Annotated in this window: 59 protein-coding genes and 2 tRNA genes (2 of these 61 cut by a window edge); 27 read left to right on the top strand and 34 right to left on the bottom strand. The window is 67.4% G+C overall.

The window, feature by feature from the left end; genetic code table 11:
* Both GXY35_09495 and GXY35_09490 read left to right on the top strand, forming a co-directional pair.
* Positions 1-855: the 3' portion of a glycosyltransferase family 4 protein gene (locus GXY35_09495; protein NLW94811.1), read on the top strand. The gene continues 378 nt to the left of window position 1, outside the view; only the last 855 of its 1233 coding nucleotides appear in the window; its start codon lies off the left edge, out of view; the stop codon is at positions 853-855.
* A gap of 4 nt (positions 856-859) precedes the next feature.
* Positions 860-2350: a glycosyltransferase family 2 protein gene (locus tag GXY35_09490; GenBank protein NLW94810.1), complete on the top strand. Its 1491-nt coding sequence runs from the start codon at positions 860-862 to the stop codon at positions 2348-2350.
* On the opposite strand, the gene GXY35_09485 is transcribed toward GXY35_09490, so the two are convergent.
* Positions 2347-3735 (bottom strand): glycosyltransferase family 4 protein, encoded by a 1389-nt coding sequence (locus GXY35_09485; GenBank protein NLW94809.1) that lies wholly within the window; start codon positions 3733-3735, stop codon positions 2347-2349. The two genes, GXY35_09490 and GXY35_09485, sit on opposite strands and share 4 nt — an antisense overlap.
* A gap of 96 nt (positions 3736-3831) precedes the next feature.
* Positions 3832-5076, bottom strand: coding sequence for a glycosyltransferase family 4 protein (locus GXY35_09480; protein ID NLW94808.1), 1245 nt, complete (start codon positions 5074-5076; stop codon positions 3832-3834).
* Positions 5077-5308: 232 nt separating this feature from the next.
* Here GXY35_09480 and GXY35_09475 point away from each other — a divergent pair, with 232 nt between their 5' ends.
* Together GXY35_09475 and GXY35_09470 are read left to right on the top strand one after the other, a co-directional pair.
* Complete coding sequence (locus tag GXY35_09475) at positions 5309-6442, top strand: radical SAM protein (GenBank protein NLW94807.1); 1134 nt, start codon at positions 5309-5311, stop codon at positions 6440-6442.
* A gap of 45 nt (positions 6443-6487) precedes the next feature.
* The gene (locus GXY35_09470; protein ID NLW94806.1) at positions 6488-7303 is read left to right on the top strand and encodes a class I SAM-dependent methyltransferase; all 816 of its coding nucleotides are present in this window, start codon (positions 6488-6490) and stop codon (positions 7301-7303) included.
* A 33-nt stretch (positions 7304-7336) separates the two neighbouring features.
* On the opposite strand, the gene GXY35_09465 is transcribed toward GXY35_09470, so the two are convergent.
* Genes GXY35_09465 through GXY35_09450 form a run of 4 tightly spaced genes read right to left on the bottom strand, consistent with a single transcriptional unit; the run spans position 7337 to position 12729 of the window.
* A complete protein-coding gene (locus GXY35_09465; GenBank protein ID NLW94805.1) occupies positions 7337-8512 on the bottom strand; it encodes a class I SAM-dependent methyltransferase in 1176 nt (391 codons plus the stop codon).
* Between the two features lie 55 nt (positions 8513-8567).
* The gene (locus GXY35_09460; protein ID NLW94804.1) at positions 8568-9977 is read right to left on the bottom strand and encodes a glycosyltransferase family 2 protein; all 1410 of its coding nucleotides are present in this window, start codon (positions 9975-9977) and stop codon (positions 8568-8570) included.
* A gap of 38 nt (positions 9978-10015) precedes the next feature.
* Positions 10016-11530 (bottom strand): glycosyltransferase family 4 protein, encoded by a 1515-nt coding sequence (locus GXY35_09455; GenBank protein ID NLW94803.1) that lies wholly within the window; start codon positions 11528-11530, stop codon positions 10016-10018.
* Complete coding sequence (locus GXY35_09450) at positions 11527-12729, bottom strand: glycosyltransferase (GenBank protein NLW94802.1); 1203 nt, start codon at positions 12727-12729, stop codon at positions 11527-11529. Before GXY35_09450 ends, GXY35_09455 begins: the two co-directional genes overlap by 4 nt.
* A gap of 237 nt (positions 12730-12966) precedes the next feature.
* Between GXY35_09450 and GXY35_09445 the strand changes: the two genes are divergently transcribed.
* The 6 genes from GXY35_09445 to GXY35_09420 all read left to right on the top strand — a co-directional run bounded on the left by GXY35_09445 (position 12967) and on the right by GXY35_09420 (position 19529).
* Positions 12967-14070, top strand: coding sequence for a radical SAM protein (locus GXY35_09445; protein ID NLW94801.1), 1104 nt, complete (start codon positions 12967-12969; stop codon positions 14068-14070).
* A 96-nt stretch (positions 14071-14166) separates the two neighbouring features.
* Positions 14167-14976, top strand: coding sequence for a class I SAM-dependent methyltransferase (locus GXY35_09440; GenBank protein ID NLW94800.1), 810 nt, complete (start codon positions 14167-14169; stop codon positions 14974-14976).
* Positions 14977-15054: 78 nt separating this feature from the next.
* Positions 15055-15963: a glycosyltransferase gene (locus GXY35_09435; protein ID NLW94799.1), complete on the top strand. Its 909-nt coding sequence runs from the start codon at positions 15055-15057 to the stop codon at positions 15961-15963.
* A gap of 150 nt (positions 15964-16113) precedes the next feature.
* Positions 16114-16992: a glycosyltransferase gene (locus GXY35_09430; protein ID NLW94798.1), complete on the top strand. Its 879-nt coding sequence runs from the start codon at positions 16114-16116 to the stop codon at positions 16990-16992.
* A gap of 10 nt (positions 16993-17002) precedes the next feature.
* A complete protein-coding gene (locus GXY35_09425; GenBank protein ID NLW94797.1) occupies positions 17003-18355 on the top strand; it encodes a sulfatase in 1353 nt (450 codons plus the stop codon).
* A gap of 10 nt (positions 18356-18365) precedes the next feature.
* The gene (locus GXY35_09420) at positions 18366-19529 is read left to right on the top strand and encodes a glycosyltransferase family 4 protein (protein NLW94796.1); all 1164 of its coding nucleotides are present in this window, start codon (positions 18366-18368) and stop codon (positions 19527-19529) included.
* A gap of 97 nt (positions 19530-19626) precedes the next feature.
* On the opposite strand, the gene GXY35_09415 is transcribed toward GXY35_09420, so the two are convergent.
* From GXY35_09415 to GXY35_09390, 6 genes are all read right to left on the bottom strand, one after another.
* Entirely contained in the window at positions 19627-21069 is a 1443-nt protein-coding gene (locus tag GXY35_09415; protein ID NLW94795.1) for a hypothetical protein, read from the bottom strand.
* 95 nt (positions 21070-21164) lie between these two features.
* Positions 21165-21746: a zf-HC2 domain-containing protein gene (locus GXY35_09410; protein NLW94794.1), complete on the bottom strand. Its 582-nt coding sequence runs from the start codon at positions 21744-21746 to the stop codon at positions 21165-21167.
* Positions 21747-22039: 293 nt separating this feature from the next.
* A complete protein-coding gene (locus GXY35_09405; protein NLW94793.1) occupies positions 22040-22636 on the bottom strand; it encodes a sigma-70 family RNA polymerase sigma factor in 597 nt (198 codons plus the stop codon).
* Entirely contained in the window at positions 22633-23688 is a 1056-nt protein-coding gene (locus GXY35_09400; protein NLW94792.1) for a glycosyltransferase family 2 protein, read from the bottom strand. The genes GXY35_09405 and GXY35_09400 overlap by 4 nt, the downstream gene beginning before the upstream one ends.
* Positions 23685-24698 carry a glycosyltransferase gene (locus GXY35_09395; GenBank protein ID NLW94791.1) on the bottom strand — a complete coding sequence of 338 codons (1014 nt, stop codon included), beginning with the start codon at positions 24696-24698 and terminating at the stop codon, positions 23685-23687. The genes GXY35_09400 and GXY35_09395 overlap by 4 nt, the downstream gene beginning before the upstream one ends.
* Before the next feature lie 35 nt (positions 24699-24733).
* Positions 24734-25927: a glycosyltransferase family 4 protein gene (locus GXY35_09390; protein ID NLW94790.1), complete on the bottom strand. Its 1194-nt coding sequence runs from the start codon at positions 25925-25927 to the stop codon at positions 24734-24736.
* Between the two features lie 87 nt (positions 25928-26014).
* On the opposite strand from GXY35_09390, the gene GXY35_09385 reads away from it, so the two are divergent.
* A complete protein-coding gene (locus GXY35_09385; protein NLW94789.1) occupies positions 26015-26818 on the top strand; it encodes a glycosyltransferase in 804 nt (267 codons plus the stop codon).
* On the opposite strand, the gene GXY35_09380 is transcribed toward GXY35_09385, so the two are convergent.
* From GXY35_09380 to GXY35_09370, 3 genes are all read right to left on the bottom strand, one after another.
* Positions 26721-27158, bottom strand: a complete 438-nt coding sequence (locus tag GXY35_09380; GenBank protein NLW94788.1) for a hypothetical protein — start codon at positions 27156-27158, stop codon at positions 26721-26723. The genes GXY35_09385 and GXY35_09380 overlap by 98 nt on opposite strands.
* A gap of 142 nt (positions 27159-27300) precedes the next feature.
* On the bottom strand, positions 27301-27777 hold the full coding sequence (locus GXY35_09375) for a hypothetical protein (GenBank protein NLW94787.1): 477 nt from the start codon (positions 27775-27777) through the stop codon (positions 27301-27303).
* Between the two features lie 60 nt (positions 27778-27837).
* The gene (locus tag GXY35_09370) at positions 27838-28794 is read right to left on the bottom strand and encodes a serine acetyltransferase (protein ID NLW94786.1); all 957 of its coding nucleotides are present in this window, start codon (positions 28792-28794) and stop codon (positions 27838-27840) included.
* Positions 28795-28905: 111 nt separating this feature from the next.
* On the opposite strand from GXY35_09370, the gene GXY35_09365 reads away from it, so the two are divergent.
* The 3 genes from GXY35_09365 to cobA are packed head-to-tail and all read left to right on the top strand — an operon-like array spanning position 28906 to position 31578.
* Positions 28906-29319, top strand: a complete 414-nt coding sequence (locus GXY35_09365; GenBank protein ID NLW94785.1) for a hypothetical protein — start codon at positions 28906-28908, stop codon at positions 29317-29319.
* Positions 29320-29323: 4 nt separating this feature from the next.
* Positions 29324-29983: a bifunctional precorrin-2 dehydrogenase/sirohydrochlorin ferrochelatase gene (locus GXY35_09360; GenBank protein NLW94784.1), complete on the top strand. Its 660-nt coding sequence runs from the start codon at positions 29324-29326 to the stop codon at positions 29981-29983.
* The gene (gene cobA, locus GXY35_09355; GenBank protein ID NLW94783.1) at positions 29980-31578 is read left to right on the top strand and encodes a uroporphyrinogen-III C-methyltransferase; all 1599 of its coding nucleotides are present in this window, start codon (positions 29980-29982) and stop codon (positions 31576-31578) included. The genes GXY35_09360 and cobA overlap by 4 nt, the downstream gene beginning before the upstream one ends.
* Before the next feature lie 40 nt (positions 31579-31618).
* On the opposite strand, the gene GXY35_09350 is transcribed toward cobA, so the two are convergent.
* Positions 31619-31837 carry a hypothetical protein gene (locus GXY35_09350; GenBank protein NLW94782.1) on the bottom strand — a complete coding sequence of 73 codons (219 nt, stop codon included), beginning with the start codon at positions 31835-31837 and terminating at the stop codon, positions 31619-31621.
* 181 nt (positions 31838-32018) lie between these two features.
* Between GXY35_09350 and hemB the strand changes: the two genes are divergently transcribed.
* A complete protein-coding gene (gene hemB, locus GXY35_09345; protein ID NLW94781.1) occupies positions 32019-33020 on the top strand; it encodes a porphobilinogen synthase in 1002 nt (333 codons plus the stop codon).
* Between the two features lie 47 nt (positions 33021-33067).
* On the opposite strand, the gene GXY35_09340 is transcribed toward hemB, so the two are convergent.
* Entirely contained in the window at positions 33068-34561 is a 1494-nt protein-coding gene (locus tag GXY35_09340; GenBank protein NLW94780.1) for a sigma 54-interacting transcriptional regulator, read from the bottom strand.
* 338 nt (positions 34562-34899) lie between these two features.
* On the opposite strand from GXY35_09340, the gene GXY35_09335 reads away from it, so the two are divergent.
* From GXY35_09335 to GXY35_09305, 7 genes are read left to right on the top strand one after another with little or no spacing between them, the layout of a single operon-like run.
* Entirely contained in the window at positions 34900-35418 is a 519-nt protein-coding gene (locus tag GXY35_09335; GenBank protein ID NLW94779.1) for a hypothetical protein, read from the top strand.
* A gap of 58 nt (positions 35419-35476) precedes the next feature.
* Positions 35477-36811: a hypothetical protein gene (locus GXY35_09330; GenBank protein NLW94778.1), complete on the top strand. Its 1335-nt coding sequence runs from the start codon at positions 35477-35479 to the stop codon at positions 36809-36811.
* A 35-nt stretch (positions 36812-36846) separates the two neighbouring features.
* A complete protein-coding gene (locus tag GXY35_09325) occupies positions 36847-36990 on the top strand; it encodes a hypothetical protein (protein ID NLW94777.1) in 144 nt (47 codons plus the stop codon).
* A gap of 27 nt (positions 36991-37017) precedes the next feature.
* Positions 37018-37200: a hypothetical protein gene (locus GXY35_09320; GenBank protein ID NLW94776.1), complete on the top strand. Its 183-nt coding sequence runs from the start codon at positions 37018-37020 to the stop codon at positions 37198-37200.
* Positions 37201-37210: 10 nt separating this feature from the next.
* Positions 37211-37552 (top strand): hypothetical protein, encoded by a 342-nt coding sequence (locus GXY35_09315; protein ID NLW94775.1) that lies wholly within the window; start codon positions 37211-37213, stop codon positions 37550-37552.
* Between the two features lie 25 nt (positions 37553-37577).
* On the top strand, positions 37578-38792 hold the full coding sequence (locus GXY35_09310; protein ID NLW94774.1) for a DUF2066 domain-containing protein: 1215 nt from the start codon (positions 37578-37580) through the stop codon (positions 38790-38792).
* A gap of 50 nt (positions 38793-38842) precedes the next feature.
* A complete protein-coding gene (locus GXY35_09305) occupies positions 38843-40273 on the top strand; it encodes a hypothetical protein (GenBank protein ID NLW94773.1) in 1431 nt (476 codons plus the stop codon).
* 78 nt (positions 40274-40351) lie between these two features.
* Here GXY35_09305 and GXY35_09300 read toward each other — a convergent pair whose 3' ends face one another.
* Positions 40352-40732: a hypothetical protein gene (locus GXY35_09300; GenBank protein NLW94772.1), complete on the bottom strand. Its 381-nt coding sequence runs from the start codon at positions 40730-40732 to the stop codon at positions 40352-40354.
* A 390-nt stretch (positions 40733-41122) separates the two neighbouring features.
* Positions 41123-42223, bottom strand: coding sequence for an AmmeMemoRadiSam system radical SAM enzyme (amrS, locus tag GXY35_09295; GenBank protein NLW94771.1), 1101 nt, complete (start codon positions 42221-42223; stop codon positions 41123-41125).
* A 150-nt stretch (positions 42224-42373) separates the two neighbouring features.
* On the opposite strand from amrS, the gene GXY35_09290 reads away from it, so the two are divergent.
* Positions 42374-42664, top strand: coding sequence for a hypothetical protein (locus GXY35_09290; GenBank protein NLW94770.1), 291 nt, complete (start codon positions 42374-42376; stop codon positions 42662-42664).
* 290 nt (positions 42665-42954) lie between these two features.
* Positions 42955-43641: a hypothetical protein gene (locus GXY35_09285; GenBank protein NLW94769.1), complete on the top strand. Its 687-nt coding sequence runs from the start codon at positions 42955-42957 to the stop codon at positions 43639-43641.
* 22 nt (positions 43642-43663) lie between these two features.
* Here the strand turns inward: GXY35_09285 and GXY35_09280 are convergent, their stop codons facing one another.
* A complete protein-coding gene (locus GXY35_09280; protein ID NLW94768.1) occupies positions 43664-44197 on the bottom strand; it encodes an isoprenylcysteine carboxylmethyltransferase family protein in 534 nt (177 codons plus the stop codon).
* A gap of 102 nt (positions 44198-44299) precedes the next feature.
* On the opposite strand from GXY35_09280, the gene GXY35_09275 reads away from it, so the two are divergent.
* Together GXY35_09275 and GXY35_09270 are read left to right on the top strand one after the other, a co-directional pair.
* On the top strand, positions 44300-44746 hold the full coding sequence (locus GXY35_09275; protein NLW94767.1) for a bifunctional nuclease family protein: 447 nt from the start codon (positions 44300-44302) through the stop codon (positions 44744-44746).
* Positions 44727-45734 carry a hypothetical protein gene (locus tag GXY35_09270; protein ID NLW94766.1) on the top strand — a complete coding sequence of 336 codons (1008 nt, stop codon included), beginning with the start codon at positions 44727-44729 and terminating at the stop codon, positions 45732-45734. The genes GXY35_09275 and GXY35_09270 overlap by 20 nt, the downstream gene beginning before the upstream one ends.
* Before the next feature lie 22 nt (positions 45735-45756).
* Here GXY35_09270 and GXY35_09265 read toward each other — a convergent pair whose 3' ends face one another.
* Positions 45757-46938, bottom strand: a complete 1182-nt coding sequence (locus GXY35_09265) for a thiolase family protein (GenBank protein NLW94765.1) — start codon at positions 46936-46938, stop codon at positions 45757-45759.
* 157 nt (positions 46939-47095) lie between these two features.
* On the opposite strand from GXY35_09265, the gene GXY35_09260 reads away from it, so the two are divergent.
* Entirely contained in the window at positions 47096-47494 is a 399-nt protein-coding gene (locus GXY35_09260) for a hypothetical protein (protein NLW94764.1), read from the top strand.
* A 77-nt stretch (positions 47495-47571) separates the two neighbouring features.
* Here the strand turns inward: GXY35_09260 and GXY35_09255 are convergent, their stop codons facing one another.
* The 13 genes from GXY35_09255 to rpsB all read right to left on the bottom strand — a co-directional run.
* Positions 47572-47850, bottom strand: coding sequence for an HU family DNA-binding protein (locus GXY35_09255; GenBank protein NLW94763.1), 279 nt, complete (start codon positions 47848-47850; stop codon positions 47572-47574).
* 119 nt (positions 47851-47969) lie between these two features.
* Positions 47970-48566: a recombination protein RecR gene (gene recR / locus GXY35_09250; protein NLW94762.1), complete on the bottom strand. Its 597-nt coding sequence runs from the start codon at positions 48564-48566 to the stop codon at positions 47970-47972.
* A gap of 30 nt (positions 48567-48596) precedes the next feature.
* The gene (locus tag GXY35_09245) at positions 48597-48899 is read right to left on the bottom strand and encodes a YbaB/EbfC family nucleoid-associated protein (protein NLW94761.1); all 303 of its coding nucleotides are present in this window, start codon (positions 48897-48899) and stop codon (positions 48597-48599) included.
* 28 nt (positions 48900-48927) lie between these two features.
* Positions 48928-50766 carry a DNA polymerase III subunit gamma/tau gene (gene dnaX / locus GXY35_09240; protein NLW94760.1) on the bottom strand — a complete coding sequence of 613 codons (1839 nt, stop codon included), beginning with the start codon at positions 50764-50766 and terminating at the stop codon, positions 48928-48930.
* A gap of 19 nt (positions 50767-50785) precedes the next feature.
* Positions 50786-51409: a DUF1795 domain-containing protein gene (locus GXY35_09235; GenBank protein ID NLW94759.1), complete on the bottom strand. Its 624-nt coding sequence runs from the start codon at positions 51407-51409 to the stop codon at positions 50786-50788.
* A gap of 23 nt (positions 51410-51432) precedes the next feature.
* Entirely contained in the window at positions 51433-52059 is a 627-nt protein-coding gene (locus GXY35_09230; protein ID NLW94758.1) for a hypothetical protein, read from the bottom strand.
* Between the two features lie 270 nt (positions 52060-52329).
* Positions 52330-52405: transfer RNA gene (locus GXY35_09225), tRNA-Glu, on the bottom strand.
* A gap of 59 nt (positions 52406-52464) precedes the next feature.
* Positions 52465-52881, bottom strand: a complete 417-nt coding sequence (locus GXY35_09220; protein ID NLW94757.1) for a four helix bundle protein — start codon at positions 52879-52881, stop codon at positions 52465-52467.
* Positions 52882-52982: 101 nt separating this feature from the next.
* Positions 52983-53057, bottom strand: a tRNA-Lys gene (locus GXY35_09215).
* Between the two features lie 118 nt (positions 53058-53175).
* The gene (frr, locus tag GXY35_09210) at positions 53176-53736 is read right to left on the bottom strand and encodes a ribosome recycling factor (GenBank protein NLW94756.1); all 561 of its coding nucleotides are present in this window, start codon (positions 53734-53736) and stop codon (positions 53176-53178) included.
* Between the two features lie 119 nt (positions 53737-53855).
* Positions 53856-54647, bottom strand: a complete 792-nt coding sequence (locus GXY35_09205) for a UMP kinase (protein ID NLW94755.1) — start codon at positions 54645-54647, stop codon at positions 53856-53858.
* 48 nt (positions 54648-54695) lie between these two features.
* Positions 54696-55271: a translation elongation factor Ts gene (tsf, locus tag GXY35_09200; protein ID NLW94754.1), complete on the bottom strand. Its 576-nt coding sequence runs from the start codon at positions 55269-55271 to the stop codon at positions 54696-54698.
* A 56-nt stretch (positions 55272-55327) separates the two neighbouring features.
* Positions 55328-55395: the 3' end of a 30S ribosomal protein S2 gene (gene rpsB, locus GXY35_09195; GenBank protein ID NLW94753.1), read on the bottom strand. The gene runs 862 nt beyond the window's last position; the window shows 68 of its 930 coding nt (coding positions 863-930); its start codon lies off the right edge, out of view; the stop codon is at positions 55328-55330.

Below are 55395 nucleotides of genomic sequence, written 5' to 3'. Positions count from 1 at the left end.
ATCTATCCCGCCTACCTGGCCGCACGTCTCCGGCGGAGGCCGTTCGTGATGATCCCCTTCGCGCATACCGGGACCCCGCGCGGCGACGTCCAGACCGAGATGCACACCCGCCCGCGCCAGATCGAATTAATGAGACGGAGCGCGCTCGTGATTGTCCAATCGCCCGCCGAGCGCGACCTCCTCGCGGCGCGGGGCGTCGATCCCGCGCGGCTCGCCGTCGTCGGCGCCGGGGTCAATCCGGAGGATCTGCGGGGGGGGAACGGCGCGCGGTTCAGGGAGCGCCACGACGTGAGCGCCGGGGAGAGGATCATCGCCTACATCGGCCTCCTTGTCTACGACAAGGGGGCGTTCCACGCGTTCGACGCGGTGGCGGGACTGCGCCGGCGGGGACACCGGGTGCGGCTTGCGATGATCGGGCATCCTGCCGTCGAATTCACGAACTACTACTCGGCGCAGCCGGCCGCCGCGAGGGAGTCGTGCATACCCCTGGGGTCCGCCGACGACGCGGAGAAGGCCGATCTCCTGGATGCATGCGACGCGCTCGTGCTCCCTTCCCGGGCCGACAGCTATGGGATTGTGTTCCTGGAGGCGTGGCTGGCCCGCAGGCCCGTCGTCGGCGCGTATGCCGGAGGTATCCCGCACGTGGTCGCGGACGGGGAAGACGGGTTCCTCGTGCCGTTCGGCGACTCGCATATGCTGGGCGAGTGCCTGCTGAAGCTGCTCGGGGATCCGGCCCTCGCGCGCCGGATGGGGGAGCGGGGGCGCGCCAAGACGCTCGCCGAGTGCACCTGGGAGATGCGGTACGCGAAGGTGAGGGGGCTGTTCGAGGGGCTCGGCCCCGGCGGGCGGCGGTGATCCGATGACGACAGAACCGGCGGTGACCGTCATCGTGTCGAATTACAACGGCCTCCGCAACCTCGGGGAGTGCTTCGAGTCGCTGGAGCGGCTCGACTACGGCGCCCGCCGTCTGATGCTGATGGACAACGCCTCCTCCGACGGGAGCGTCGAGTACGTGCGCGCGCGTTTCCCCGGCGTGACCGTCGTGCGCAACCCCAAAAACCTTTTGTTCGCGGGCGGGATGAACGCGGCCATGCGCCGCGCGCTGGACGAAGGGGCCGAGTTCATCGCCCTCCTGAACGACGACACGGCGGTCGATCGGCGGTGGCTTTCCGAGATGATGCGAACGATCGCGGCGTCGCCGGATATCGGGGCGGTTGCGCCGCGCCTCATGTTCCACGCCAACAGGAGGATGATCAACGGCATCGGGGTGGCGCTCGATCGTTTCGCCTACGGCCTCGACAGGGGCCAGGGGGAGCTCTTCTCCGGGCGCTACGCCCGGAGCGAGGAGGTCCCCGCCTTCACCGGGGGGGCGTGCCTCCTCAGGGCGGCTGCGTTAAGGAGGGTGGGGCTCTTCGATGCGACGTTCAGGGCCTACTACGAGGACGTCGATCTGTCGTTCAGGCTCCGCGCGGCGGGCTGGAGGGTCGTCACGGCCCCGGACGCCGTGGTCTACCACAAGCACTCCGCATCGTGGGTGGAAGGATCGCCCCGCAAGAGGTACCTGACCCTCCGCAACCGGCTCCTGATGATGGCGCGGTACTTTCCCGCGGATGAACTGGCGCGGCGGGTTGTGCCCGATCTCATTCGAGAACAGCGGAGGGAGGCGGCGGCGGAGGCTCGGAGGGGCGACTGGCGGTCGCTCGCCGCCCGCCTGCGGGCCTTTCTGTCGGCGCTCCGGCTGCTGCCGAGGGCCCTTCGATTCAGGTTCCGTTTCCCCGCCTCGGTCGCCCGGGGACTGTACGCGCGCTGTCTGCCGGCCGTTCACCCGGCCGCTCTGCCCTACCCGAAATGGGACTACCGGAGGCCGGCGGAGGGGGAGCGGCTCCCGCGGAGGATCCTTGTCGGTGTGAACGATCTCGTGCTGGGGGACGGATGGCTTCCGCTGGATTGTCGCGTTTTTCCGCAGGCGCGGTGGATGGGGCGGGATGCGGATTGCTTCCTGGCGGCGGAGAAGGGCGCCGGGAACGTGCTCCAGCTTCACCTGTTCCAGCCGCTCGATCCCGGAGGGCCGCAGGTGCTGACCGTCGCGATGGACGGGGAGCGGTTGGGCGCCTTCCCGATTCCGCGGGGGGAGTGGACAACGCTGCGGATCCCCTGCATCCCCTCCGGCGACGCGGTCCTCGTCTCCTTCTCCCTCGACCGGTATCTGCCCGCCGACCTCGGGGCGCAGCGGCACGACCTCGGGGTGCAGTTCAACGAGGTGAGCCTCCTCCCCGAGGGGTCTCCCTTCATCAGGGATGCGGCGGCGGGCGACGTTTCGCCCGCAGAGGGCGGATCCTCTCCCCGTTAGCGGGGCAGGTACGCCGGCCGGCGCCCCGCGATGCTCGACTCGTAGAGCTTTTCGATTCGGCGCGCGTCCTCCTCGATGCTCAGGACCGGCGGCGCATTGCCGCCGAGCCGCGCGGCGAGCCCCGGTTCGGCGACGAAGCGCATCAGCGCCTGCTCGAGTTGGTCGACGTCGCCCATTTCGAAGAGGAACCCGTCCGCCCCGTCCCGCACGAATTCCGAGATCGCGCAGCCCGCCGAGGCGATCACCGGCGTCTTGGAGAGGAACGCGTCCTGGATCACGACGGGACGGTTCTCGTGCCAGAGGGAGGGGACGACCAGCACGTCCGTCTCGCGGTACGGTTCGGCGACGGCGGTGTGGGGGAATCCGCCGCGGAACCGTATGCGGGGATGCGTCACCAGCGTGCGGAGGTGCGCGGTATACTCGGGGACCTGGTCCGTGAAACCGAAGATGTTGAGCTCCGCGGCATCGGGGGGGAGCCGGTTGAAGGCCGGTATGAGGACGTGGAGCCCCTTGTGGGGGACGATGGAGCCGACGTAGGAGAAGCGCACCCTCCCGCCGCCGGGCTGTTTCGAGAAACCTTTGAACGGCGCGTGGTTCATCCCGGACGGGGCGTACGCGATCCTCTCCTCGTCGACCCCCTCCGCCAGGTACTTCTCCCGCTGGTGCCGGGAGTGCGCGAGGATGGCCTCGGCCCTGTTGATGCGGCCGATGACGTACCGGAGGCGCATCGCGGCGAGCGCCCTCCGCGGCTGGATCCCCCCCAGCGGGTAGTACTCGCTGAGGTAGCGGTTCTTCATGCGGGTGACGAGGTGTTTCGGCAGCGCCTTCCTGATCAGGCGTCCGGCGAACGAGTGGGAATCCTCGTCCCCGGGCTCCTTGCCCCACGAGGTGCTGAACCGCCTCATGAGCGCGTGTCCGCAGGAGAGGCAGTTGATCCCCCCGTGCGGGCCCGGGCAGATCCGCAGGCCCGGCCTTGACATCTGTATCTGCGGGCAGATGTAGAAGTAGTCGTGCAGGCTCATCACGAACGGGATCCCGAGGGAGGTCGCCTCGTCGATGAGCGACACGGAGAGGAAGACGTGGTGGTGGAAGTGCACGATCTCCGGTCTGATTGCGAGGAGGAAGGCCCTGAAGTCGGCCTGGATCTCCTCGTTGATGAATGAGCGGATGAACGTCTCCGGCAGCGGACATCGGATTCGCCGGACGCGCATCCCCTCGAACAACCCCTCCGCGGCGGAAAGCGGCCCGCGGGGCGACGGGAAGTCTCGTGTATAGACGGAGACCTCGTGCCGGCCCGCCAGCTCCCTGGCGAGGTTGTAGGCGTATGTCTCGGCCCCCGCGTGGTGCGTGGGCGGGAAGAAATGAGAGACGTGCACGACCTTCATAGGCGCATTCCCGGAGGCGCTGCGATTCCGCGACGCTCGATCTGCGGACGCTAGTGTAGCACAACCGCCGCCCCGCAGCGCCACCCGCGCGGGGCCTCAGCGCGTCGGTCCGCCGCGCGCGGGGGCGGCGGGCTTCTTTCCCGGGCAGACGGATCGGTAAATCCCACGGAGTTGAAGCGCGTTCGCCTCGAGGTTGAAGAGCCGCTCCGCCGCGAGGCGGGCGCCTTTCCCGAGGGCGTCGCGCAAGGCCTCGTCGCCCAAAAGCTCCGTGATCTTTCCGGCAAGCTCCGCCGGGTCCTCCGTGCGGGTCTTGAGGACCTCGACCCGGTCCCTGAACTCCGCGCCGATGCCCGCCTGGGAGATCACGGCGGGCTTCCCCATCGCGAGATACTCGGGGATCTTCGAGGGGAGGCGGTAGGTGTTGAAATCGTTGAAGCGGGCGGGATGGACGAGGACGTCGGCGGCCGCAAGATGCGCGGGGATCTCCCTGTGGGGGACCTCGCCGCCGAGGACGACGTGGTCGCGGATGCCGAGTTCATTGATGAGCGCCTGCGTGCGCTCCTCGGTCCAGGCGAACCTCCCGAACTGGAGCAGGCAGACGGACGGATCCTTGCGGACAACGATCGCGATGGCCCTCAGGAGGATATCGAAGTCATGGTACAGGGCGACGGACCCGGAGTAGACGACGAGTTTCCGCCCCGAGAGACCGAACCGCTCGCGCACCGGCGCGGGGGCGGCCCCGGGATGGAATTTGTCGAGATCGACCCCCGGGTAGAGCACGTCGATCCTCTTGGACCAGCGGGCGGCCAGCGAGTCCCGCAACGCGGGGGAGAGCGCCGTGAAGGACGCCGCCGCGCGGTTCGCCAGAGCCGAGATGAGAGGGTTCTTCCAGAACCAAAGGTGCGGGTGGGGCTCCCCGGGGCGGGGAAACCCGAGCGTCTTGATCGTGTAGCGCGCTCGGAAGAGGGGATCGGGGGGGAACTGCTGGTTGTAGACGAACTCCTCGTCGTCCTCGTAGTGGATGACGATCCTCGCGCCGGTGCGCAATCGGATTTCCAGCGCCGCCCGCGCCGGGATGTTCCGCGGCGTCCAGACGTGGACGATATCGGGGGAGAAGGCGGCGATCCGGGCGCGGAGGGACGGCACCAGGATCGCATGATCGAAGCGCAGGATGCCGATCTCGAACCCGGGCGCGCGATCCATCACGCCCACGCTCTCGCGCAGGCCCGGCATCAGGAAGAGGACGCGGTCGCCCATGCGGGCGATCTCGCACGCGAAATTGTACGCGTGGATGACCCCCGCCCCCCGGAGGTCCTCGTAGGCAACGAAAACGACATTCATCGGGTTCCGCCTGTGTACGCCGAAAAGGGAATGCGCCGTCGGAAAAAACAGTATATATCAATCCCATCCCGTCCGCACCGAATAGTGCGGACACGAATAGTGGGGCGGATAGTGGGCGGCCCAACATCGGGCGCGATGATCAACACGCCGATTGGACGATTGGCCTGTTGCCCCGGAATCGGAATCGCGCTATACTTTTTATTTATAGATGTAGCGATTCGGAGGGGCGACAATGGGGCTGATGATCAATACGGAGCGGCTGCTCCGCCTGCACAGGAGTTCCTACCCCAACTTCCACTGGTGCGTGACCTGGCTCATCACCTTCCACTGCAACCAGCGCTGTGTCTACTGCTTCAACAGCGACGAGGTGCGGAGACGCAAACCCGACTACGAGAAGGCGCTCGGGGAACTCCTGCGGGTGAAGCCCAAGCATATCTGCATCTCCGGCGGAGAGCCGACGCTGGTCCCGGGTGTCGTGGACCTGATGCGGCGTCTTCGGGAAAGCCTCGGCGAAGGGCTTTCGCTGGAGTTCAACTCGAACGGGACGGGGCCCTACGACGTCCTGATGGCGGTGCTCCCGTACGTCAACATCCTCCCGTTCAGCCTCGACGGGGTGGGGGAGATCAACAAGGCGCAGCGGGGGGTTGACGGGGACCTGCTCCTCGACACGCTCGAGCGGATCGTGACGCACCCGCGCCCCTCCTGGAGCAGGTTCCGGCGGGTGATGATCGTCCCGACCGCCTCCGACAAGTCGTTTCCGCACCTCCCGGAGCTGTTCCGCCGGCTGACGGAGATACAGAGGAAGAGCCCCTACCAGATGAGCGTGGAGGTCAAACCCCTCATCCCGTACGACAGCCCGATGACCGTGCTCAAGACCCCGGAGATGTGGCGGGAGTTTTTCCGGAAGAGCGCGGAATGGCAGAAGGAGTTCCCGGAGATCAATATCACGCTGCGGGGGCTGAGCGATTTCAGCGGTCTGACGCGCGAGGGGGTGCGGAGCAGGAGCCGGTGCTGGCGGCAGTTCTTCGTGGCGCTCCTCTTCCCGGACGGGAAATGGACGCACTGCAAGCCGGAGGAGTACTACAGCACCTACTTCAAACCGCGGCACGATGCGGCGGGCCCCGTGGGGAAGCTGATCACGGCGTGCCGGAGCCTCTACTCCCTGATGCTCAATCCGTGCTCTCTCACCTGCTACCATCCCTGCGAGCACGGCGAGATACTCGACGAGATGCTCCAGTCGGACCGCGCGAGCGTCCTCGCCGAGCGGGCGAAAAAAATCGGCCTCTCCATCCCCCCCGACGAGATGAAGCGCGCCTGCGCGTTCATCAGGGACCGCTGCAACCGTTCGTTCGTCGTCGATCTGTGAGCCGGCGCGATTCCCGCGCACACGCCCCGACGGAGGGAGCAGAAGGTGATCCGGTACGCCAGGAAAAGCGAGATCCGCCGCTATCTCGATGAGGGCGCATGGGGAGCGAGCCTGGCGGAGGATTCCACGCGCGGGTGGGAGTATCCGTTCGTCCTCGAGAATCTGAAGCCGCGCAACGGGTTGCGGGTTCTGGACGCGGGATGCGGGAGGAGCGAGATCGGCGTCTACTGTGCGCAGCGGGGCTGCCGCGTCAGCGGATCGGATAAAATCTTTGCCGAGGCCGGATCAGCCGAGGGTATAGACGCGAAGATGTCTGCCCGACACGGCGTGGGCATCGATTACCGGGTCGAGGATATCCGCGCGATGAGCTGGCGGGATCGGAGTTTCGACGCCGTGATCTGCGTGAGCGTCCTGGAGCACCTCGAGATCATGGCGCCGCGGCTGGCGGCGATCGACGAGATGGCGCGCGTCCTCGACTGGGGGGGGGTGCTCATCGCCACGGTCGACCTCTATCCGCGCGACGACTGGTACCGGGCGCTCCTCACGCACCATCCCTCCCTGCGCCTCCTTGACCGAAGGGCCGTCCCGCGGCCGGTGGATGAAATCTTCAACGACCCGGATACGCATATCGACCGTGTGCACGGGTGGGGCGGGTCCCGGTTCACCAGCGTCGGCTTCGTCCTGAAGAAGACCTGCCCCGCGGGTACCCTGCTGCGAACCTGTGCGCGGGCGGGCCGGGTTCGCGCCGGCGAGTGCCGGTTTTGCGGATACAGGATGGTGCCCCGCGCGTTTCTTCCCTCCCCGTGTCGAGCGCGCCTGTATCCCGATCTCGCCGAGGAATCGGTCGAACGCCGTCCTTGAGCTGCGCGACGCTCCCCCTCCCGCGCGGATATATCAGCGCTTGCGCATCACCACGAGATCCTGGAAGTTGATCGCGCCCCGCTCCCTGTATTCGAGGATCTCGAATAGCCGCGAATACTCGCGAAGGGTGTACCGCTTCGCTTGGAACGTCCCCCGGTAGTAGCCCGGGGGGGCGATGCCGTCCAGTTGCGGTCCGCCATGGAAGGAGTCGCAGATTCCGTCCGCGAGGATATTCGGCGCTTCCTTGTTGAAGCTCACGAAGGCGGCCGACTCGCCGTGCACGCTCGCCAGGAAGAGCCCGCCGGGTTTCAGTATCCGCCGCATCTCCTTGATCCACTCCAACTGCACGTCTTTTGTCAGGTGGGTCAGGACGGAATAGGCGACCACCGCGTCGAAGCTGTCGTCCTCGTACGGGGCGGGCGGGTGGAGCGGGACGGTCGCGAACTGCGCCGGGGCGAGATTCTCCGCGCACCAGGCGATCGCCCCCGCGTCGATGTCGCAGCCGCAGATGCGCGGGATGCCGGAGAAGCTGATGAAGTGGCGGGTGAGACGTCCGCAGCCGCAGCCCCAGTCGAGCACCGCGCCCAACGTCGCGGGATCGGTGTGCCGGCGGATCGCGCTCCAGAAGTCGCGGTACGAATGCAGCCCGCCGGTGATGTAGAAACACGTGTAGATCGTGACCCTCTTCATCAGGTCGAGGGGCGGGACGGGGAGGAGCGACTCGATGCCGCCGCGGTACCACGTTTCCAGCAGCGCGGTTTCGCGTCCCCCCGTGACCCCCGCCACGCGGATGTCGATCATCCCCTCCGTCTGTTCGGGCGCAAGCGCGACGGAGAAACGGAATCCCGCGGACGGGGCATGCGGGACCGTGGGAAATACGGTGCCGAGCTCGGCTTTCTCCACGGGGGTCGCGCGCGCCGCCTCCGCCTCGTTGATGTAGACGATCAGGCGGTCGAACGCTGCGCCCGGGAGCATCATCCACCCCTGCACGGCGAGCGCGGAGTCCCGCAGCTCTATCTGGTCGAAACTGCCGTGGGCGCACACCGCCTGCCCGCTCGAAGAGTTCTCCCGCCGCCGTTGGCGGATATACTCCTCGATGCAGAGGAGCCGCTCCTCGATCTGCCGGAGGGAGTCGTTTCGCGCCGTTCCCATCACGATCTCACGCGCTTTTCGATACAAGGTCCCCTTGGGGAATGAGTCCCAGCCCATTGCGTGCCGCCTCCTCTCCCACCTCGGTGTATCGTCCCGGCGCCCCGCCCGGTATTCAGAGAAAGCCTATCTCGCTGACGCGGAAGGAGAAGTCGGCGGGTTCGCCGAGCGCGAAACCGTCGATCAGCCCGGAGGCCTCCAGCACGATCTCCACGGCGCCCGGTCTCCCGTGAAAGGCGAGTTCGTGCCGCCTGAACGACCGATCCGGCGTGAGGCGCCCGAGGAGGGCCCCCGCCCCGTACACCAGGCACTCCTTCCGCGGCGCGTCCGGGTACGGATCGGCGATGACGAGAGCGAGCCGCGCCTCCCCCGGCGGGAGAAGCAGCGTAACGGTCGCCCGCGCACCCATCCAGCGAAAACGCGTTCCGTCGGCCTCCATCGGCCCGTACCATCCCTTCCCGCGTCCTCCCTCCCGCGCGCCCATCACGACCCTGTTTGAGAGCTCCTCGCCGGGAGGGGAGGGAGGATCCGGGAGGAGGTCGGGGCAGGCGTCAGGGTGCGTGTGGAGCATCGACCACGCGCGCCCGCGCGCGTCGCGGCGGGTCCGGAGCCTATGGAGGGCGATGGCGGGGAGCAGGAACAGGATGGAGATGACGGCGCGCGCCTGCACGAGCAGGGCATCGGCGTCGCGGAGACGAAGGTGCGCCCGGGCTCGGCGCAGTTCGAACGCCGCGTTGGCGATGATCACCGAAGGAAGAAGGCGCGCGGGGCAGTTCCTGAGGACGAGGAGGAAACGGTTTCTCTGGACGAAGAACATCTTCCTCGGCGTGTACACCGGCAGCTCCGCGGTGGCGCCGAGCTTGTGGAAGACGACCGCCTCCGGCACGTACCTGACCCCGAATCCCTTGCCCCGCAACCTGATGCAGAGGTCCACATCCTCAAAGTACGTGAAGAACCGCTCGCACAGGAGCCCTGTTTCACGGAGCGCGGAGGCGCGGAGGAAGAGGGCGCCTCCGCATGCCGCCAGAATGTCGCACGCCTCGAGCCATCGCCCTCCGCTGAAGCGTCCCTTGCCGCGGTCCCAGCACTGCCCGTAGATCGACGCTTCAACCCCCGTCGAGTTGATCAACGTGCGTTCGTGGAAGAAGAGCATCCGGCAGCCGCAGGCGCCGATGAGCGGGTCCGTCTCCGCTTCGCGGACGAGCGCCGCGACGCACCCGGGGTCGATCTCCGTGTCGTTGTTCAGAAGGAGTATGTAGTCCGCGCCCTCCCGGAGCGCGGCGCGCATCCCCGCGTTGTTGCCGGCGCAGAAACCGGTGTTTTCAGGAAACGCGATGACGCGGACCCTCGAGAATCTTTCTCGGACGAAGCCGACGGAGCCGTCCGTGCTTCCGTTGTCGACAAGGTACGCCGCGGTGCGGGGATGGCTCTGCCCGAGGATGGAGGAGAGGCACGTCTCGAGATGCGCGCGGCCGTTCCAGTTGAGGACGACGACGGCCGTCAGCGGTTGTGCGCGATCTGTCATCGGGGCGTCATTCGGTTTCACGGAGGGCCGGGGACTGATCAGCGGCGACGGTCCTCGAGTTCTTGTTCGATCCTGCGCAGGCGGGTGTCGAGCTCGTCGAGCGAATCCTTCAGGATGCAGAGGCACCTGGCGATCTCATCCGCGGCGCGCGTCGCCGAGCGGTTGAAATCGGATTGGCGCGCCGCAAGGATGTCGAGGTAGAAGCGGCGCAGGTGCGCGGTGACCTTGCCCCTCGCGCGGCTGAGCATGCGGCCTGCGAACCTTCGCGGTGAGGCGTCGTGGTAGTCGATGGACACGTCTGCGCCGGCGCACAACCTCGAGAATGCCGCGGGAAGCGAGGTGGAGACGGCGGGGGGAGGCGGCGGCTCGGGCGTGTGCCCCCCGCGCTCCCGCTTTGCCGCCCGCTCTACGAACTCCAGGAAGGCGCGCCGGTACGATCCGGCTGAGAAGCGCCCCGCCCTGGCGAGCGCCGCGCGGCTCAACGCGCGGTACGGAGTGTCGCCGCCGCCTTTCGTCTCCCGGAGGAGGCGCGCCGCAGCGGCGGCGAGGGCCTTGTGGTCCCCCGGTTCGAAAAGGAGACCGCCGTCGCCGATCGTGTCCGGAAGGGCCGTCGCGCGCGCGCCGATCACGGGTTTGCCGCACGCCATCGCCTCGATTACCGGGATGCAGAACCCCTCGTGCCGGCTCGCGGTGACAAACAGGTCGCAGAGCCGGTAGTAGGCGGGAAGCGCGGCGTGGTCGATCTCCCCGGTGAAGATCACGGAGTCCCCGACGCCGAGCTCCCGGGCGCGACGGAGCGCCTCCTCCATCACCCGCCGGTGGGCCGCCTCCGAGGTGTTGCCCACGAGGAGGAGGACGGCGTCGGGGATCTCGCGCCGCGTTGCGGCGAGCGCCTGCACGAGCTCGTCTATCTTCTTGTGCGAGGCCATTCTCCCGACGTAGAGGAGCACGCGCCGCCCCGCGAGGCCGTACCGCTGGGCCAGTGCGGGGTCGCGGGGGCCGGGCGTGAACCGCGAGGTGTCCGTCTCGTAGGGGAGCACGGTGATCCGGTCCGCGGGGAAGCCGAAGGTCCGGGCGAGCTCGTCGCGCATATAGGCGCTTCGCACCAGGGCGAAATCGGCGTATCGGACGAGGGCGGTCTCCCGGACGCCGCGTTCGTAGGTCCCCCGCGCGGCGACATCGTCGACGAGTTCCGGCGACGTCACCCCGTGGTAGTCGAAGACCCTGATCCCCCGGTGTGGAAGCGCGATGGAATGGTATAGTTCGCTCCCGCCGAAGTAGTTGTAGAACGAGATGTCCGCGTCCTGGTGGCACCGAAAGGGGTCATCCGCCGAGGGGGCGAGCCGGTCGGCGAACCGGCTTGCGAGAAGGAACTCTGGGTAAGAGGCGAGCGTCGCCAGGGAGGCGCAATCCCTGCGGACAGCGGGGAAGTCGCGGGAGACGAAAACGCGGCAGTCGTGCCCCGCACGGGAGAGGATGCCGATGCGCGCGCCGATGTCGTTCCCTACCGCATCGTTCTCGAGCAGGTTGACGGTGACGAAGCTGATTTTCATCGGGGCCCGGCGGGTGACTTTCCTCTTCCGAGGAGCTTGGCGAGGCCGAGGTACGCACGGAACGGAAGGGAACTCTTCACCCGCAGCTCGAACCTCTCCAGTTCGTCGATTCGCGCGTTCTTGCGGGCGTTCTTCTCATCGAGTGTCGCGACGAGCCGGTCCCGCTCGGCGAGCGCTTCCTGCGTCGCGCGCAAGGCCTGCTGCGCGTCCCGCACGGCGCGCTCCAACGCCTCGATCTGCGTCTTCTGGCCGCGGGCGATCCCCGCGAGCCGGTCGAGGCTTTCCCCGGCCCAGTTCCGAAGCCGATCCTCGAGCGGGATCAGTGCGATCGGGCCCGCCGCGTCTGGTTCCGCCAACACCTCCTGGAGGCCGACTGCGTTGTGGTAGCGGAGCACGGCGTTGTAGAAGTCGAACCGCACCTTGGGGTCGGTGAGGTCCTCGAGGTGGATGAAGTCGGTGCTCTTGAGTTCGGGGTGCTTCCTGTAGAGCAGGGCGGCCGCCCGGCCCCGCTTGACGCTGCGCCGGATGTACTCCTCGAGGGTGACGGGGTGGTAATGGTAGGTGATCGCCCTCCGGTTGTAGACGGTGCCCACCCCTGTCTTCCAGAGGCGGTACCCCATCTCGACGTCCTCGAAGACGGCGTCTTTGAAATCCTCGTCGAAGAGCCCCGCCGCCTCGAGGAGGCGTTTCTCCACGGAGATGTTGGATGTGTAGAAGAGGTTGAAGGTGACGCTGCGCGGCGTCTTCTCGATCCGCGGGAAGCTGAACTGCATGTCGACGGCGAGGTAGCGCATAAACGGCGTCACCTCGAGATCGGGATGCCAGGTGACGTAGCCGAGCACGGCGACGCTGGGGTGCAGGCGGTGCGTCCGGGCGTGCTCCACGAGGAGATCGGGGGAGGGGATGCAGTCGTCGCCGGTGAAAAGAACGAGGGGTCCCCGCGCCTCCCGTATTCCAATATTCCTCGCCGCCGCGGGACCGCCGGGCTCCTGCCGGAAATGCCGAAGGTTCCGCATCCCCTTCGCGGCTTCGGCGAGCAGCGCGCCGGTGCCGTCGTCGGAGCCGTCGTCCACGACGACCACCTCGAAACAATCGGCGGGGAGTGCCTGGAGGCGGAATCCCTCGAGGCACCTGCCGAGCGTATCGCGCCGGTTGCGCGTGGGGACCACCACGCTGATGAACTGCCGTCCGTCCGCCATAGGCACTCCGGGCAAAGTATACCACGGCACCGGCGGCGGAACAAAACGTTTGACAGCATCCGCCCGCAACGCTACAGTGACCGATCGTAACCTGCGGAGCGGGGCATCCCTTTTTGCCGGCGAAAATACCGCGCGCGGCGCTCCCCAAAACCGTCTCGGCGCTCGGTGCAGCGCGATGGCGGAAACGATTCTTTCGGGGCGAGGTGATCCATGGCCGATCCTCCATGGCGGACAGCGGTGCGAGGGACGAGGGATCTCGCCGTTGCCTATCTCCGGTACGGCATCCTCGGCACGAGCGTGAATATCGACGCCTCCACCGTCTGCCAGCTCAGGTGCTCGGTCTGCCCCCAAAGCCAGGACCAGATGGGATTCCTCGGGCGCGGATTCCTGTCGTTCGAGAACTTCAAGAGATTCGTCGATGCGCACCGCGCCATACGCACAATCGAACTATCCAACTACGGGGAGATCTTTCTCAATCCGCACCTCGCCGCCATCACCCGCTACGCACGGGAAAGGGGGGTTTCGCTCACCGCGTGGAATGGGGTGAACCTGAACACCGTGAGCGAGGAGATGCTGGAAACGCTGGTCCGTTTCGGGTTCCAGGGGATGACGGTGTCGATAGACGGGGCGTCTCCCGAGACGTACGGGCTCTACAGGAGGGGGGGCGATTTCAGGCGCGTGATAGACAATCTCGAGCGGTTGAACTATTTCAAGAAGCGGTACCGGTCCGAGACACCGCATCTCCACTGGCAGTTCGTCGTCTTCGGCCACAATGAGCACGAGATCCCCGCGGCGCGGCGCATGGCCGGGGAACTGGGCATGCACTTCATCCCCAAGACAAACTGGGATTCTTCGTTCTCCCCTCTACGCGACCGCGACTATGTGGCGCGCGAAACGGGACTGGGTGCGGGGGAGGGGGCGGGAAGTGGGGACGTCCGCGCGCGCCTCCGGCAGGCATCCGGTCCCTGTTCCCTCGTATGGTTCTCCCCGCAGATTAACTGGGATGGCCGCCTTCTTGGGTGCTGCGTGAATCTATGGAAGGATTTCGGGAACGTATTTGACAGGGGCCTTGCCCGGTGTGTGGAGGATCCAGGGTACCGGCATCTGAAACGGGCCCTGCTGGGCCGCGCGGATGCGCCCGGCGACATCCCGTGCATCGCGTGCCCGCGCTACTCCGTTCTCTCGAAAATCCCCCCCGCGGAAAGAATGGGATTGGTCGGCGTGCGAGGTCGACGCCCGCTTCCCCCTGAGATCATCGAGCGCATCGCATTCTCCAAAGGGCTCCTGCAGAGGATGCGTAGGCTCGTCCGTCCGTCTCATCCGCCTCCGGCGGCCGGGTGAGTTCTTACGCTCGCATGGGATGGGAATTCTGCCCCAAACGTGCCGCCGGTTCCACCCACTGGCGATGCGGATGCGCTTGCGTTATACTGATAAAAAATGAAAATCCATCCCGTGGGTGAGTATGTTCAATCAATCGGCGTTGTCTCTCGATCCAGACACTATCTGGCAAGACTGAAGAGGGTCTGCGCAGAGTGGCGATGTTGGGGCGATGAATACGAATGCCCGATATGCCGGGGGATATTCGGCCAATTTTTCCCGTCTGGATTGGATATTCCCGTACTGAGCGAGTTGCGGGTGGTCGGGGGAGGGTATCGTCGGAACGCCCAGTGTCCGCGCTGCGGGTCAAAGGAGCGGGAACGGCTCGTCTATCTGTTCCTGCATCAAAAAACGCGCATCCTCGATGTGCCCGGAAGAGTGCTGCATATAGCTCCCGAATCCTGTCTCCGGGGACTAATTTCGAGTCGGGCCTGCATCGAGTATCTGTGCGCCGATTTACACCCGGAAGACGACGTCCTCGGGATGGATGTCACCGACATACATTTTCCGAATAACTGGTTTGACTTCATCATATGCAATCACGTGCTTGAGCACGTCGATGACGACCGGAAAGCCATGGCCGAACTGCATCGCGTGTTGAAACCCGGCGGGAATGCCATACTCCAGGTCCCCATCGCGCGGACACTGGCAACCACGGTTGAAGACCGGACTGTTACGGATCACAAGGAACGAGAACGAAGATTCGGGCAATTCGACCACGTGAGACTGTACGGCAAGGATTACGCACAGCGGCTCGAGGCCGCCGGTTTCAAGGTTCGCGTGTACAATTGGGCCGAAGAATTCGGCGACCGCCTCGCGCATCGATACGGCCTGCTGAGAGACGAGGATCTCTATCTTTGCTCCAAATGACGCCGCTGGTACTATTGCTGCGTGCGTGTGTCTGTCGGCAGGCGGTAGTTGCGCGCGCGATGTCCGGGGATCGATACGATGGGAGAATCAACCGTGGGGCGGCCGATACTTTCCGTGGTGGTGCCGGTATTCAACTCGGCACGCACGATCGGACCGTGCATCGAATCCGTTCTCGCCGCCGCTCGCCCCTTCGATGGCGCAGATCTCATTATCGTGGACAACGGGTCGACGGATGCAAGCCGGGAGATCGTCTCCCGTTATCCGGTTCGGTGCCTCTGCCAACCGAAAAGGGGAGCCGCGGCTGCGAGGAATGCGGGGGTGCGCGCGGCGGCAGGGGAGCTTATCGCGTTCATCGATTCGGACTGCATTGCCGATCGCGCGTGGCTTTCGGAGTTTGTCGGCGGTATGCTCCCGGGGGTGGCGTGTGCGGGGGGGATGATCGCCGCGCCTCCGGCCACGAATGATTTTGAGGCGTACTGCAACGAATTCACCGCAAAATCCCAGGAGAATGCGATCGAGGGGAACGCCGTGCCGTATCCCTACATCAATACCGCCAACGCCCTCTTCCGGAGGGAGGTGTTCGATGCGGTGGGATGGTTCGATGAAAAGTTCACCTGGGCGGGCGGGGAGGATATCGACTTCGGGTGGCGCGTGCACTGGGCGGGGTACGCGATGCGGTATCTGCCCGGAGCCAGGGTCGAGCACCGGCACCGCTCCGGCCCCGGACAGCTCTTCCGGTCGTACTACCGGTATGGCCGCGGGTGGTCGATGACCGTACGCAAGCACAGTCGCCGCATCCAGGCGATGCCGCCGACGATTGCAGGGCTCGGCGTCGGCGATGTGCAGGCGATCTTGCGCGCGTTCGGACACGGCGCGTGGAACGTGCTCTCCTTCCGGGACCGCAGGGAGAGGAGGTACGGGTACTACCGCGTCCTTCGACAACTCGGTGACTGTTGCGGCAGGGTCGCGGCGTGGTTTTCAGGATAGGCAGGTGCGGCGCAGGGGGGCGGAGTGGCCCCTTTGCGTGGGCGATTTCCGGAGGCGGCGATGAGCGCACAAGAGATATCGGGCGGTCGTTTGTGCGCAACATCCCCCCGCGCAGTTGGACGCACTGATGCTGGATACCCTGCGGTTTCGGTGATCGTTCCCGCGCGCAACGCCGCACGGCAGATAGGGGACTGCATCACGGCCCTTCTCGACCTCGACTATCCCGAGGGGAAGGTCGAGATTATCGTGGTGGACAACGGTTCCCGGGACGCGACAGGTGAGGTTGCCCGGCGCTTTCCCGTGTCGGTGTTGACGGACGGCCGCGCGCGGAATTCCTACGCGGCACGCAATGCGGGTATACGCCGCGCGGATGGGGAGATCCTCGCGTTCACGGATGCCGATTGCGTCCCGACGAAGGGGTGGCTCCGGGACCTCGTGCGCGGGTCCGACGACGGATCCATCGGGTGTTTCGCGGGGGAGATCGTGCCGTACGCGCGGGAGACGGCGATCGATCGGTACCTCGCCGACAGCGGGCAGATGTCGCAGAAGGATCTTCTCGCCTATACGCCGCTTCCACGCGCGATGACGGCGAATCTCGCCTTCAGACGCGAGGTGTTCCGGCGCATCGGCCTCTTCGATGAGAAGAGCGTCTCCGGCGGCGATTCGGAGATGCTCATCCGGATGCTCACGAGGACGGACTGGAGGGTCCGCTACAACGGGGACGCCGTCGTGTTCCACAAGCACCGCACGAAATGGCTGCCTTTCGTGAGGCAATTCGCCAGGTACGGATGGGGCGAGGCGTGGCTCGTGTCGACCTATGCCGAGCAGTTCCATCCGCGCCTGACGAACGGGTTGTGCCGGGAAGCCGCGGAGATCGGACGCGGCCTCGGGGCATTCATCCGCGGTGTCGCGCGCCGGGGAAACAGGGGAGGGGAGCGCTACAATCCGCTCCTTGACGCGGTGCGGCTTGCCTCCTGGAACGTCGGCCTCAGGTTCGGGTTGCTCTACAGGATGTATCTCGCTCGTTAGGAAGGATGCAATGCGCATAGCCCTGAAAAGGAAATCGTTCCTCGTCGCCGCGGCGGGACTGTGGACGGCGGGCTGCCTTCTCGCCCTTGTACTATGGCGCCTGTGGCCCTCGCCCCCGGATGTCATCATCATCCTCCTCGACGCCCTGCGCCGCGATCACGTGGGCTGCTACGGCTACCATCGGAATACCACCCCGTTCATCGACAGCGTCGCCGGGGAGGGGGTCGTTTTCGACTGTGCCATCTCGCAGGCCCCCTCGACCAAGGCCTCCATCGCGAGCCTGTTCAGCTCCCTATACCCGACGATGCACACCGCGCTTTGGCACACCACGGAGGGCGCGATCGGCGACGTGTTGCCCGGATCCGTGCGCACCCTGGCCGAGGCGTTCAGGGACCGCGGCTACGCCACGATCGGCGTCAGCGCGAACACGCATATCGGCAGGGAGTTCGGCTTCACGCAGGGGTTCGATTCGTTCACCCATACGACGCTGCTTCCGCCGCCCGCGATGAACGCGGAGGCGCTCCGCCTTCTCTCGCGGGCGGGCGAGAAGCCGTTTTTCCTCTACCTGCACTACATGAGCATCCACTACCCGTACGACCCCCCTCCCCCCTACGACACCCTCTATACCGCGCGGACTGGGCCGTACTACTACATCGACGGGAAGCCGGAACAGGAACTCTCCCCGGAGGATGTTCAGTATATCGTCGATCGCTACGACGGGGGGATCAACTACACGGACGCGTGCCTCAAGAATCTCTTCGACGAGCTCGAGCGAAGGGGAAAGCTCCGCAATGCCGTCGTGGTGATCCTGGCGGATCACGGCGAGGAGTTCATGGATTTTGGGCGCCTGGGCCATCCGGGACGGCTCTACGACCTGATGATCCATGTCCCTATGATCATCCGCATGCCCGGCGGGGAGGCCGTTCCCAAAAGGGCCTCCCGGGTCGCCGCGCTGATAGATCTGTATCCCACCCTTTGCGCGTTCGCGGGGATCGAATATGACTCCGAGTTGTTGTGCGGGGTGAATCTTCTCCCCTTGATCAGAAAAGGAACTTCGGTGAGGCAGGCGGCGTTCAGTGAGTATTACATCTATCAGAAATCCATACGGGATGAGACCTGCAAGTACGTCTTTCCGGCTCATCCGGGCTTCACGGAATCCCTTCACGATCTTGTCTTGGATCCTCAGGAGACCGTTGATATCCTCGCCGAGCGGCCCGATCTGGCCGACAGGTATCGCCGGATGGCGGCCCGATGGATGGAGGAGATGAAAGCGAAGAACAGCCGTTTGGGGATCATCCCCCAGCAGGTGGAGATCGACGCTAAGACACGCGCCGGCCTGAAGTCGCTCGGCTATATACAGTAGGGGAGGTGTTGTGGCGCGGCTTCTTTTCCTCAATCACAACCGGTACGGACAGGGGACGTTCCTCAGGTGTTATAACCTGGGCCGCCAGCTCGCCGCCCGGGGGCACTCGGTCGACCTGGTGACCGTATCCGCGGAGTCGCGGTACCGGACTGTGCGCGCGGATGAGGGGCGCCTCCGGATCATCCGAACGCCGTGTGCGCTGGGCGGGTATTACCAGAGCGGGGGGTGGGGCGTCCTGGATATCCTGGCCCGCCTCTCTCGCTGCGCCGCGCCGCGATTCGACCTCGTGTATGCCTTCGACCACCGGCCGAACGTCTCCGTCCCGGCTCTCGTTCAAAGATACCTGAGGGGCGCGCCGCTTTTCTCCGACTGGGCGGACTGGTGGTGCGGCGGCGGGCTGCTCGACGATGCCCGGAACTTCCCGTTCCAGTTCGCCGCCGAGCGGCGCCTCGAGACGGGGATGAAAAGGATCAGCGCCGGGGTGACCGTCATCAGCCAGGCCCTCAGGGACAGGGCCGGATCGATCGGGATACCGGCGGAAAGGGTGCTCCTGCTCCACTCGGGCGCCGATGTGGAGAGGATCTCGCCGTTGCCGAGGGACGCGGCGAGGGATTCGCTCGGTATCCCCCGCGGCATCAGAATCGCGGGTTACATCTCGGCGAACCTGCTCGACGCGGAACTGCTGATGCGCGGGATGGCGCGGGTGTTCAGACGGATGGAGGATTGCCGCCTGCTCTTCATCGGGCCCGACGAGGGTTGGCACAGGGAGCTGGCCCGGGGGCTGGGGGTGGACGACCGCATACTCTGGACCGGATTTCAGCCGTATGCCAGGATTGCGGAGTCTCTCGCCTGCGCCGATATCCTTCTGCTCCCGATGAGCGATACCGCGGTCAATCGCGGGCGGTGGCCCAACAGGATAGGGGAGCATATGGCCGCGGGGAAGGCGACGGTTTCGTGCGCGGTCGGCGAGATGAAGAAGCTGTTCGAGGCCCACCCGATAGGCCTCCTCGCGCGGCCTGACGAGGAGGATTTCGCCGAGAAGACGCTTGCCCTTCTCGATGCACCCGAAGCGGCGGAGGAGATGGGACGCCGGGCGCGCACATTGGCCGAAGGTGACTATTCGTGGAGCGTGCTGGCTGACCGGTTTGTCTCATTCTGGAGAAGGATGATCTGAGCACGCGGCTATCGTGAATCTAAAATGAAGACCCCCACGGATACCCGTGGGGGTCTTTTTCCGGCTCTCTCCGCCGTTGGGATGGCGGAAATCGAACTCAATCGTAACTTATGACGGCGTCCAACTGAGTCGCGTCAGAAGTAGCGTTGCTGATAGGGTTGATGTGGAAGTGCAGTTTGGTGACCCCGGCCGTCACGGGGATGTCCGACACGCTGAAATTGTAATACGATGCGTCGTTCCACGCGATCGTCTGCTGCCAGAGAGGCGAGGAATAGGCATCGTCCTTGACGAGCATCACCATCACGCCGTCTCCGCCGGTCACAAGAGACTTCGTCACCGTTCCGGTCACGTCCACCGTGCCCGTCGTCGGCGCGAGCCATGTTCTCACGGCATCCAGGCCATTGAAGCCCGGATATCCGCCGTTGATCCACACCTGCGGGTACGAAGCGCCCCCCGTTCCGCCGTCAACGCTCCAGCGATTGTTGGAGGTATTCACGAGCTGCGTGTAGACACCCGTGGAGGAGTTGTAGGATTCATAGGTGATATGCATATCACCACCCTGATCCCGGCTGTAGTTGCCGCTCAAGCTCTCCGTGGTGCCCCTTGTGGTGTCGTAGACGATGGCGTTCAACTGACACGCGTCAGAAAAGGCGTTGCTTAAGGGATCGAGCATGAGATGGATCTCATCTCCTGCGACGATCGATGTGCTCAGGTTGAACGAATAGTAGGCCGAGTCATTCCAGGCGATGGTTCGCTCGTAGAGAGGGGAACCGATGTCACCGTTTTTTACCAACAGGATACGCACACCGTCCCCGTTGTCCACAAGTGATTTTGTTACCCACCCCTCGATCTTCACCGGACCGTTCGTGGCGTCAAGCGGCGCCTTCCAAGTCCGCACCGCCCAGAGGCCGTTGAAGCCCGGGAATCCGCCGTTGATCCACACCTGCGGGTACGAAGCGCCCCCCGTTCCGCCGTCGACGCTCCAGCGGTTGTTGGAGGTGTTGACGAGCGGCGTGTAAGTCGCCGTGGAAGAATTGTACGACTGGTAATACCACCAATCCTGCGACTGGTTCCTGCTGTAAGAGGTGGAAGCGGCCGTCGTGCTCACGGGGAGATTGCTCTCGGAAATGATGATGAAGTTGATCCTGTTCGCCTGGCTGTTGCCGCCCAGCCGGAGGCTCAGTTTACCCGCACTGACGGTGACCGGCACGTTGGTCGCCGTCGCGAACTCGTTCTCGTCAGTCGCGGTGTTCAGCGCCGCGATCTGGCTGTACGTCGAGCCGTCGCCGGAAAGCGCCACATAGTGGGGGCCTGTCGCCGCGCTGGGATCGCCGCACGCGATGGTGACCTTGTAATCGTTGTTCGGGAGGGTTATCTCCCACGTGTCGTACGAGCCGCTTGCGTTTTGTCCGACGTAGGTGTCGTATTCGGGGTTCGGGTTGACTTCCGATCCGCCGCCCGTGAAGACCGCCGCGTCGGCCGCGACACACGTGAGCGCCGCCGCGAAGACCGCGCCCAGGATGCACCTGATCGAATACATCTCGAAACCTCCTTTCGAAACCGTTTGATGTCCTATCTCATTATCCCTGTGAATATACCACAGCGCAGGGCAAAAACAAGTGCCGAGAAACGTTCCTACTTCCATCCGTATCGCAATACGCCTTCCTGCCGGGCATTTCCTCCGGATACCATTCCGCCCGCCTCTCCCGGCTGGAACTGCACATGCAGCAGAAGCGACGGGGAGGCCTGCGCAACTTGAACGACCCGGTCTTCCCGCTGCATCGCTCTCTCCCCCGTGAAGACGCAGTACGCCGCAAAGGCGACAAACACGCCGAGTGCGGGAACCGCGGCCCTTTTGGCAAGATAGAACGCCTGGGAGAGATGGAGGGCCGTTTTCGGGACGAGCCAGTCGGCCAGGCGGGCGCGGATTCCTTCCCACGCGCGCCCAAAACGGCTTTCCGAGCCGTCCTTCATCGCGCTGAGCAGGATCGGGCGAAACTGCTCCCAGGACGGCGGCTCGTCCGGGGCGTCACCGAAAGAGGAGGCGAGAGAACCGAGGAGGCGCTCCAGGCGGGTTTGACGCTCTACAAAAAATCTGCAGGGGGAACAGGAGGTTATGTGCCCTTCAACCACCTGTCGGGAGCGGGTACCGAGTTCTCCGCTTCCATACGCACCTACTGCCCTGCGTACCCCCCTGCATTTAGAAACGTTTGACATTTTTATCCACCGCTTTCATACATTAGACGCTTCGGAATTTATTCCGTACCCCCCCAAAAAAAGAAAAATTCGCTTCTGGGCCAACGATATCCCTATTCCGCTCCCAGCACCGGGCTGGAGAAAAGGCGGGCTTCTCTCGTGCCCTACGGAAATCTCCGTGGCGGCATAGCGGGACTGCAACTCCGGCTCCCCCTTGAGCATATCTCTCGAGGAGGAAGAATGGGAGGCGGCCTGAAAAGGAGGCATCCGTGGCCCGACGATACGGTCTTGCCGCGGCCGGCCGGATGCGCCTTTCAGGCCGGCGTACCGTTCGAACCCAGCGCGTCCCTGAGGGCGGCGTGTGCCTGGGCGAGTCTTTTCTGAAGCACGCCGCGCGCGCATCCCGTGATCTCGCAGATCTCGTCGAATGTGCACCCCTCGAAGTACCTGAGCACGACGGCGGTCCTCAGCTTGATCGGAAGAGCGTCTATGGCCGCGCGGAGCCGTTCGGCGGCCTCCCTGTCCGCGATGGAGTCGGCGATCTGCCCGCGCGGGGTCGAGGATTCCACGCCGGCGGGGAGGTGCTCGATCGGGACCTCGTCCCGTCTGCGCCGCCTGCGGTACTGGTCGAGGGCCTGCCGGTAGGCGATGCGGTAGAGCCAGGTGGAGAACTTGGCGCGCCGGTCGAACCAGCGGAGGGACTTGAAGACCTTGATGAAGCTCGCCTGCGTGATATCGTGCGCAAGCGCCGAGTCCCTGACGATGCCGAGGGCGAGGGCGTAGACCCGCTCGCGGTACCTCTCGAAAAGGAGGCGAAACTCCTCCCAGTCGCCGCGCACGCAGGCGTCGATGACGCGGAGTTCCTCCGCGCTGTCGAGGCCCGGATGGGGTGCTCTCTGTTCCCGGTTCATGAGGTTGTGGCATCCCCGCCGTCGCTATGCGGCGCGCCGCCAACCGCAGGGGGGGGCGTGCGCGGTCCACGTGTTTTGAGGAGACCCCGTGCACACGCGAGCAGTGCCGCCTCCCGGAGGATGATCAAGAGGGCGTGAAGAACGCCCGGGACGGCTTTCGCCGTATCCCGTGCCGCCGCCGTTATCGCGGCAGCCCCCTGCACGATGCCGCCCCATACAAGTCCCGCTTGCCGGACTGGCCACACCCACTCCTTGGCGCGCGGGCGGCCGCCGCCCCGGATCATCCGGGCGGCGAGCGTGAACGGTTGGGCGAGGACGTAGGCAAGGGTACGGCGGAGTCCCCCACCGGTTTCTCCGCGGTGCCAGGCGGAAAAACCGTCGCTGAACGCCCGCCTGACGCAGAAGGAGACCGTCAGCCGCTCCGGGGGTACGCGGTGGTAGACGACGAGGGAGGGGTCGAACAACGTGCGGTGCCCGCCCGCGCGGGTCCTCAGCCAGAGGTCGGAATCCTCCCGCGTCATATTCCTGCCGGCGAGGCCGGGCGCGCCCTCGCGGAATCCTAGCGCGCGGAGGACTGGCGCGCGGTACGCGAGATTGAGCGAGGCGGGCAGATAGACCTCTCCGGCCCTGGGGCCGTAGTGCCCGGGGACGGAGAGGCCGACGAGCCAGTTGATCTCGTCGTCCCACCAGCGCGGAGGGTGGAAATCTCCAAGGGGAAGCGCGACGCCGCCCACGGCGTCGTGGTCCCGCAGGTCCGCCTCTATCCGCACGAGCCAGTCCTTCTCGATAGCGCAGTCGTCGTCCGTGAAGGCGATGATGTCGCCGCGCGCGGCATCGATGCCGGCGTTCCGGCACGCGGCGAGTTCCCGGTCGCGGTCGAAGCGGACGACCCGCACGTCGTCCATCCCCGCGAGCGCCTCCGCCGTCCCGTCCGTCGAGGCGTTGTCAACGACGACAATCTCGTGGTCCGCATACCCGTTGGCCCGGATACTCTCCACGCAGTCGCGGAGGAAGGGGAGCCGGTTGTGCGTGAGGACAACGACGCTGATCATGCCCCGTTCCTTCTCCCGCCGCCGGTAGGCGGCGATGGATCTGCGGCCTCGTTCGTGCGCGGCGCCACGACATCAGGATTTCTCATGAAATGGGATCTCGAGAGGCGCGCCAGATGGGCGCGGAACGCGGTGAGCGTTTCGACGCGGGGGGCGAGCAGACCCCCGCCCCGCCGCAGGAGCCCCTTCTCGCGGGCGTGGCGCAGGTCGAGGCGGGTATGATGGAGGAGGAGAAGCAGATCGAGCAAAAGGAGGGGATAGCGCCCCGCGCGAAGGTCCTGCCGCACCCTGTAGCGGGCGTTGGCGAAGTTGTAGTAGACGATGTGCGATGAGCGCTCGTACTTCATCGTCTCGCCGAGGCTGCGGTAGCCCCAACGCCAGTCCGCGTCGAGGACGGAGAGGGTGGTGTCGCGCTTGAGGTGCGTGACGACCGCCGCTGGCTCGTAGACGAGCGTCCGCCCCTGCGCCATGAGCCGGTGCGAGAGGTTCAGGTCTTCCCCGTTGGTTCGGAACGCGGGGTCGTAGAGCCCGACTTTTTCGAGGGCGTTCTTCCTGAAGAGCGTGTTGCAGCCGAAGAGGAACGGCGGATTGGCGATGCGGGTATCACCCCAATCCTGCCGCATGTGCGCCACGCGCCAGCGGTCGGCCAAGGAGGTCTGGAATCCTTCGATGAGCCTTCCTCCCGCACCCGCCGCGCCGGTCTCGCAGAGCGCGGAGAGGAGGCGCTCCAGCCAGCGCGGATCGGCGAGGCAGTCGACGTCGATGGAGGCGACATAGTCGCCCCTGGCGGCGCGGATACCCGCGTTCCTTGCCTCGGCGAGACCGGGATGGCCGTCGAGGTCGACCAGACGCACCGGGAGCCCTGCGGCGACCTCCCGGGTGCGGTCGGTGGAGCCGTCGTTCACCACGAGGATCTCGGCGGGCGGGAGGGTCTGCTTGAGGAGCGAACGGACGCAGCCCTCAAGGAATCCCTCGGCGTTGTGGCAGGGGATATAGGCGGTGACGGTTTCCATGGTGCGTTCCGCGTCTCCGGCGCGTGATCAGCAGGTCATGCGCACCCGCCGAGGGCTTGTGCATAGGCCTGCTCGACCTTGGAGGCGATGACGGGCCAGGAATATGTCGTGGCGGCCTTCCGGTGCCCGTGTTCGCCCAGGGCATGCCGGAGCGCCTCGTCGCCGAGAAGGGTATTGATGGCGGCGGCGATACCGGCCGGCTCCGGCGCGACGAGCAGGCCGTCCCGGCGGTCCTCGACGACGCACCGGCTGGCGTCGGTGTCCGCGGCGATGACCGGCTTGCGGAACGACCAGGCCTCGAGATAGACGATGCCGAAGCTCTCGCAGCGCGAGGGCATGCACAGGATGTCGCACGCGGCGAGCAGATTGGTTTTCTCTTCGTTGCTCACCGTGTCGATGTCGATGATCCGCGCGTCCCCCACGGCCGAAAAAAGCGCGCGCGACTGTTCCGTGCGCGGCCCGGCGAAGACGAAATGCGCATCGGGGTGCGACGCCCAGACGAGGGGCGCGGCCTCGACCATCTCTGCGACGCCCTTGTACGGATATTTCTGGCCGAGAAAGAGCACGAGCGGCCCTCGAATGGACAGGGCTCTCCTGGCGTCCGCGGTCGGTTCGAGGCTTTCGAGCAGCGGGCCGACGCCGACAACGTGGATCCGCTCGGGCCTTCCCCCCTGGGAGATGAGGAATGCGCGCTCGAATTCCGTCATCGCGATGAGGGCGTCCGCCTCGCGGTACAGGAGCGAAAAGATCTCTCCCTCCCATCCGCCGGGATGGGAGATGGGGGTGAACACGAACGGCACTTTGCGCTCCCGGGCGAATCGGAGCGAGGCCAGACTCAGAAACTCCGGCCCGACCTTGACGTTGTGGACGAGATCGAGCGCCCCCTCGATCTTCCGGAGTTGCGGCAGGAAGAGCTCGGCGAGCTCCTTGCCGCACGAGGTGCGGCGGACCTGGTCGGCGTAGAAATGTTCGAGCCGCTTGCGGAGGCGCAGCCTCCTAAAAATCCCGAGCCTGAGCAGCCGCACCTCGGTGTCGCGATCGAAATACGGTTGTTGCCTCGGAGGGGGATCCACCACCATGCCGGGGATCCAGTCCGTCCGGTTGTCGTTCCTGAGGCAGGCGACCCGGACCCGATGCCGCGGCGACAGGTATCGGATCAGTTCCCTGGTGTGGAGCTCCCCGCCTCCGATGGTGGGCCAGTAGCGGCCCAGGGTGAACAGTATATCCATTCGCGGCTCCGGAAGGGGGTAGGCTCCGTGGGGCGATCCGGTCCCGAGGCCATCCGTTCTTCGGAAGTATAGTATACTACGGGGGGTATGGAAAAAGGATTCAGCGTCGTCACCTGCTGCTACAACCAGGCACGCTACCTGCGGGACAACATCGAGTCGGTCCTCGCACAGCGGTGGCCGGGGTTCGAGCACATCGTGGTCGATGACGGCTCGACGGACGAAACCGCCGCGGTATGCGCCCGGTACCCGCACGTGCGGTACCTCCGGCAGGAGAACGCCGGCCAGTCCGCGGCCCTCAACCGCGGTTTCCGGGAGGCGCGGGGGGAGATCATCGCGTGGCTGAACTCCGACGACTACTACGAGCAGGGGGCGTTCGAACGGGTCGCCCGGGAGATCGGGCGCCTGCGAACGGGATACCTGGTGACCGGAGCGGTGCGGAGGGTTGACGAGGCGGGCGCGGAGATACTGACGCTGCTGAAGGGAACGGTCCCGTTCTACCGCCTCCTCCTTCACCCGCGGATCCATTCCATCAACGGCCGGACATCAATGCCCTGCCAGCCGTCCACATTCTTCCATAGGGAGTTGTTCGAAAAGCTCGGGCCGCTCGACACGACGCTCGTCTACGCAATGGACTACGACTTCTGGCTCCGCGCGTTCGAGGCGGGATATCGCTTTCTCTACGTACCGCAGATTTTTTCCAACTACCGTTTCCACGCGACATCGCACTCCAATCAGGGGTGGGAGACGTTCATGGGGGAGTGGACGGCGGTGTCGGAGCGGCATTACCGGGCGCTCACGCCTCTCCGGCGCCGACTGGCGGACTGCTGGGCGGGTTATCTGCGCCTGGAGACGGCCGTCCTTCGGCGGGTGCGCGCCGCGCGGAACGCGTGACGAGACCGGGCCGTATCGCAGCGGCCCCCATCGCGTCAAGAAGACCGGCGCTCGGGCGGCTTGACGCGCCGATGTTCGTCCCTGGCGCCATCGCGGCCACGTCACCCGCCATCGTGATAAAGACGCCCGCGGACGCGGCCCGCTCGTCCCGGGGAGCGATGTAGACGACCACCGGCACCTTCGCGTTCAGTTCCTTCAAAACCACGTCGCGCGTCGATTCGAGGAGCCCCCCCAACGTGTCGAGCTCGATGACGACGCAGTCGTACGGGGCGGTCTCCGCATCGGCGATGGCGTCGATGATGAAACCGGCGGTGACGGGGTTGATGATCCGGTTGTCCATGCGGACCACGCAAACCGACCCGGGACAGGCCGGGCGAGGGAAGGCGAAAATCAGGAGGACGCGATCGGGATCGGCACGGCCCGCATCCTCACAGTGCATCCATCCGTGGCGCGGGCCGCCGGGCCGGGATCAGCCCCCGGCGTCAGGGCTTGCAGACCGAGCAGGGGCGTTTGCCGGCGGCGACCGCCTCTTCGCGCGTCTTGAAGCGCAACAGGTGCTCGGCGCTGATCTTGTCCGCCCACTCGCAGGAGCCGCGGTGAAAGAAATCCTTCACGGTGCTCCCGACGATCTCCCCGGGGGCGACCGGCGGGCGGGTCGGGCCGGGGTGCCCGGCCGCGATATCCGGGCGGCAGGCGCTGCACGGGAAGTACCCCTCGTCGGCCGCCTCCTGGTAGGTTCGGAACTCCTTCCGCTTGCCGGGGGAGACCTTTGTGCCCCAGACGCAGTCGGCGCAGTGGAGCTTGCGGCTCCCCTTGTTCCCGATAAACGAGGCGGGCGCATCCTCCGCGCCCGGCGATGCGACGGCGGAGGGAACGGGCGGGTTTGCCGCGGCGCCGGCGCCGGCGCAGAGCAGGCACCAGAGCGCCATCGCCGCGGGGACGAGCGATCTCCGCATCATTATGCGTTCCTCCTCACGCCGTGCCGGCGTCTCGCCGCCGCGCGGCGGGGCCCGAGACGGTCAATCTTTCCGCTTCCTCCCCGCGCGCATTACCGGCGCGGGCGGCTCGAACATCACGTGCGTGTCGGGGGGGACCGACCGTGTTATCCAGACGTTGCCCCCGATCACCGCCCCCCTGCCGATGACCGTCTTGCCGCCGAGGATGGTCGCCCCCGCGTAGATCGTGACGTCGTCCTCGATCGTCGGGTGCCGCTTGGCCCAGCGGTACTTCTCGATCTGGCTTGGAACGCTGAGGGCGCCGAGCGTCACCCCCTGGTAGATCCGCACGCGTTTCCCGATCGTCGTGGTTTCGCCGATGACGACGCCGGTCCCGTGGTCGATCATGAAATGGTCGTCGATCGACGCCCCCGGGTGGATGTCGATCCCGGTGCGCGAGTGGGCGTACTCGGTCATTATCCGCGGCAACAATGGCACCTTCTTCTCCCACAGGACGTGGGCGATGCGGTAGACGGCGATGGCGAAGAGGCCCGGGTAGGCGAGGATGATCTCGTCGAGGCTCTTGGCCGCCGGGTCGCCGACGTAGGCCGCCCGCACGTCGGTGTAGAGCGTCTTCCTGAGGTCGGGGAGCTCCTCGAGGAGCTCCCGCGCGATCTCGCGCGCCTTGAGCAGGCAGGCGCGCGTGCCGTCCGCGCGGCACTTCACGGTGTCGGGCCGGCAGCGGGTCTCGTGCCTGCAGAAGTAGCGGAAGCATTTGTTGATCTGGTCCACGAGTCGGCGGCAGACGGAGGCGCACTTGGCGCCGACGTGGTACTTGAGATCGACGGCGGTCAGGTCGCTCGTGTCGAAGAACCCGGGGAAGATGATCGAGAGGAGGTCCTCGAGCGTCGCGATGATCTCGCTCTGGGCGGGGAGGTTCGGACCCTTGATGTGGTTGATGCCGCCGTACCGGGTGTAGGAGCCGACGATCCGGTTGACGGTGGAGTCGAGAACCCTGCGAAGCTTCTTCTCGTGCGGCATGGCGAGGCACCCCGGCTTTTTCGATCGACTATAGCACGGCGCGGCGGGCGTTGGCTATTGCGAACTTCGGCGAGGACGCGCTACCATTGTGCCCCGGGAAGGAGCCGCCTGATGCGAAGCGCGATTCCGGTTCTGGCGTTCCTGTGCGCGGCCCTCTGCGCGGATGCCCGGCAGGGGGCGCAGCCGGCGGAGGAGTGGTTCGGCGCGCGGAGCGGCGACTTCGACCGGGCGGGGAGACTGAGCGGCCGCCCCCTGAAGATGAAGGCGCGGTTCGTCACGCTGCTCCCCCCCCCGGCCCGTTCCCGCCGCGCCGCGCGCCGCGCGCTCTCCTTCGTCGTCGAAGCGGAGGGGGGGAGGATCGCCTGCGCCATCCGGCCCGACACGCAGGGGGCGGCGCTGCTGCGGGGGATGAAACACGCCACGCCGGTCGTCGTGCGCGGCACGACCGCCGCCGCGCGGCGACTCTTCCTCGCGCGGGACGTCGTCCAGGGGTGGGGGAAACGCCAGCTCGGAGAGGAGCCGTAACGGGATGCGCGCGCGGGCGGTCTACCCGGTCTGCCTCGACCTCCGCGGCCGCCGCTGCGTAGTGGTGGGCGGCGGGGCGGTGGCGGAGCGGAAGGCGCGGGGGCTGGCCGCCGCCGGCGCGCGGGTCACGGTTGTGGCCAAAACCGCGCGCGGCGGTCTCGGCGGGCTCGCGCGCGGCGGGCGGATCGTTCTTCGGAGAAGGCCGTACGCCGCCGCGGTCCTGCGCGGGGCGTTTCTCTGCATCGCCGCGACAGACGACCCGGCGGTGAACGCCCGCGTCTCTTCCGATGCGCGGCGCGGGGGCGTGCTGGTGAACGTCGCCGACGCCCCGGGGTTGTGCGACTTCTTTCTCCCCGCCGTCGCCGGCAGCGGCGCGCTCCGGATCGCCGTGTCGACCGGGGGGGGATGCCCGGCGCTGGCCAAGCGCCTCGGGGAGGAGATCGGGGCGCGATACGGGAAGGAGTACGGTGTCCTCCTCGATCTGCTCGACCGGATGCGGAGGCGGGTCATCGCGGAGGTCGCGCCGCGGGAGAGGGCGGCGCTGCTGCGGCGCCTCTCCGGCGCCGCGGTGCTGCGCACGCTGCGGCGGCAGGGAAAGGCGGCCGCGCGCGCGAGGATGGAGCGGATCATCCGCGCCGCGTTGAAGCCGGGGGGCGGACGATGAAGAGGCCCGGGACGGTCTATCTCGTCGGCGCGGGGCCGGGCGATCCGGGTCTGATCACCGAGAAGGGAAAGGAGGCGCTCGGGCGGGCCGACCTCGTGCTCTACGACCACCTGGCGCACCCGGCGCTGCTCCTCCACGCACGTTCGGGCGCGCGGAGGGTCTGCGTGGGGAAGGCGGGCGGGGGCAGGAGCGCGCTGCAGTCGCGCATCAACCGGACGCTGGCGCGGGCGGCGCGGGCGGGGATGACGGTCGTCCGGCTCAAGGGCGGCGACCCGATGCTGTTCGGGCGCGGCGCGGAGGAGGCGCGGTACCTCGCCCGCGCCGGGATCCCCTGCGAGATCGTCCCCGGCGTCTCCGCGGCGCTCGCGGTGCCCTCCGCCGCGGGGATCCCGCTCACCTTGCGGGGGCTGAGTTCCTCGTTGACCATCCTCACCGGCCACGAAGCGGATAAGGGGGTTGGCGGGGTCGACTGGGACCGCGTCCTCAGGGCCGACTCGACGTTCGTGGTGTTGATGGGGGTCCGGAACCTCGAGGAGATCGTGGCGCGGTTCCTCAACGCCGGGAAGAGCCCCCGCCTCCCGGCGGCGATCGTGGAGAACGGCTGCACCCCGCGCCAGAGGATCGTCGCGGGCGCGCTCGGGAAAATCGCCGGGCTCGCGAGGGCGCGGAAAATCGCGCCCCCCGCGATACTCGTCGTCGGCGAGACGGCGTCGCGTCGCCTCTTCCCCCCTCCGCGCTCGCGGGCGCCGCTTTGCGGCGTACGGGTCCTTGTGACGCGCCCCGCGGGGCAGGCGGCGCGCCTCGCCGGCCTCCTCGAGGAGCGGGGCGCCGCGCCGTTCCCCTGCCCGTTGATCGAGCTCCGTCCGCCGCGGGGCTTCGCCGAGCTCGACCGCTCCCTCGCGGCGCTTGGGAGGCACGACTGGGTGGTCTTCACGAGCGCGAACGGGGTGCGCGCGTGCCTGGAACGGCTCCGGCTGCTCGGGCGCGACGCGCGCGCCTTCGCGGGGATCAAAATCTGCGCCATCGGCCCCGCGACCGCCGGGGAACTCTCCCGTTTCGGCCTGCGGGCGGACTGCGTGCCGCGCCGCTACACCGGCGCGGGGATCGTCGCGGCGCTCGCCGCGCGAAACGAGGTGCGGGGCCGGTCGTTTCTCCTTCCCACGAGCGACATCGCCGGGGATGCGCTCCCGAAGGGGCTGCGCGCCCGCGGCGGGCGCTGTCTCAGGGTGGCCGCCTACCGGACGGTCCCGAGCGCGGAGGGGATCGCGGAGGCCGCGCGGCTGTTGCGCGAGGAGGCGGTGGACGCGGCGCTGCTGACGAGCCCGTCGGCCGCGGGGGCGTACGCGCGCGCGGTGCGGCGCGCGGGCGGGGTGCGCCTCCCGCCCTGCGCGGCGATCGGGCCGGTCACCGCGGAGGCCGCGTCGCGCCTGGGGATCGAGATCGCCTTCGCGGCGGCGACGCACACCGACGAGGGACTCGTGCGGGCGCTGGAAAAGTTCTGGAGGCGATCCAAAGGCCGTTGCCGCCGGGGCGACAGGACACGAAAGACGGGAAAGGCGCCCGCGCGGCGAACGAAACGGGCGGCGCGCCGATGATCGCGGCGGCCGCCCTGAGGAAGACGTTCGAGCCTGTACGCTATCTGGTGGAGATGTTGCTGTCGGGGGGGTAGACTTCCTTCAGCTCCTCGTACGGCACCGGCCGGTGGGTCGTGTAGAGCGGGAAGGTCCATTCCGGCAGGTAGTCGATATGCGGGCCTCCCGCGTAGCAGGTGCGATAGCCGTACCCGCGGCAGCCGGAGAAGGAGACGACAACGGCGACAAGGATGAACGCAACGAGCGCCGATTTCTTGGCCATAACGTCCTCCCGGGGTGTCGGTGCGCAACGACGCATCGTTGAAAATCTACCGCAGGGTGCGGGGGCTGTCAACAGCTAATTTGGGCGCGCGGAGTGACGGGGCCGCCCTTGTCTCCGGCGTCCGGCCTGAAGGCGCAGAGGATAGGCATGCGGCTCCCGCGGGGGGCCGGGGAGGGGTACGATGGCGTTTCCAAGGCAGCGGATGAGGCGGCTGCGCCTCGGCGAGGGGCTTCGGCGGATGGTGCGCGAGACGCGGCTCCATCCCGCGTCGCTGGTGATGCCGCTCTTCGTGCGGGCGGGGAAGGGGGCCGCCGACCCGATCCCCTCGATGCCGGGGCAGTTCCGGTACACGCCAGACCGGCTCGTCGAACGGTGCGCCGAGATCGCCTCGCTCGGCATCGGCGGCGTGATTCTGTTCGGCATCCCCGGCGAAAAGGATCCCCGCGGGAGCGGCGCCTGGGCGGAGGACGGGGTCGTGCAGGAGAGCGTCCGTCTCCTGAAGCGCGCGCTGCCGGAATTCCCGGTCATCACCGACGTGTGCCTGTGCGAATACACCGACCACGGGCATTGCGGCGTGGTGAAGCAGGATCCGCGCTCCGCGCCTTCCGCGTCCGGGGGGCCATGCGTCGACAACGACGCGACGCTCGATCTTCTGGCCAAAACCGCCGTGTCGCACGCGCGCGCCGGGGCGGACATGGTGGCGCCGAGCGACATGATGGACGGGCGCGTGAAGGCGATCCGCGACGCCCTCGACGCGGCGGGGTTCGCGGACCTGCCCGTGATGTCGTACGCGGCCAAATATTGCTCGGCCCTCTACGCCCCGTTCAGGGATGCGGCGGAATCGGCCCCCCGCTTCGGCGACCGGCGCTCGTACCAGATGGATCCGGCGAACGCGGAGGAGGCGCTCCGCGAGGTCGCGCTTGACATCGAGGAGGGCGCGGACATCGTGATCGTCAAGCCCGCCCTCGCCTTCGGCGACGTCATCCGCCGGGTCAAGGAGGCGTTCGGCGTCCCGGTGGCGGCGTTCAGCGTGAGCGGCGAGTACGCGATGGTGAAGGCGGCGGCGGAGCGGGGCTGGCTGGACGAGCGTGCGGCGGCGATGGAACTGCTCACAGGCATCCGCCGCGCGGGGGCGGAGATCATCCTCACCTACTGGGCCGCCGACGCCGCCTCATGGCTGTAGACGTTGTATATAATCTCTTGCAGTGCAGTGACTGATGCATACAACGTCTACGTGTATGCCTTTAATTTACGGTCGAGGCGGTTGCGGGAGATGCCGAGCGTCCTGGCGGCGAGGCTCTTGTTTCCCCCCGCGCGCTCAAGCGCCTCCTCGATGCGCGCCTGTTCGGCGTCCCTGAGCGTGAGCCCCCCCGGCGTCCCCCGCCCGGGGGACGTCAGCTCCGCGGGGAGGTGCTCCGGGAGAAGGACGTCGCCGCTCCCGAGGACGACCGCGCGCTCGATGACGTTCTTCAGTTCCCTGACGTTCCCCGGCCATCGGTAGGAGACGAGGAGTTTCATCGCCTCCGGGCTCACCTCGGCCAAGCCGGAGGAGGTGGCGGCGAAATGTTCCCGCAGGAAATGTGCGGCGAGGGCGGGGATGTCCTCGGGGCGCTCGCGCAGCGGGGGCGCGACGATCTCGATGACCTTCAGGCGGTAGTACAGGTCCTCCCGGAACCTCCCCTCCGCGATCGCCTTCTCGAGGTCCTCGTTCGTCGCGGCGATGATGCGGACGTTTACCTGCACCGTCTCCGAACCGCCCAGGCGCTCGAACTCCCGGTCCTGGAGCACGCGGAGGAGCTTGAGCTGCCCCTCGGGCGGGATGCTCCCCACCTCGTCGAGAAAGATCGTGCCGCCGTCGCCCTGTTCGAAACGGCCGATCCGCCGTTTCGAAGCTCCCGTGAACGCACCCTGCTCGTGGCCGAAGAGCTCGCTCTCGATGAGCGTTTCGCTGTAGAGCGTGCAGTTCACGCAGGTGAACGGCTTCGATCTGCGTGGGGACCGGTAGTGGACGGCGCGGGCGACGAGTTCCTTGCCGGTGCCGCTCTCGCCCCGGATGAGGAGGGTGGAGTCGGAAGGGGAGACCTTCCTGACAATCTCCATCAGCGCCCGCATCCGCGGACCCGCGCCGACGATCGGGTGCGCGCGCCGCAGTTCGTCGACCATCTGCCGGGCGTCGGTCTCGGCCTCCGCGTGCTGGCGGGAGTTCTCGAGGGCGATCGCGGCGTGGTTGGCGAGCGTGGCGAGGAGGGCGACGTCGGCGGCGTCGAACATCCCGTTATCCCGCTTGTTGATCGCCTCGATCGCCCCCAGCAGCCGGTCGCGCAGGACGATCGGGACGCAGAGGATGGAACGCGTCGGGAACCCGAGCTTCTCCGCGACCTCGCGCGACCAGACGGCGTCGGCGGTCACGTCGTGGGCGATGTACGGTTTCCTGTTCCGGATCACCCACCCGACGATCCCCTTGTCGGCGTCGAGGGTGAACCCCGCGACCTCGTCCGCCTTCGTCCCCGCGGCGGACTTGAAGAGGAGTCGTTTGCCCCGCTCGTCGACGATCAGGAGCGAACTCGCCTCGGTGTGCAACAGCCGGTTGGTGAGCTCCATGAGGGAGGAGAGCAGACGGCGTGTGTCGAGCGTCGAGGTGAGCAGGTAGCTGGCGTTGAGCAGGGCGGCGAGCTGCTCCTTGTCGAGAAGTCTCAGTTGGGCGTTCCCGGGCGGCGTCGCCATCGTGCGGGCACTATACCAAAGCGGGCGCGGGCTGGGCAACGCGCGCGGCGGTCGCCGGCGACCGCTGCGGCGGCGCGGGGGGAGGCGGACGGTACCCGTCCTGGCGGCGTTTCGGAGCGGTCGTGCGTGCGAAAGCTCCACAGCGGAGCGGCAGGCCGGCATCCGATGCGCCCACGGCCTGGAGGGGGATGTCTGCAACCAACTGTGCGGCAATAAATAAGGGCACAGATTTCGCCCCGCAATTCCTTGTTCACTCCGGTATCGGACTTGCTAAACTACAAGACGGGACTGAGCGCCCGCCCCAAGGCGGTCATCGCCGGCACCCGGAGGGTGCTCTCGTGCAGCGGACGGCGGGGTACAGCGTCATGCTCGCGGCGGCGTTCGCGGCGGCCTCGGCCGCGGGGGCGGGGCGCGCGCCCTCGGCGTTCTCCGCGGCGGAGGCCGCGATGACGCCCGCGGCGACAGGCCGCGTCAGGGCGACCGGGCGGGGACGGTTGCCGCGTCGGGCGGGCTCCGAGGCGCAGCGCAGGCTGATGGCCAGGCGCGCCGCCGTGGTGGAGGCGTACAAAAACGCGGCGATGAGACTCGGCATGGGACGTTCCGTCGTCTCCGCCGGCACGGGGACCGAGACGGTGCACGGGTTCATCCGCGGCGTCGAGCTCATCGAGACCCGCTACTACCGGGACGGCGGGGTCGAGGCGGAGGTCGAGTTCACGGTGCCTGCCGAGGCGGTTCCGGTCGCACCGCCGGCGGAGGACCCAAGAGGCGGCGAGGAGGAGCTCCTCATGGTGGAGAAGGGGGGCGGGCCGATGCCCGAAGAGGAGTGGCGGGAGATCCTCGGCGGCGGGGGACGATGAAGGCCGGGGGGACGGGGGACGGGATTCGTCGGGGATGACCAGGGGAAGGAGGGGCCGGATGAAGACGAGAGGGGTGGCAGCGGTGCTGTGCCTCGCGGCGGCCGCCGCGGCGGCGCCCGCCCTGTCCCAGCCGATGACGGCGGGGCAGGACAAGCTGATGTCGAAACGGGCGGCCCAGGTGGACGCCTACCGCAAGCTCACGGAGCAGATCAAGGGGCTCCGGATCGACGCGAACACCTACGTGCGCGACTACGTCGCCGAGAGCGACCAGGTGCAGTCCGCGCTCGACGCCTTCATCAAGGGGTTGAAGATCGACGGGATGCCGCGCTATCTGCCGGACGGCACCTGCGAGGTGGACGTCCAGGTGACCCTCCAGCAGGTGATGCAGGGGCTCAAGAGGATCCACCTCGACTACCCGGACAAGAAGCGCACGCGGATGAGCTTCGACCAGATGGGGCAGTACACGAAGAAGACCGTCTTCAGGGCCACCGGGGTCGGCGTCCCGCCGAGCCAGAAGGCCGAATCGCCCGCCCCCAAGGGCGTGAGCATGAAGACGCAGGGGATCCCGGGCTGGGAGAACGTGACGACCCAGGGGCGGCTGCTCGCCGAGCGCGGGGCGCTCACCGACGCGCGCCGCAACCTCGCCGAGACGGTGAAGGGCCTCCGGATCTCGGGGAACACCTACGTGAAGGATTTCGCGGTTCTGAACGACCAGGTGCAGACGAGTCTGAACACGTTCATGGCGGGGATCAAGGAGTCGGGCCCGTACCGCTACCTGCCCGACGGCATCTGCGAGGTGGACGTCGAGGTGACGATCCAGGACGTGGTGAAGCAGCTCAACACGATCCGCACCCACTACTACGCCGGCTTCCCGCCCCAGAGCGTCTTCCGCGACATTCAGTTCGAGCAGATCCTCAGCTGGGGGCCGCCGAAGGTCATCAGGGCGACCGGCAACGGCGCCGTTCCGGGCAAGGGCTATCTGAAGGACGCCTCGCCCGGCGCGGCGGGCGGGGCGATGCGACCCGCCGGGTCCGCGGCGGCGATGCCGCCGTGGGCGACGCAGACGGTCAAGGCCACGGGGACCGGCGTGCCGAGGGAGGGGGCGCTCGGCACCGCGGCGCGGCTCGAGGCGGAGCGGGCGGCCGAGGCGGTCGCGCGGAGAAACCTCGTCGAGAAGGTGCACGGGGTCCGGATCGACGCGCAGACCACCGTGCAGGACTACGTGACCGTGAACGACCGGGTACAGGCGGAGGTGAGCAGGTACCTCGCGGGGGCGCGGCTGGTCGGGGAGCCGGTGATCATGCCGGACGGCACGATCGAGGTCACGATGGAGCTTCCGCTCGACGGGCTGTGGCAGATCGTCAGCGGCACGCAGGTCGCGCAGGCGGAGTGACGCGGCGAGCGGCGAACGGAGAGGAGGCGGGAGCGATGAGACGGGCGATCGTCTGGTGCGCGGTGGCGGCGGCGCTCTGCGCCGCGGCGGGCGGCTGCAAGAAGCGGTACATCCCGAGGGTCTCCGAGGAGATCATCGACCCGGGCGTCGTGATCTCGCAGGATACGGTGGTGGAGTAAGGCGGCGCGGCGTTGGAGGGGGGGCAGATGAACAGGGCGATCGTCTGGTGCGCGGCGGCGGCGGCGCTTCTCGTGTGCGGCTGCGGAATGTTGAAAAAGGAGACGTACCTCGTCCCCACGCCGCAGGGCTGGGTGGAGCAGGAGACGAAGGACGGCGGCGACACGATCAAGTACCGCCCGGCGGAGCGGGTCCGGGTGGAGTACAAGTGAGGAGGGGACGATGAGACGGACGGCGCTGGTCGCGGTCTGCGCCTGCCTGGCGGGAGGATTGGCAGCCGGCTGCAGGAGCACGGACGTGATGTACGGCCCCAACGGCGAGATCGTGAAGATGAAGTCGCCCGACAGGACGATGCGGATCAAGGTCAAGGGCGACAAGGTCACGGTGAAGGGCGCGCGCGGGATCGGCGGGCAGTCGCGGATGGCCCCCCTCCAGGTCGAGACCGGCGGGGACGTGGGGCTGCACGGGGTGGCCGTGCCGCCGCCGGTGGGCCCGGCGGGCCCGGGCCCCGGCGTCATCCTGCAGGAGGGGACGGTCACCGAGCAGGGGACGGTGGTGCAGTAGCGCGCGGGATGAAGGAGGCGGGCTCATGACGAACAGGTCGGTGCGGTGCGCGGCACGGGCCGCGGCGGCGCTCCTCTGTGCGGCGCTTTGCACCGCCGCCCGCGCGGTGCCGGAGAAGGAGGTCACGGCGACCGGGGAGGCCGCGGTGCGCGGGGGCGGGGCCGACGAGCTGCTCCGGGCCAAAGACGAGGCGACGAACCGCGCCCAGCGCCGGGCGATCGAGCAGAGCATCGGCTCGCTCGTCGACTCCGAAACGATGGTCGAGAACTTCCAGCTCATCGACGACAAGGTGCTCTCGCAGGTGAAGGGGTACCTCACCGGTTTCGAAATCGTCGACGACAACCGGGGCGACGGCGGTGTCTATCGCGTCACGATACGGGCGACGGTGGCGCTCGCCCGACTCGAGAAGGATGTCCGCGCCCTGAACATCATCAGGGCGAAGAAACAGAACCCGCGCGTGATGGTGATGCTGCGGGAGTTCTTCGAGGACCCGGTCTACGGGGCCGATTTCCAGAAGGGCGGGGCGGTGGCCCAGACGGCGGTCGAGAAGGAGCTCCTGCGGCTCGATTTCCCGCTCGTGGACCGGGGGCAGACGGGCGAGATCAACGAACGCGACGTGCACACCGCCTTCAACGACCCGGCGAAGGCCGCCGCGCTCGGCAGACGGTTCGGCGCGGAAATTGTGATCGTCGGCGAGGCGACGAGCGCCGAGATGGACCGAAGCATGCCGCACGGGGTCGCGGTCTACCATTGCGACGCGCAGATATCGGCGCGGGCGATCAAGACCGACACCGGCCAGCTGATCGCGAGCGAGAGCGTCACGTCGGGGCGCGTGGTCAAGGGCGGCCGCGCGACCGCCGCGAAGGAGGCGCTGAGGGTCGCCGGCGAAAAGCTCGCGGCCGCGATGCGCGACCGGATGCTCGAGCGGTGGCGGAGCGAGGCGTTCAACACCGTCACCGTCCAGATCATCGCCACGAAGGCCACGAACGAGCGCAGGCGGGCGCTCCGGAAGGACCTCGCCGCGGTCCGCGGCGTCCGAAGCGTCTCGGAGCGGAGCTGGGTGAACGAGGTGCTCGAGCTCGACGCGGAGGTGGATGGGGCGATCTGGGGCGACTTCGACGCGTTGCTGGAGACCCTGCCGGGCGTGGCGGTGAAACTGAAGGGCAGGACGCCCAACCGCGTGGAGTGCGAACTCGGCGACAAGACGCCGGCGGCGCCCGCGGGGCTGAGGCCGGAGTAGCGGCGGGGCGTCCCGCCGCATGAGGCGAAACAACACCACCGGAGGGGACGATGAGAATGAGGATCTTCACGGGCGTCGCGTTCGCCGCCGCGCTGCTCTGCGCCGCGGGGGATCTTTACGCGAAGGGGCCGAAGGTGAACAAGGACAACCTCATCTTCACCCCCGTCAGCAACACCGGCAAGTACCTCATCCAGGGGCCGCCGGGCACCGTCATCGGCCTGGCCCCGATGAAGGTCGTGGCGCTCGACAAGAGCACCGCCGAGAAGTTCGAGGCGCCGGTCGCCCCCGACGGGAGCTTCACGCTCACCGTCGACGGGACGTCGGGCGACAAGATCAAGCTCAGGTTCATCGACGCGGCCGGCGGGAAGACGAGCAAGTCGTGCCGGATCCCGCTCGTGGCGAGCAAATCGCTCCTCGACGGGCCCCAGCAGGCCGTCAACCGGCAGGGGGAGACGCCCGGCGGTCCGGCCGCTCCGGGACTCGTCGCCCCTTCCGAGGCGATCGCCCCCTACGGGGGGCAGAGCGGCGCGGGCGGGCCGGTGCCGGCGATCGCGCCGGCGGGCGCCGGTTATGCGCCGGTGACCGTCGCCGGCGGGGAGGCGGTGCAGGCCGGAGCGGCGCCGCCGGCGGCCCCCGGGGCGCCGCTGTCCCTGAAGAAGATCGTCGCGGTCGCGAAATTCGAGAACAAGGCGAACGTCTCCTCCTCGTGGAACCTCGGCGACGGGATGCAGGCGCAGCTGATCAACGCCCTGAACCGGAGCGGCAAATTCGTCGTGCGCGAGCAGGAGCTCCTCAAGGACGTCTTCGGGGAACAGGACCTGGCCCAAAGCGGCCGCATGGCCGCGAGCAAAAGCGCGCAGATCGGCAAGGCAGTCACCGCCCAGTATCTCGTGCGGGGGACCGTCACCGAGTTCGACGCGGCGGAGACGACCGACGACAAGGGGTTCAGCATGTACGGCGTGCGCCTCGGGGGCGGGAAGTCGCGCGCGCACATGGCGGTGGTGATCGACCTGATCGACACGACCTCCGGAACGGTGATCGCCTCCCAGCGGATGGAGGGGAAGGCCGAGGGGCACGGCTCCGCCGGAGGCCTGTCGATGCCGATGATGCCGGGCAACGTGAATATGGGCACGCAGAAGCACACGCCGCTGAACAAGGCGATGCAGGTCTGCATCGACAACACGGTCTACTTCATCGACGCCGAGCTCGCCAAGCAGCCGTGGCGATCGACCGTCGTCAAGGCGGACGAGAGCGGCATCATCATCCGCGGCGGCGGCGAGGACGGGATGCAGGCCGGCTACGAGTTCAATGTCTACCGCCCGGGGAGCGAGCTGCGCGATCCGACCACGGGCGAGCTTCTCGACACGGAGATGCAGAAGGTCGGCCGCATCAGCGTGACGAAGGTGAAGGAGAAGATCGCCTACGCCACGCCGCTGATGGGGCAGGGGTTCCAGGTCGGCGACGTCGTCCGGGCCGACTAGGGCGGCCGCAAGGTACCTGCGATTTTCAGGGCTTTCCGCAGCCCCAGGGTGCGCCTACGTGTGCCCTGGGGCTGTGATTCATATGGGCATCGGCGATCCTCCGTCGAAGCGGTCTATTATGCCCCGGTAGGCGTTGCCCTGGTAGTGATGATAGCTGGAATACGCGTAGTCTCTCGAGTGCTCCACCAGTTTTGCGCGGACCGGATTGTTGTGACAGTAGTCGAGTTCGCGCACCAGGTGGACTAGGTCGCGGATTCCCTTCAGGTAAGACCTCCTCTGCCACACATGCCCTTCGGTTCCGGCGATCAGATTGTATTTTCGCGCGAAGTTTCCTTTCAGATGCTTGAGTATCTCCGAGACGTGTGCTTCTTCCGCAGGGTGCAGTATGCAGTGGAAATGGTCGGGCATCAGCACGAACCCATAGAGTTTGAAGCCCAGAATCTGCTTCTGATAGTCCATACACGTGTGCAGGCCGGGGGGTGGGCGAAGAGCGTCTCTCTCCCCGCGGTCACCGCAGTAACCCAGTAGGCTACCCCCGCAGCGAGATGATGCCTCATACGCGACATATCATCACCGCCGGTGCCGACACTGTCGGATGCGCCCGTTTCCAGGGACCACTCCTTCCACACCATACTAGTCGCAACAAACAGAAGAAAGTTTCAGACAAAGTTAAAAAGTTATCCACAACACAGGGCACACTTAAGTGTGCCCTGGGGAGAATGAGAGTCATTGCCTGCAGGAAGGGATAGAATCACAGAACGAGACCTTCGGTGCATCTACGGGATGCGGGTGTGCGGACGCGGGACGCTGCAGGGGGGATCAGGCCACGCATTCGGCGGCGGCGGCGGGTCAGGACCAGACGCCGGGGATGGGGCGGCCGCAGTGCCTGCAGGCGCCGTTTTTCAGCCCCGAGGCGTCGACATGGTACGAGACGCGGGTAATGAGCGCCGTGCCGCATTTCGGGCACCATGTGGTTTCGCCGGGGTGGCCGGGGACGTTGCCGAGGTAGACGAATTCGAGCCCCTCCTTCAAGCCGATCCGGCGCGCCCGCTCGAGCGTGGCGACGGGTGTCGGCGGAAGGTTGCGCATCTTGTAGGTCGGGTGGTAGCGCGTGAAGTGCACCGGCACGCCCGCCCCGAGCTCCTGTTTCACCCAGCGGCAGAGCGCGGCGATCTCGTCGTCCCCGTCGTTGAGCGTGGGGACGAGCAGCACCACCAGTTCGTGCCAGGTGCCGGTTTGTTTCAGGAGCTTCAGCGTCGAGAGGACCGGCGCGAGCGCCCCGTCGCAGACCTCCCGGTAGAATTTCTCCGTAAACGCCTTCAGATCGACCTTCACCGCCGCGAGGTGGGGGAGGAGTTCGCGCATCGGTTCCTCCCTGATGAAGCCGTTCGTGATCATCACGCTGCGCATCCCCCGGCTCGCGCCGAGGCGCGCCGTCTCGCGCACGTACTCGTAGAAGACGACCGGCTCGGTGTAGGTGTAGGCGATGGCGGCGCTTCCGGCCGCCAAGGCGCGCTCGACGACCCGATCCGGGGGCATCTCCACCGACCGGACCTCCTCGGGCCCGGCCTGCGAGATCTGCCAGTTCTGGCAGAACTTGCACTCGATGTTGCAGCCGGCGGTGGCGATCGAGAAGGCGTTTGTCCCCGGGAGGAAGTGGAAGAGCGGCTTCTTCTCGATCGGGTCGTTATGCGAGGTGCAGGGGCGGCCGAAGACAAGCGTGTAGAGCTTTCCGCCGTCGTTGCGGCGGACGCGGCAGCGCCCGGCGAGGCCCGGCGCGATGACGCAGCCGCGCGGGCAGAGGCGGCAGCGCACGAGGCCGCCCTCCGCCGTTTCGTAGTACATCGCCTCGCGCGGCCCCTGCGCGCCCGCCGCGCCGAGGAGCCCGGGAAACGCCCCAAGCGCGCACGACGCCGCGCAGGAGCGGAGGATGAACTCCCGTCGTGTCATCATCGCGATCCGTCTCCTCCCGTATCCAGATTAGCAGAAAACGGCCGCGGCGGCAACCGCACGGGCCATCCTGTCATACCTCGATGATACGGTCCCCCTATGGACTCATTAGAAGTGTCCTCTAGAATGCCCCTCCGACAAGGGGGGGCAATGAAGGGAGGGACACTGGAGATGAGCCGGGGTGAGCGTGACAGGCTGCGGGTGATGGGGATGGTAAAGGTCGGGAAGATGCGGATGAGGAAGGCCGCGGAGCTGTTGGCGGTTAGTTATCGGCAGGCCGGGAGGATCTACAGGCGGTATGGCGAGGGGGAAGACAGGGGGCCGCTTGTTTCCAAGAGATCGTGGGGGGAAAGAAGAACCGACCCGCCCTCACCCCATCCCTCTCCCCCCATGCAGGGGGGGGAGAGGGAGGGCGCGCAGGGGACATTACCAATGGGTTAGCTGAGGGGACATTTCTAACGAGTGTTGACACCGCACGGGCCGTCCACGCGCGAAAGAAGGGGGATCGCACGCGGGCGGCATTATCGATGCGTTCGCGGAGACAAGGTCTCAATCGAGTGTTGACGGCGCGCAGGGCGTCCGCGGGAGGCCGTCGGACGCCTCGGCCCCGCCCGGTAGGTGCGCGAGAGGACGGTCGCGGGGTGTGCGAGCCCGTCATCCGGGGCGGGAAGATTCCCGGGGATTCGCCGATTCCGTTTGAAACGATCCGGGCGTGGTGTTAGACTAAGCCGATGAAAGACCGTTTCCTCCGCGGGATGGCCCCGATCGCCGCGGCTTTTCTCGCCTGTGTCGTCTGCCTGTCCGCCGGCGCCCGCGCCGACACCGTCACACTCAAGAAGGGCGGGAGCATCACCGGCGTCATCCTCAGCGAGAGCGAGAACTCGATCGAGATCAGATCCAACCTCGGCACCATCATCCTGTCCCGCGGCGCCATCAAGAGCATCCAGAAATCGCCGCCGGAGGACAACACCGAGCTCGAGTCCCAGTGGAGGAAGGAGAAGGCGGAGCACGAGCAGAAGGCGAAGGAGGCGCGGCGCTTCGAGGAGGAGCAGCGCGCGAAGGGGATGGTGAAGACCGACGCCGGCTGGGTCCCGCAGGAAAAAGCCGAGGAGGCGGAGCAGCGCGCCGAGGCGGACAGGGAACGCGAGGAGATGGCGAAGGCGATCGAGCAGCAACGGAAGGAACTGCAGGAGATGGATCAGCGGCTCAAGGAGATGGAGTCCCGCCTGGACCAGCGGCAGCGCGACCTCGAGTTCCGGGAGCAGCAGCTCGGTCTCCGGGAACAGAACCTTCTCCTCCAGCAGCAGAATCTCCAGCGCCAGGCCGAGCAGCTCTCGCGGGAGAAGCAGGACCGCCCGCAGAAGATCTTCGCCATCCCGCGGGTGGAGGTCTATCCACCTCCCCCCGAGTCGCGCTAGGCGGCCCCGCGCGCCGTCGGTTTCAGGAACGACGCCGGCGCGGGGCGGGGAGGAGCAGCGGCACCTCCTCGCGGTAGCGCGCGTACTCGGCGCCGAACCGCCGCAGCAACCCCGGCTCCTCGCAGGTGCGGTGGTACCAGATCTCGAATGCGCAGGCAGGCGGGAGAAGCGCCAGCACCGTGATGGAGTTGCGGAAGAAGGCGAGCGCGCCGAAGTAGAAGACGATGAGGCCGTACGCCATCGGGTTCCGCGTGAAGCGGTAGGGCCCCCCGGTCACCAGCTCCCGCGTGGGCGGCGCGAGCTCCCGCCCCAGGATCTCGTTCGGGTGTCCGCGCCCGTGGCGCACGAGGAAGAAGAAGGACCAGGCGATCCAGAACCACGCCCACACGAGCAGGGCCGCCCCGACCGTGGCGTGCCAGGGCGGCGGCACGAGCGGGGGGAGCCCGAAGGCGGCGTCGATACGGGGGCCGACCGAGGCAACGAGGACCGGGATCCCGACGCCGTAGATCGCCACGACCGCCACGTAGCTGAGGATCACCCTGCGACGCTGCTGCATGAAAGGCATTCTCTCACAGCCTCGCGGGGCGGTCAAACGGGACGTTGCCGCGGGGCGGCGGGAGGCGGGCGCCGTCCCGGCTCGCTGAGACGGAGGGGTCCGATGCCGGTCGAGGTGCGCATCCGGAGGATTCTCGTCACGCCGTCCTGCTGCGCGGTGTTCCTGGACGCCCCGGACAAGACGTTCCTCATCCACGTCGGCCGCGGGGTGGGGATGGCGATCTCGATGGCGATCGAGCATCTGCGCCCGCCGCGCCCCCTCAGCCACGATCTGATCATGAACGTCCTCGCGGGCCTCGGGGTGCGGGTGGAGCGCGTCGTGATCAACAATCTCCGGGGCGACACCTTCTACGCGCGTCTGTATCTCAGGGAGGAAAGCGAGCGGGGCACGCGCCTTGTGGAGGTGGACGCGCGTCCAAGCGACTGCCTCGCGCTCGCGGTGCAGGCGGGGGCCTCGATCCAGGTCGAGGAGTCAGTGCTGGACCGGGTGGAAAACGTGCGCGGGGCGCTCGAAGCGGGGGAGGGGGCTGATGAGTCGGCAGACGCGTAGCGCACTGGTCGCCGCCGCGTGCCTCGGGCTGGCGGGATGTTCGCAGACGGCGCAGGTGAAAATCGAGCGGCTCCGCCCGCCCCTCGCGGACGTCCGCGGGATACGGGAGCTGGCCGTGCTTCCGTTCGAGGACAGGGTGACGGGCACCGACGTAGGCGTCCTCGTAGCGGACCGGCTCGCCGGCGTCATCGTCAACACCGGGCGGTACCGGTTGATGCGGCCCGATCAGGCGGGGAAGCGCCTCGCGGCCGCGGGGATCAACTTCACCTATCCGCCCGACGCGGCGATGACGAGGAGGATCGGCGCCGCCCTCGGCGTGGATGCCGTCCTCTGCGGCGAACTGCAGCGGTTCAGCTTCGACGAATCCGGCAGGGTCGTGAAGTCCCGCGAGCGCATCTGGACGGATGGGCGGCCGGGGGAGCTCCAAACGGGTGGGGCGGCCTCCCCGGGCGCGCGGCAGGTGGAACGGCTGGTCGAGAAGAACGCCCTCAAGCGTTCCGCCGTCCTCGTGCTCGACATCCGCCTCGCGGACGCGTTCCTGGGGAACGTGATCTGCGCGGAGACGGAGTCGGAGTCGGACAGCTGGGAGGGGACGGGCGCGGCGGAGATCGCCAAGATCCCCGGCCGCGAGGTGATCTTCGAGCTCCTCCTCGACCGGGCGATCAAGGGGTTCGTGCGCCAGATCGCGGCCCACCCGATCGAGGAGGAGCGAGTGCTCGAGCGCGGCACATTCCACTCGACGATCCTGGGCGTCGAGCTCGCCAAGAACGACCTCTGGGACGAGGCGACGGAGAAGTGGCTCCAGGCGACGAAGGCGAAGCCGGAGGAGGCGGCGGCGTACTACAACCTCGGCGTCGCCTTCGAGCGCAGGGGGGTGCTCGACTACGCGTCCAAGGCGTACCAGAACGCCCTCGCGCGCAACCCGCAGTCGCAGCGCTACATCAAGGCGCTCGCCGCGCTCCAGAAGCTGATGAAGGACCTCGAGTGAACGAAACGCCCGGCGCGGCGCCTTATCCGGCGCGGCGGGCGGAGGGGAATTCGGCGTTCTCCACGAGAAGGGCGACGGCGTTGGCGCCCCCGAGGCAGATCACCGCGAGACCGAGTCGTTTCCGCGCATCCCTGAGGGCGTGCAGCAGCGTCACCAGGATCCTCGCGCCGCTCGCGCCCAGCGGGTGACCGAGCGCGAGCGTTCCGCCGCGGACATTCACCCGCGCGGGGTCCCAGTTGAGCTCCCGTCCGCAGACGACCCCCTCCACGGCGAACGAGTCGCCCAGCTCGACGAGATCTATCTCTTCGATCGAGAGCCCGCTCTTTGCGAGGAGTTTCCGCACGGCGGGCACCGGGGCCGCGAACGCCTCCTCGAGCTCCACCCCGGCGGTGCACCAGTCCAGGATGCGGGCGAGCGGGGCGATCCGATGCGCACGCGCGTATTCCTCGGAGGCCACGAGCACGGCGGCGGCCCCGTCCGATATCGGGGTGGCATTCCCCGCGGTGACGGTGCCGTCCTTCCGGAAGGCGGGCTTGAGCAGCGCGAGGCGCTCCATCGTGCAGTCGTGGCGGGGGCACTCGTCGCGGATAAACTGACCCTCGCCGTCGCGGGACACCGGGACGATCTCGGCGGCGAAAACCTCGCGGGCGATGCTCTCCGCCGCGCGCCGCTGCCCCTCGATCGCGTAGCGGTCCTGCTCCTCGCGCGACACCTCGTGCCTGCGGGCGAGCGACTCCGCGAAGACGCCCATCGGCTCCTTTTTGAACGCGCAGTGGAGGCCGTCGTGCCGCATCGCGCTGAGGGGCCTCCGCGCGGCAGCGTCGCGAAGCACCAGCTGCGGGGCGCGGCTCATGTTCTCCGCGCCCCCCGCGATCACCACTGCGCTCTCGCCCAGGGCGACGGCCTGGGCGGCGAGGCAGACGGCGCGGAGCCCCGAGCCGCACACCATATCCACGGTGAAGGCGGAGGAGCTGAACGGGATGCCGGCGAGGACGGCCGCCTGGCGGGCGGGGTTCTGGCCGAGGCCGGCCCCGATGACGTTGCCGAGGATGAGCTCGTCCACGTCCGCGGGCGGCACGTTCAGGCGCCGCAGAAGCTCCGCGGCGACCGTCCCCGCGAGGCGGGGGGCGGGGACCCCCTTGAGCCCGCCCTGGAACGATCCGAGGGCGGTCCTCAAGGCGCCGAGGATGACCGGTGTCTGCATAGGTGCCCCCCCCCGCGGACGATCAGATGCGAGGCGCAACGGCGCCTAGTATGGCACAACGCCGCGGGAGCGCAACCCGGAAAAACCGCTCCGCCGTTCCGCGGGACTGTGCTAGGATGGATCCGGGACAGGCCTGACGCACCGGAAGGAGGATGCGATGGCGCTCAAGAAACAGCTCTCCGTCACCGTGATCAACCAGGCCGGCGAAGGGGCCAAGCTCTGCGCCCTCCTCAAGGACGCCGGGATCAACATCGAGGCGATCTCGGTCTGCGAGTTCACGGAGGGCGGCGTCGTCCGTCTGGTCCCGGACGACGACCGCGAGGCGGCGCGGCTTTTTCGTGAGAAGGGGTACGGGGTTCTCGTGCGGGTGGTGTTCGCGCTCACCCTCGACGACCGGCCGGGCGCGCTCGGCGAGGCCATGGCGCGCCTGGCGAAGGCGCGCGTCAACGTCAACTACTGCTACGGGAGCCACCCCCCCGGGGGAGGGAGTGCGGTCATCATATTCGCCGTGGACGACGCGGTGAAGGCGGATATGCTCTTCGCGGGCGACGCATAGCGCCGCGCCGCGGACCGTGGAAAATGGAAAACCCTCCGCGAGGAGGGTTTTCCGCGTTCCGACGAATCGGTGTCTGGTCAGACGGACTTCTTCAGATCCGCGCTCGGCTTGAACCCGACCGCCTTGCGGGCCTTGATCGTGATCGTCGCGCCGGTCTGCGGGTTGCGGCCCTTGCGCGCCGGGCGATTCTTCACCCTGAACGTCCCGAAGCCCACGAGGCTGACGACCTGGGTCTTCTTGAGCCCCTTCGCGATCCCGTCGAGGACGGCCTGCAGGACTCTCGCCGCCGCCGCCTTCGTCTCCGCTCCGGAGTTCTTGTTCGCCACAATGGCTTCGATCAACTCGGCTCTGTTCATCCACACCCCTCCTTTCAGATTGTCGTATTCTACAGGAACCCGCGAAGAATGCAAGAAAAAAGCGCATTCCGGCGGTGCGGCGGGCGCGCCCTCCGCGCCGGCGGGAGGGGGGCGGGGGGTCAGAGCGGCGCGCGGCCTTCGAGGGCCCTCTTGATGGTGACCTCGTCGCTGAAGTCGAGGCTGCTCCCCATCGGGATGCCGTGCGCGATGCGGGTCACCCTGGCCGCGAACGGCTTCAGAACGCGGGAGAGATAGAGCGCCGTCGCCTCCCCCTCGACGTCGGAGCCGGTGGCGATGATCACCTCCGCGACGCCGCCCCGCTTCACCCTGGCCACGAGCTCATCGATGCGCAGCGACTCCGGCCCGACGCCGTCGAGCGGGGCGATTTTTCCCATCAGGACGTGGTAGAGCCCGCGGTACCCTCCCGACTTCTCCACCGCCATCATGTCGGCGGGGCGCTCGACGACGCAGAGCGTTGCCGGGTCGCGGCGCGCGTCGGAGCAGACGGGGCACGGGTCGCTCTCCGCCACGCTGTAGCAGACCGAGCAGTGGTGGATCTTCTTCCTGACCTCGCGCAGGGCCTCGGCGAGCCGGTCGCAGTCGGCGGCCGGCGCCTTGAGGAGGTGGAAGACGATCCGTTCGGCGCTGCGCGGACCGATGCCGGGGAGCTTGATCAGCTCCTCGATGAGCCGGGCGATGGAGAGGGGGTATCGCATGGGCATCCGGCGGTGCGACGGGCGCGCCCCTCAGTGCTGACCGTGCAGGTTCGCGAGGGTGCGCATCGCGTCGGCGGCGAGTTTCTGGACCCGTTCCCTGGCCTGATTCACCGCGGCGAGGACCAGGCCGCCGAGGGCCTCCGCGTCGCCGCGCGCGAGGAGCTCGGGGGATATCGTCAGGCGCGTGAGCTTCATCTGCCCGTCCATCACCGCCCTGACCGCCCCTTTCCCGGCCGTGCCTTCCGCCTCGATTGCCGCGAGCCCTTCGTTGATTTTTCCCATCTCGCGCTTGAGCTGATGCGCCTGCTTGAGCATTCCGAACAGGTTCTGCATCCGTCGTCCTTTCCCGAGCCCCGGTCCGCTATCTCTTCACTTCCACGACCTGCGCCTTGAACATCTCGATCGCCGATTGGATCATCGGGTTCTTCTTCAGGTTCTGGATCTCCTTGCGCGGGGCGGCGGGGCGCCCGGGCCCCTCCTCCTTCGCCGCTTTCCTGACGATGCTGAACTTCACGCCGATCTCCCCGCCGAGCCGCTCGCCGAGCACCCGTTTCACGAGCCCCTTGCTGCCGGGGTGCTCCAGCGAGTCGCACTGGTAGGCGCGCTCCTCGGGAAACTCGATCCGAAGCACCCCGTCCTCGAAGGCGACCGGCGTCCCCTCGATGAGGCAGGACTTGAGCATGGGCCTCACCATCCCGACCCGGTCGAGGACGTCGTGCCAGATCTCCCGCACGCGCGCCAGCAGCTCCTCCGACTTCATCGCAACAGCGGGCCGCGAGGCGGCCCCGGGGTTCTGCTCCGCCCCCGGCGCGTCGTGTGCCGGCCGTTCCCGGGGCTCGCCGCCCGCGGGCGGGATCGGAACCGCGACCGCGCCTCGAGGCCGCGCGGGGTGGGAAACGGCCTCTTGGGGAGGGACGCGGTGCGGACCGCTCGGCCGTTCCTTCCTCTCCGCCTCCCGGCTGCGGGCGATGAACGGCGGCGGATCGCCCCCGGACGGCTCCGGCCGCGGGGGCCGTCCGCCGCGGCCGCCCGGGGCGGGGCCGCCGTCCCTCCCGCCGAGCCGCTCCTCGAGGAGGCGGATCTTCTCCAGCAGTTCCCCCACCGAGGCGAGTTCCCCGGAGCGCGCGGCCTTCAGGAAGGCGAGCTCAATCAGGATCCGCGGCGAGAGGGAGCGCCGCATCCGCCCCTCCGCCTTTGTGAACAGGTCGAGCACGTAGAGTAGCCGGTCGAGCGCGAACCGTTCCCCGTAATCCTTGACCGCCTTCCACGACTCGGCCGAGAGGCCCGCCGCGTGTTCGTCCCCGCCGAGCGTACGGGAGAGCAGGATCGACCGCAGGTAGCCGATCCAGTCCGAGAAAAAGAGGGTGAGCTCCTTGCCCTCCGACGCGATCGCGTCGATGAGCTCGAGACCCCGGCGGCAGTCGCCGGCGATGAGCGCCTCGGTGATGTCGCGCAGCACCGACTCGCGCACCATCCCGAGCATCGCGATCACCTTCTCCCCGGTGACCGTCCCCTCGGCGAACGAGACGAGCTGGTCGAGGATGCTCTCGGCGTCCCGCATGCTCCCCTGCGCGTAGCGGGCGATGGCGAAACGGGCCTCCTCGTCGATCTTGATCTTCTCGGAGGCGGCGATGCGGGCGAGGTGGTCCACGAGCTCCCCGATTGAAATCGCCCGCAGATCAAAACGCTGGCAGCGGGAGAGGATCGTCGACGGCACCTTGTACGGCTCGGTGGTGGCGAAGAAGAACTTCACGTGCGCCGGGGGTTCCTCGAGCGTCTTGAGGAGCGCGTTGAACGCGTCGGAGGTGATCTGGTGCACCTCGTCGATGATGTAGATCTTGTAGCGGCTCGACGCGGGGGCGAACTTCACGTTCTCCCGCAGCTCGCGGATCTGCTCGATGCCGCGGTTCGAGGCGCCGTCGATCTCGAGGACGTCCAAACTGTTGCCGGCCACTATCGCCGTGCAGGAAGGGCACGCGTCGCAGGGGGAGTCGGTCGGGCCCTTGGCGCAGTTGAGCGCCTTGGCGAGGATGCGGGCGGTGCTCGTCTTCCCGATCCCGCGGGGGCCGGTGAACAGGTACGAGTGCCCCACCCGGTTCCTGGCGATGGCGTTCTTCAGGGTCGTGGTGACGTGCCCCTGTCCCACCACCTCGTCGAACTGCTGCGGACGCCACTTGCGCGCGAGTACCTGGTATTCCATTGCGTTGCCCCCGTCCCCGTTACCGGCGCCCCGGGAGGGGCGCCGCCGCGGCGCCCGGCGTCGGCGCGCCGCCCGCCCCTCCCCGCGCCCTGAAGCCCTCGAGCACCTTCTCGAAGTCGCCGAGGTGCTTCAAAAAGAGGGCGGGCGTCGAGGTGTAGGTGACGGTGTAGAAGGTGTCGCCCTTGACGAAGAGGACCTGGGCGTTCTGCATCGCGAGCACAGGGCCGCCGAAATTAAGGGCGTAGCGGGCGGAGATGCGGTAGGCGCGCGCGCCGTCCACCTCGCTCCACTCCTCGGCGGTGACCTCGTAGCCGGGGATGGAGCCCTTGAACATCTCCTTCGCCTCGGCGGCCTCCCTCTCCGTGATGTCGCGCGTGGCGCCCGCCGGCGCCGTCGCGATGGAGATGTTCACGCCGGGATCGGCGTCGCAGGCGAGGGTGAGGTCCACGCGCGGGGACGCCCCCGCGGCCTCCGACCACCCGGCGGGGCGGAGGAGCGTGTAGGCGCCACGCTCGACGAGGGCGGACGCCGCCTCCGGCTTCTTCGCGTGGGACGGCCCCTCGGCGAAGGCGGCCGCGGCGAGGGCGAGCGCCGACGCGAGGAGGAGGCTCGCGCGCACTCCGAAAGGGGAAGACGCGTGCATGGACTCGACTGTCTCCTGGGATCCTACCGCGCTCCGGTCTCGATCCGGTCCTTCCACTCGCCCATCCGGGTCTTCATCCGGTCCATCGCGCCCGGCGTGGGGGTGTGGGCTTCGTTGAGGAATATGGCGACGCTCCTGGCCGCCTTCTGCATCAACGTGGTTTCGTCGCCGCGGAAGATCGTGGTGAGACGGCCCCGCGCGATGCAGCGGCCGAGTTCCGTTCCGTCGGCCTTGTCCTTGACGTACGTGTTGACCGAGAAGAGGGCGGACTTGCTCAGCGCCCGCTTCGCGCCCTTCTCGGGCTGCTTGTAGTCGATGATCGTCCCCCCGACGAGGAGCGTCTTCTCGGCCGGCGCGCCCGCCTCGACCGGCCCCACGCTCGGGAAGAGCCCGCGCTCCCGGACGGCGGCGATCACCTCGGCCTGGAGGCCGTCCACGAGCGCCGCGGGCACCAGCCCGCCCACCCCGCTCGTGAATCTCTCCACCTGCACCGCCCGGTATCCCCGCACGTCCGCGGTGATCGGCTGGATCGGCTCGACATCCGCCTTCTGGCCCGTCATCTCCTCGAAGCCCATCTTCGCGGCCGAGAAGCAGCCCGCCATGCAGACCAGGAGCGACGCCGCGCACAGCAGACGCACCGCGCATCTCATACCCGGCTCCTTTTCGTCGAGGATTGCAGCCGCCGGATTCGCCCCGTGACGGCGTCCCGGACAAGGATAGCCCAGGCGCGTCTCGTGCGTCAAGAGGCCGTGCGGATTCCGGGGGGCACGCGGATACCAGGGGCGGATCTCAACTGGACGCTACCGCGCGGCTTCGTGGGCGGACCGCGCCGATTGGCTCAACAGGCGCGGGTGGGTGCGCGGTCCCCGCTGGTCGAAGATGAAGCACGGACAGGGGCTTTCGCCCCTGTCCGTGAAGGATGGCGACCCCACCGGGATTCGAACCCGGGTTGTCGGATCGAAAATCCGAAGTCCTAGGCCTCTGGACGATGGGGTCGCGACTGCAGTTTCTCGTTGATAGTTTCTAGTTTCTCGGGATATTGTACCTGTGATGCCCTACTGAAAGAGGCTCGGGTCGTCGCGCACCTCCCTGCGGAGCTCCCGCGCCTCGACCGATTGTATCAGCTTCACCAGCATCTTGCAGATCGCCTCACAGTGCTCTCTCCCTGCCGCAAGTTCTCCGTCGTCGATCTGCGCCTGCCTCCGGGCGATCGTGAGGGGTGGCACGCATTCCTTCGCCGAGTCGAGGGCGTATGAATAGTACTTGATCTTCTCCCGGTGCGACAGCTTGCCCGCTCCCTCCGCGATGTTGTTGGCGATCGACACCACCGCGCGCTGCAACTGGTCGGCGACAGAGCTCCGGTATTCCGGGGCCATCCTCCGGCACAGGGGAAAAACAAAGTCCGCGAACTCGAGCGCGCGCCGGTAGACGGTCAGCTTTTCGAAATCGAAAAAGCCCTTCTCCTCCGCCATCCGCGCCTCTCTCTCCCCATCCCGAGGATTCGCACCCGCCTCTTCTTCCGTTATCCCTATCCCCCTAGAAACGAGAAACGAGAAACTATCAACGGTAGTACTGGTGAGGGCGGGAGGGATCGAACCTCCGACCAACTGCTTAAAAGGCAGCTGCTCTACCGCTGAGCTACGCCCCCTAAAGGCGGCAAAGAAACAAGGTGCAGCGTGCAGGGAGACAACAGATGCATTCAAGGATCTCCCGCCCCCCGATGCATCCGTTTCCGGGTCGAAGCCGGGGGCCGCGGGCGAGACGCGTCAGATCTCCAGTATATCCTTCTCCTTCTTGGCGAGGAGGCGGTCGATCTCCTTGATGTACTCGTCGGTCTTCTCCTGCACCCTCTTCTCGGCCTTGACCATCTCGTCCTCGGGGATCTTCCCCTCCTTCTGGAGGCGCTTGAGCTGCTCGTTCGCCTCGCGGCGCACGTTCCGTATCGCGACTCGCCCCTCCTCCGCCCGGTGCTTCACGACCTTGTCGAGCTCCTTGCGGCGCTCCTCGCTGAGCTCCGGGATCGGGACGCGCAGGATGCGCCCGTCGCGCACCGGGGTGACGCCGAGCTTGGACTTGAGGATCGCCTTCTCCATCGCGTCCACGGCGCTCGGGTCCCACGACTGGATGACGATCAGGCGCGGCTCGGGCGTCGAGATGCCGGCGATCTGCCGCAGGCGCGTCTGGGTCCCGTGGTAGTCCACCACGATATTCTCGACCAGCGCGGCCGACGCCTTGCCGGTCCGGACGGCGGAGAAGTCGTGCTCCACGACCTCCGCCGTCTTCATCATCTTCAGCTCCATCTCCTCCAGGATCTGTTCCGACGTCATAGGCGTATCCTCCGCGCGCGACAAGGAGGGCGCGACCGACCGAGTCCTCGTCACGGCACTATGGTATCAGAATATCGGGGGTGTTGCTCCGCTTTCGTTCATCCGGCGGGGGAGGAGGGTCAGATGAAATCGGAGACGGCCTCTCCGCGCCGCGCCGCTCGCCGGGCGATGCGCGTGCGGGGCGCGTCGCTCACGAGCGTCCCCACCTCGCGCCCCCTCAGCACCCGCGCGATGTTGCCCGCCGTGCCGAGATTGAAGACCACGATCGGCAGTCCCGTGTCCATGCAGAGTGAGACGGCGGTCGAGTCCATCACCTTCAGGTTCTTCCGGAGCACGTCCAGGTAGCTCAGGTGCCGGTACATCCGCGCTCCGCGCACCCTGACCGGGTCGGCCGAGTAGACGCCGTTCACCTTGGTGGCCTTCAGCAAAACCTCCGCCCCGATCTCGGACGCCCTAAGCGCCGCGGCGGTGTCGGTGGAGAAGTACGGGTTCCCGGTGCCGCCGACGAAGATCACCACGCGTCCCTTCTCGAGGTGGCGGATGGCGCGGCGCCGGATGTACGGTTCGGCGAGCTCCTGCATCGCGATCGCCGTCTGAAGGCGCGTCGGGACCCCCGCCTTTTCAAGGCCGCCCTGCAGGGCGAGGCCGTTGATGACGGTGGCGAGCATACCCATGTAGTCGCCGGTCGTGCGGTCGAGCCCCTGGGCGTGCGCCTCGAGGCCGCGGAAGATGTTGCCGCCGCCGATGACGAGGCCCACCTGCACGCCGAGGCGGTGGGCGGCGCGGATCTCATGGCCGAGGTAGTGGACCGCCGCCGGGTCGATGCCGTGGCCCTGCGCGCCGCGGAGGAACTCTCCGCTCATCTTCAAGACGACGCGCCGGTACCGCGCCTTCGAGGAGCGTTGTTTCATCGGACCCCCTCCGCGGCGCCCCGTGGTCCCGGTGCCGAATCCCCGGGCTCAGGCGCCGAGCTGGTAACGGGTGAAGCGCTTGATGACGATGTTCTCGCCGAGCTTGGCGATCAGATCCGTCAGCAGCTCCCGGATCTTCCTCCCCTCGTGCTCGGGGCGCACCGACGGCTGCTCGAGCAGGCAGCATGTCTCGTAGAACTTCGCGAGCCGCCCCTGGACGATCTTCTCGACGATCTGTGGCGGCTTGCCCTTCACCTGGGCCGCGAGCACCTCCTTCTCCCGCCCGAGCACCTCCTCGGGGACCTCGGAGGAGGCCAGGTAGGTCGGCGCCGCGGAGGCGATCTGGAGCGTCACGAGCTTCACGAACTCCTTGAAGTCGGCGTTCCGCGCGACGAAGTCCGTCTCGCAGTTGACCTCGACCATCACGCCGATCTTGTCGCCGTGATGGATGTAGGCGCCGATGACCCCCTCGGCCGCGGCGCGCCCCGCCTTCTTGGCGGCGATCGCGAGCCCGCTCTTCCGGAGGTAATCGATCGCCTTCTGCACATCGCCCCCCGTAGCCGCGAGGGCCCGCTTGCAGTCCATCAGACCCGCGTTCGTCTTCTCGCGCAACTCCTTTACCATCTCTGCCGTGACCTGCACGTTCGTTCCTCCCTCAGGAATCCTGATTCCTCTTCAACTCATTCCGCGGCCGGTTTCTCCGGGGCGGGTTCCGCGGCGGCCGGCTTCTCCTCCGCCGGCGCAGCGG

Source organism: Chlamydiota bacterium (genome assembly GCA_012729785.1).
Lineage (GTDB): Bacteria > Auribacterota > Tritonobacteria > UBA1439 > UBA1439 > UBA1439.
This window is presented reverse-complemented; position numbering and strand designations above follow the sequence as displayed.

Coding starts and splice junctions, on each gene's coding strand:
- GXY35_09490 (NLW94810.1), top strand. CDS start 860: ATGACGACAGAACCGGCGGTGACCGTCATCGTGTCGAATTACAACGGC.
- GXY35_09485 (NLW94809.1), bottom strand. CDS start 3,735: ATGAAGGTCGTGCACGTCTCTCATTTCTTCCCGCCCACGCACCACGCG.
- GXY35_09480 (NLW94808.1), bottom strand. CDS start 5,076: ATGAATGTCGTTTTCGTTGCCTACGAGGACCTCCGGGGGGCGGGGGTC.
- GXY35_09475 (NLW94807.1), top strand. CDS start 5,309: ATGGGGCTGATGATCAATACGGAGCGGCTGCTCCGCCTGCACAGGAGT.
- GXY35_09465 (NLW94805.1), bottom strand. CDS start 8,512: ATGGGCTGGGACTCATTCCCCAAGGGGACCTTGTATCGAAAAGCGCGT.
- GXY35_09460 (NLW94804.1), bottom strand. CDS start 9,977: ATGACAGATCGCGCACAACCGCTGACGGCCGTCGTCGTCCTCAACTGG.
- GXY35_09455 (NLW94803.1), bottom strand. CDS start 11,530: ATGAAAATCAGCTTCGTCACCGTCAACCTGCTCGAGAACGATGCGGTA.
- GXY35_09450 (NLW94802.1), bottom strand. CDS start 12,729: ATGGCGGACGGACGGCAGTTCATCAGCGTGGTGGTCCCCACGCGCAAC.
- GXY35_09440 (NLW94800.1), top strand. CDS start 14,167: ATGAAAATCCATCCCGTGGGTGAGTATGTTCAATCAATCGGCGTTGTC.
- GXY35_09435 (NLW94799.1), top strand. CDS start 15,055: ATGGGAGAATCAACCGTGGGGCGGCCGATACTTTCCGTGGTGGTGCCG.
- GXY35_09425 (NLW94797.1), top strand. CDS start 17,003: ATGCGCATAGCCCTGAAAAGGAAATCGTTCCTCGTCGCCGCGGCGGGA.
- GXY35_09415 (NLW94795.1), bottom strand. CDS start 21,069: ATGTATTCGATCAGGTGCATCCTGGGCGCGGTCTTCGCGGCGGCGCTC.
- GXY35_09410 (NLW94794.1), bottom strand. CDS start 21,746: ATGTCAAACGTTTCTAAATGCAGGGGGGTACGCAGGGCAGTAGGTGCG.
- GXY35_09405 (NLW94793.1), bottom strand. CDS start 22,636: ATGAACCGGGAACAGAGAGCACCCCATCCGGGCCTCGACAGCGCGGAG.
- GXY35_09400 (NLW94792.1), bottom strand. CDS start 23,688: ATGATCAGCGTCGTTGTCCTCACGCACAACCGGCTCCCCTTCCTCCGC.
- GXY35_09395 (NLW94791.1), bottom strand. CDS start 24,698: ATGGAAACCGTCACCGCCTATATCCCCTGCCACAACGCCGAGGGATTC.
- GXY35_09390 (NLW94790.1), bottom strand. CDS start 25,927: ATGGATATACTGTTCACCCTGGGCCGCTACTGGCCCACCATCGGAGGC.
- GXY35_09385 (NLW94789.1), top strand. CDS start 26,015: ATGGAAAAAGGATTCAGCGTCGTCACCTGCTGCTACAACCAGGCACGC.
- GXY35_09380 (NLW94788.1), bottom strand. CDS start 27,158: ATGGACAACCGGATCATCAACCCCGTCACCGCCGGTTTCATCATCGAC.
- GXY35_09375 (NLW94787.1), bottom strand. CDS start 27,777: ATGATGCGGAGATCGCTCGTCCCCGCGGCGATGGCGCTCTGGTGCCTG.
- GXY35_09370 (NLW94786.1), bottom strand. CDS start 28,794: ATGCCGCACGAGAAGAAGCTTCGCAGGGTTCTCGACTCCACCGTCAAC.
- GXY35_09365 (NLW94785.1), top strand. CDS start 28,906: ATGCGAAGCGCGATTCCGGTTCTGGCGTTCCTGTGCGCGGCCCTCTGC.
- GXY35_09360 (NLW94784.1), top strand. CDS start 29,324: ATGCGCGCGCGGGCGGTCTACCCGGTCTGCCTCGACCTCCGCGGCCGC.
- cobA (NLW94783.1), top strand. CDS start 29,980: ATGAAGAGGCCCGGGACGGTCTATCTCGTCGGCGCGGGGCCGGGCGAT.
- GXY35_09350 (NLW94782.1), bottom strand. CDS start 31,837: ATGGCCAAGAAATCGGCGCTCGTTGCGTTCATCCTTGTCGCCGTTGTC.
- hemB (NLW94781.1), top strand. CDS start 32,019: ATGGCGTTTCCAAGGCAGCGGATGAGGCGGCTGCGCCTCGGCGAGGGG.
- GXY35_09340 (NLW94780.1), bottom strand. CDS start 34,561: ATGGCGACGCCGCCCGGGAACGCCCAACTGAGACTTCTCGACAAGGAG.
- GXY35_09330 (NLW94778.1), top strand. CDS start 35,477: ATGAAGACGAGAGGGGTGGCAGCGGTGCTGTGCCTCGCGGCGGCCGCC.
- GXY35_09325 (NLW94777.1), top strand. CDS start 36,847: ATGAGACGGGCGATCGTCTGGTGCGCGGTGGCGGCGGCGCTCTGCGCC.
- GXY35_09320 (NLW94776.1), top strand. CDS start 37,018: ATGAACAGGGCGATCGTCTGGTGCGCGGCGGCGGCGGCGCTTCTCGTG.
- GXY35_09315 (NLW94775.1), top strand. CDS start 37,211: ATGAGACGGACGGCGCTGGTCGCGGTCTGCGCCTGCCTGGCGGGAGGA.
- GXY35_09310 (NLW94774.1), top strand. CDS start 37,578: ATGACGAACAGGTCGGTGCGGTGCGCGGCACGGGCCGCGGCGGCGCTC.
- GXY35_09305 (NLW94773.1), top strand. CDS start 38,843: ATGAGAATGAGGATCTTCACGGGCGTCGCGTTCGCCGCCGCGCTGCTC.
- GXY35_09300 (NLW94772.1), bottom strand. CDS start 40,732: ATGGACTATCAGAAGCAGATTCTGGGCTTCAAACTCTATGGGTTCGTG.
- amrS (NLW94771.1), bottom strand. CDS start 42,223: ATGACACGACGGGAGTTCATCCTCCGCTCCTGCGCGGCGTCGTGCGCG.
- GXY35_09290 (NLW94770.1), top strand. CDS start 42,374: ATGAAGGGAGGGACACTGGAGATGAGCCGGGGTGAGCGTGACAGGCTG.
- GXY35_09285 (NLW94769.1), top strand. CDS start 42,955: ATGAAAGACCGTTTCCTCCGCGGGATGGCCCCGATCGCCGCGGCTTTT.
- GXY35_09280 (NLW94768.1), bottom strand. CDS start 44,197: ATGCAGCAGCGTCGCAGGGTGATCCTCAGCTACGTGGCGGTCGTGGCG.
- GXY35_09275 (NLW94767.1), top strand. CDS start 44,300: ATGCCGGTCGAGGTGCGCATCCGGAGGATTCTCGTCACGCCGTCCTGC.
- GXY35_09270 (NLW94766.1), top strand. CDS start 44,727: ATGAGTCGGCAGACGCGTAGCGCACTGGTCGCCGCCGCGTGCCTCGGG.
- GXY35_09265 (NLW94765.1), bottom strand. CDS start 46,938: ATGCAGACACCGGTCATCCTCGGCGCCTTGAGGACCGCCCTCGGATCG.
- GXY35_09260 (NLW94764.1), top strand. CDS start 47,096: ATGGCGCTCAAGAAACAGCTCTCCGTCACCGTGATCAACCAGGCCGGC.
- GXY35_09255 (NLW94763.1), bottom strand. CDS start 47,850: ATGAACAGAGCCGAGTTGATCGAAGCCATTGTGGCGAACAAGAACTCC.
- recR (NLW94762.1), bottom strand. CDS start 48,566: ATGCGATACCCCCTCTCCATCGCCCGGCTCATCGAGGAGCTGATCAAG.
- GXY35_09245 (NLW94761.1), bottom strand. CDS start 48,899: ATGCAGAACCTGTTCGGAATGCTCAAGCAGGCGCATCAGCTCAAGCGC.
- dnaX (NLW94760.1), bottom strand. CDS start 50,766: ATGGAATACCAGGTACTCGCGCGCAAGTGGCGTCCGCAGCAGTTCGAC.
- GXY35_09235 (NLW94759.1), bottom strand. CDS start 51,409: ATGCACGCGTCTTCCCCTTTCGGAGTGCGCGCGAGCCTCCTCCTCGCG.
- GXY35_09230 (NLW94758.1), bottom strand. CDS start 52,059: ATGAGATGCGCGGTGCGTCTGCTGTGCGCGGCGTCGCTCCTGGTCTGC.
- GXY35_09220 (NLW94757.1), bottom strand. CDS start 52,881: ATGGCGGAGGAGAAGGGCTTTTTCGATTTCGAAAAGCTGACCGTCTAC.
- frr (NLW94756.1), bottom strand. CDS start 53,736: ATGACGTCGGAACAGATCCTGGAGGAGATGGAGCTGAAGATGATGAAG.
- GXY35_09205 (NLW94755.1), bottom strand. CDS start 54,647: ATGAAACAACGCTCCTCGAAGGCGCGGTACCGGCGCGTCGTCTTGAAG.
- tsf (NLW94754.1), bottom strand. CDS start 55,271: ATGGTAAAGGAGTTGCGCGAGAAGACGAACGCGGGTCTGATGGACTGC.